This is a genomic window from Kribbella sp. NPDC058245 (assembly GCF_042882005.1).
Lineage (GTDB): Bacteria > Actinomycetota > Actinomycetes > Propionibacteriales > Kribbellaceae > Kribbella.
Map to the genome: position 1 here is coordinate 56,744 of NZ_JBHVWY010000004.1, position 57,459 is coordinate 114,202.

At 68.0% G+C, this 57,459-nt stretch carries 53 protein-coding genes and 1 tRNA gene (2 of these 54 only partly in view); 20 read left to right on the plus strand and 34 right to left on the minus strand.

Features of this window, described 5'->3' with window-relative positions; all coding sequences use genetic code 11:
* Positions 1-2,110: the 3' portion of a BTAD domain-containing putative transcriptional regulator gene (locus ACFVWG_RS09555; protein WP_391542744.1), read on the plus strand. It extends 968 nt beyond the left edge of the window; the window shows 2,110 of its 3,078 coding nt (coding positions 969-3,078); its start codon lies off the left edge, out of view; the stop codon is at positions 2,108-2,110.
* Here ACFVWG_RS09555 and ACFVWG_RS09560 read toward each other — a convergent pair.
* The 5 genes from ACFVWG_RS09560 to ACFVWG_RS09580 form a co-directional block, all read right to left on the minus strand.
* Positions 2,094-2,834, minus strand: a complete 741-nt coding sequence (locus ACFVWG_RS09560; protein ID WP_391542745.1) for an ABC transporter permease — start codon at positions 2,832-2,834, stop codon at positions 2,094-2,096. The genes ACFVWG_RS09555 and ACFVWG_RS09560 overlap by 17 nt on opposite strands.
* Positions 2,831-3,763, minus strand: a complete 933-nt coding sequence (locus tag ACFVWG_RS09565; RefSeq protein ID WP_391542746.1) for an ATP-binding cassette domain-containing protein — start codon at positions 3,761-3,763, stop codon at positions 2,831-2,833. Before ACFVWG_RS09565 ends, ACFVWG_RS09560 begins: the two co-directional genes overlap by 4 nt.
* A gap of 103 nt (positions 3,764-3,866) precedes the next feature.
* Complete coding sequence (locus ACFVWG_RS09570) at positions 3,867-4,532, minus strand: SGNH/GDSL hydrolase family protein (protein ID WP_391542747.1); 666 nt, start codon at positions 4,530-4,532, stop codon at positions 3,867-3,869.
* Positions 4,529-5,998, minus strand: coding sequence for an FAD-dependent oxidoreductase (locus tag ACFVWG_RS09575; RefSeq protein WP_391542748.1), 1,470 nt, complete (start codon positions 5,996-5,998; stop codon positions 4,529-4,531). Before ACFVWG_RS09575 ends, ACFVWG_RS09570 begins: the two co-directional genes overlap by 4 nt.
* A gap of 498 nt (positions 5,999-6,496) precedes the next feature.
* A complete protein-coding gene (locus ACFVWG_RS09580; protein ID WP_391542749.1) occupies positions 6,497-6,862 on the minus strand; it encodes a YciI family protein in 366 nt (121 codons plus the stop codon).
* Between the two features lie 205 nt (positions 6,863-7,067).
* Between ACFVWG_RS09580 and ACFVWG_RS09585 the strand changes: the two genes are divergently transcribed.
* The 3 genes from ACFVWG_RS09585 to ACFVWG_RS09595 all read left to right on the plus strand — a co-directional run bounded on the left by ACFVWG_RS09585 (position 7,068) and on the right by ACFVWG_RS09595 (position 10,374).
* Positions 7,068-7,673, plus strand: a complete 606-nt coding sequence (locus ACFVWG_RS09585; RefSeq protein WP_391542750.1) for an NAD(P)-dependent oxidoreductase — start codon at positions 7,068-7,070, stop codon at positions 7,671-7,673.
* An 83-nt stretch (positions 7,674-7,756) separates the two neighbouring features.
* Positions 7,757-8,920 carry an alpha/beta hydrolase family protein gene (locus ACFVWG_RS09590; protein ID WP_391542752.1) on the plus strand — a complete coding sequence of 388 codons (1,164 nt, stop codon included), beginning with the start codon at positions 7,757-7,759 and terminating at the stop codon, positions 8,918-8,920.
* Positions 8,921-9,084: 164 nt separating this feature from the next.
* Complete coding sequence (locus ACFVWG_RS09595) at positions 9,085-10,374, plus strand: MFS transporter (RefSeq protein WP_391542753.1); 1,290 nt, start codon at positions 9,085-9,087, stop codon at positions 10,372-10,374.
* Positions 10,375-10,401: 27 nt separating this feature from the next.
* Here the strand turns inward: ACFVWG_RS09595 and ACFVWG_RS09600 are convergent.
* The 6 genes from ACFVWG_RS09600 to ACFVWG_RS09625 form a co-directional block, all read right to left on the minus strand.
* Positions 10,402-10,474 (minus strand) — tRNA-Ala (locus ACFVWG_RS09600).
* Positions 10,475-10,969: 495 nt separating this feature from the next.
* A complete protein-coding gene (locus tag ACFVWG_RS09605) occupies positions 10,970-11,620 on the minus strand; it encodes a histidine phosphatase family protein (protein WP_391542754.1) in 651 nt (216 codons plus the stop codon).
* A complete protein-coding gene (rsfS, locus tag ACFVWG_RS09610) occupies positions 11,617-12,003 on the minus strand; it encodes a ribosome silencing factor (protein WP_391542755.1) in 387 nt (128 codons plus the stop codon). Before rsfS ends, ACFVWG_RS09605 begins: the two co-directional genes overlap by 4 nt.
* 28 nt (positions 12,004-12,031) lie before the next feature.
* Positions 12,032-12,643 (minus strand): nicotinate-nucleotide adenylyltransferase, encoded by a 612-nt coding sequence (nadD, locus tag ACFVWG_RS09615; RefSeq protein WP_391542756.1) that lies wholly within the window; start codon positions 12,641-12,643, stop codon positions 12,032-12,034.
* Position 12,644: 1 nt separating this feature from the next.
* On the minus strand, positions 12,645-12,800 hold the full coding sequence (locus ACFVWG_RS09620; RefSeq protein ID WP_391542757.1) for a hypothetical protein: 156 nt from the start codon (positions 12,798-12,800) through the stop codon (positions 12,645-12,647).
* 80 nt (positions 12,801-12,880) lie between these two features.
* Positions 12,881-13,009, minus strand: a complete 129-nt coding sequence (locus ACFVWG_RS09625; RefSeq protein WP_391542758.1) for a hypothetical protein — start codon at positions 13,007-13,009, stop codon at positions 12,881-12,883.
* A gap of 148 nt (positions 13,010-13,157) precedes the next feature.
* Here ACFVWG_RS09625 and ACFVWG_RS09630 point away from each other — a divergent pair, with 148 nt between their 5' ends.
* Positions 13,158-13,616, plus strand: a complete 459-nt coding sequence (locus ACFVWG_RS09630; protein ID WP_391542759.1) for an Lrp/AsnC family transcriptional regulator — start codon at positions 13,158-13,160, stop codon at positions 13,614-13,616.
* A complete protein-coding gene (locus tag ACFVWG_RS09635) occupies positions 13,613-14,281 on the plus strand; it encodes a 4'-phosphopantetheinyl transferase family protein (RefSeq protein ID WP_391542760.1) in 669 nt (222 codons plus the stop codon). Before ACFVWG_RS09630 ends, ACFVWG_RS09635 begins: the two co-directional genes overlap by 4 nt.
* Here the strand turns inward: ACFVWG_RS09635 and ACFVWG_RS09640 are convergent.
* From ACFVWG_RS09640 to ACFVWG_RS09680, 9 genes are all read right to left on the minus strand, one after another.
* The gene (locus tag ACFVWG_RS09640) at positions 14,266-15,510 is read right to left on the minus strand and encodes a glutamate-5-semialdehyde dehydrogenase (protein ID WP_391542761.1); all 1,245 of its coding nucleotides are present in this window, start codon (positions 15,508-15,510) and stop codon (positions 14,266-14,268) included. The genes ACFVWG_RS09635 and ACFVWG_RS09640 overlap by 16 nt on opposite strands.
* A 22-nt stretch (positions 15,511-15,532) precedes the next feature.
* Positions 15,533-16,645, minus strand: a complete 1,113-nt coding sequence (gene proB / locus ACFVWG_RS09645; protein ID WP_391542762.1) for a glutamate 5-kinase — start codon at positions 16,643-16,645, stop codon at positions 15,533-15,535.
* A gap of 6 nt (positions 16,646-16,651) precedes the next feature.
* Positions 16,652-18,235: a GTPase ObgE gene (gene obgE / locus ACFVWG_RS09650; protein ID WP_391542763.1), complete on the minus strand. Its 1,584-nt coding sequence runs from the start codon at positions 18,233-18,235 to the stop codon at positions 16,652-16,654.
* 124 nt (positions 18,236-18,359) lie between these two features.
* The gene (rpmA, locus tag ACFVWG_RS09655) at positions 18,360-18,620 is read right to left on the minus strand and encodes a 50S ribosomal protein L27 (protein ID WP_131349792.1); all 261 of its coding nucleotides are present in this window, start codon (positions 18,618-18,620) and stop codon (positions 18,360-18,362) included.
* 12 nt (positions 18,621-18,632) lie between these two features.
* Complete coding sequence (rplU, locus tag ACFVWG_RS09660; protein ID WP_355465582.1) at positions 18,633-18,947, minus strand: 50S ribosomal protein L21; 315 nt, start codon at positions 18,945-18,947, stop codon at positions 18,633-18,635.
* 178 nt (positions 18,948-19,125) lie between these two features.
* Positions 19,126-22,542 (minus strand): Rne/Rng family ribonuclease, encoded by a 3,417-nt coding sequence (locus ACFVWG_RS09665; protein ID WP_391542765.1) that lies wholly within the window; start codon positions 22,540-22,542, stop codon positions 19,126-19,128.
* Between the two features lie 146 nt (positions 22,543-22,688).
* Positions 22,689-23,516 (minus strand): TIGR03936 family radical SAM-associated protein, encoded by an 828-nt coding sequence (locus tag ACFVWG_RS09670; RefSeq protein WP_391542766.1) that lies wholly within the window; start codon positions 23,514-23,516, stop codon positions 22,689-22,691.
* 171 nt (positions 23,517-23,687) lie between these two features.
* Positions 23,688-24,188, minus strand: a complete 501-nt coding sequence (locus tag ACFVWG_RS09675; protein WP_391542767.1) for a DUF1772 domain-containing protein — start codon at positions 24,186-24,188, stop codon at positions 23,688-23,690.
* A 108-nt stretch (positions 24,189-24,296) separates the two neighbouring features.
* On the minus strand, positions 24,297-26,558 hold the full coding sequence (locus tag ACFVWG_RS09680) for a M64 family metallopeptidase (protein WP_391542768.1): 2,262 nt from the start codon (positions 26,556-26,558) through the stop codon (positions 24,297-24,299).
* Between the two features lie 89 nt (positions 26,559-26,647).
* Here ACFVWG_RS09680 and ACFVWG_RS09685 point away from each other — a divergent pair, with 89 nt between their 5' ends.
* From ACFVWG_RS09685 to ACFVWG_RS09705, 5 genes are all read left to right on the plus strand, one after another.
* On the plus strand, positions 26,648-27,142 hold the full coding sequence (locus tag ACFVWG_RS09685; protein ID WP_391542769.1) for a hypothetical protein: 495 nt from the start codon (positions 26,648-26,650) through the stop codon (positions 27,140-27,142).
* Between the two features lie 61 nt (positions 27,143-27,203).
* Positions 27,204-28,007: a lysophospholipid acyltransferase family protein gene (locus ACFVWG_RS09690; RefSeq protein WP_391542770.1), complete on the plus strand. Its 804-nt coding sequence runs from the start codon at positions 27,204-27,206 to the stop codon at positions 28,005-28,007.
* Between the two features lie 38 nt (positions 28,008-28,045).
* A complete protein-coding gene (locus ACFVWG_RS09695; RefSeq protein ID WP_391542771.1) occupies positions 28,046-28,924 on the plus strand; it encodes a prephenate dehydratase in 879 nt (292 codons plus the stop codon).
* A gap of 97 nt (positions 28,925-29,021) precedes the next feature.
* Positions 29,022-29,909 (plus strand): aminoglycoside phosphotransferase family protein, encoded by an 888-nt coding sequence (locus ACFVWG_RS09700; RefSeq protein WP_391542772.1) that lies wholly within the window; start codon positions 29,022-29,024, stop codon positions 29,907-29,909.
* Between the two features lies 1 nt (position 29,910).
* Positions 29,911-30,885: a GNAT family N-acetyltransferase gene (locus tag ACFVWG_RS09705; RefSeq protein ID WP_391542773.1), complete on the plus strand. Its 975-nt coding sequence runs from the start codon at positions 29,911-29,913 to the stop codon at positions 30,883-30,885.
* On the opposite strand, the gene ACFVWG_RS09710 is transcribed toward ACFVWG_RS09705, so the two are convergent.
* A complete protein-coding gene (locus ACFVWG_RS09710; protein ID WP_391542774.1) occupies positions 30,882-31,415 on the minus strand; it encodes a hypothetical protein in 534 nt (177 codons plus the stop codon). The two genes, ACFVWG_RS09705 and ACFVWG_RS09710, sit on opposite strands and share 4 nt — an antisense overlap.
* A gap of 22 nt (positions 31,416-31,437) precedes the next feature.
* On the opposite strand from ACFVWG_RS09710, the gene ACFVWG_RS09715 reads away from it, so the two are divergent.
* The 7 genes from ACFVWG_RS09715 (at position 31,438) to ACFVWG_RS09745 (ending at position 39,379) form a co-directional block, all read left to right on the plus strand.
* Positions 31,438-32,784 (plus strand): HAD-IA family hydrolase, encoded by a 1,347-nt coding sequence (locus ACFVWG_RS09715; protein WP_391542775.1) that lies wholly within the window; start codon positions 31,438-31,440, stop codon positions 32,782-32,784.
* Between the two features lie 62 nt (positions 32,785-32,846).
* Positions 32,847-33,224 carry a hypothetical protein gene (locus ACFVWG_RS09720; RefSeq protein ID WP_391542776.1) on the plus strand — a complete coding sequence of 126 codons (378 nt, stop codon included), beginning with the start codon at positions 32,847-32,849 and terminating at the stop codon, positions 33,222-33,224.
* A 118-nt stretch (positions 33,225-33,342) separates the two neighbouring features.
* On the plus strand, positions 33,343-34,479 hold the full coding sequence (locus ACFVWG_RS09725; protein ID WP_391542777.1) for a hypothetical protein: 1,137 nt from the start codon (positions 33,343-33,345) through the stop codon (positions 34,477-34,479).
* Entirely contained in the window at positions 34,479-35,501 is a 1,023-nt protein-coding gene (locus tag ACFVWG_RS09730) for a serine/threonine-protein kinase (RefSeq protein ID WP_391542778.1), read from the plus strand. The genes ACFVWG_RS09725 and ACFVWG_RS09730 overlap by 1 nt, the downstream gene beginning before the upstream one ends.
* Positions 35,498-36,022: a hypothetical protein gene (locus ACFVWG_RS09735; RefSeq protein WP_391542779.1), complete on the plus strand. Its 525-nt coding sequence runs from the start codon at positions 35,498-35,500 to the stop codon at positions 36,020-36,022. The genes ACFVWG_RS09730 and ACFVWG_RS09735 overlap by 4 nt, the downstream gene beginning before the upstream one ends.
* Positions 36,015-38,498, plus strand: coding sequence for an Hsp70 family protein (locus ACFVWG_RS09740; RefSeq protein ID WP_391542780.1), 2,484 nt, complete (start codon positions 36,015-36,017; stop codon positions 38,496-38,498). Before ACFVWG_RS09735 ends, ACFVWG_RS09740 begins: the two co-directional genes overlap by 8 nt.
* Complete coding sequence (locus tag ACFVWG_RS09745) at positions 38,495-39,379, plus strand: hypothetical protein (RefSeq protein ID WP_391542781.1); 885 nt, start codon at positions 38,495-38,497, stop codon at positions 39,377-39,379. The genes ACFVWG_RS09740 and ACFVWG_RS09745 overlap by 4 nt, the downstream gene beginning before the upstream one ends.
* 544 nt (positions 39,380-39,923) lie before the next feature.
* Here ACFVWG_RS09745 and ACFVWG_RS09750 read toward each other — a convergent pair.
* The 12 genes from ACFVWG_RS09750 to ACFVWG_RS09805 all read right to left on the minus strand — a co-directional run bounded on the left by ACFVWG_RS09750 (position 39,924) and on the right by ACFVWG_RS09805 (position 52,869).
* Complete coding sequence (locus ACFVWG_RS09750) at positions 39,924-41,855, minus strand: TIGR03960 family B12-binding radical SAM protein (protein WP_391542782.1); 1,932 nt, start codon at positions 41,853-41,855, stop codon at positions 39,924-39,926.
* Positions 41,856-42,237: 382 nt separating this feature from the next.
* Positions 42,238-42,399, minus strand: a complete 162-nt coding sequence (locus ACFVWG_RS09755) for a hypothetical protein (RefSeq protein WP_391542783.1) — start codon at positions 42,397-42,399, stop codon at positions 42,238-42,240.
* A 205-nt stretch (positions 42,400-42,604) separates the two neighbouring features.
* Complete coding sequence (locus tag ACFVWG_RS09760; protein WP_391542784.1) at positions 42,605-43,045, minus strand: carboxymuconolactone decarboxylase family protein; 441 nt, start codon at positions 43,043-43,045, stop codon at positions 42,605-42,607.
* A gap of 54 nt (positions 43,046-43,099) precedes the next feature.
* Entirely contained in the window at positions 43,100-43,852 is a 753-nt protein-coding gene (locus tag ACFVWG_RS09765; protein WP_391542785.1) for a hypothetical protein, read from the minus strand.
* Between the two features lie 79 nt (positions 43,853-43,931).
* Complete coding sequence (rodA, locus tag ACFVWG_RS09770) at positions 43,932-45,098, minus strand: rod shape-determining protein RodA (RefSeq protein WP_391542786.1); 1,167 nt, start codon at positions 45,096-45,098, stop codon at positions 43,932-43,934.
* Entirely contained in the window at positions 45,098-47,149 is a 2,052-nt protein-coding gene (gene mrdA, locus ACFVWG_RS09775) for a penicillin-binding protein 2 (RefSeq protein WP_391542788.1), read from the minus strand. Before mrdA ends, rodA begins: the two co-directional genes overlap by 1 nt.
* Positions 47,146-47,679 (minus strand): rod shape-determining protein MreD, encoded by a 534-nt coding sequence (gene mreD, locus ACFVWG_RS09780; RefSeq protein ID WP_391542789.1) that lies wholly within the window; start codon positions 47,677-47,679, stop codon positions 47,146-47,148. Before mreD ends, mrdA begins: the two co-directional genes overlap by 4 nt.
* Positions 47,680-47,683: 4 nt before the next feature.
* Entirely contained in the window at positions 47,684-48,616 is a 933-nt protein-coding gene (gene mreC / locus ACFVWG_RS09785) for a rod shape-determining protein MreC (RefSeq protein WP_391542790.1), read from the minus strand.
* A gap of 2 nt (positions 48,617-48,618) precedes the next feature.
* Positions 48,619-49,647 (minus strand): rod shape-determining protein, encoded by a 1,029-nt coding sequence (locus ACFVWG_RS09790; protein ID WP_132413477.1) that lies wholly within the window; start codon positions 49,645-49,647, stop codon positions 48,619-48,621.
* 1,042 nt (positions 49,648-50,689) lie between these two features.
* Positions 50,690-51,100, minus strand: coding sequence for a nucleoside-diphosphate kinase (ndk, locus tag ACFVWG_RS09795; RefSeq protein WP_391542791.1), 411 nt, complete (start codon positions 51,098-51,100; stop codon positions 50,690-50,692).
* 3 nt (positions 51,101-51,103) lie between these two features.
* On the minus strand, positions 51,104-51,463 hold the full coding sequence (locus ACFVWG_RS09800; protein WP_391542792.1) for a DUF4233 domain-containing protein: 360 nt from the start codon (positions 51,461-51,463) through the stop codon (positions 51,104-51,106).
* The gene (locus tag ACFVWG_RS09805; RefSeq protein WP_391542793.1) at positions 51,460-52,869 is read right to left on the minus strand and encodes a bifunctional folylpolyglutamate synthase/dihydrofolate synthase; all 1,410 of its coding nucleotides are present in this window, start codon (positions 52,867-52,869) and stop codon (positions 51,460-51,462) included. Before ACFVWG_RS09805 ends, ACFVWG_RS09800 begins: the two co-directional genes overlap by 4 nt.
* Before the next feature lie 73 nt (positions 52,870-52,942).
* On the opposite strand from ACFVWG_RS09805, the gene valS reads away from it, so the two are divergent.
* Entirely contained in the window at positions 52,943-55,483 is a 2,541-nt protein-coding gene (valS, locus tag ACFVWG_RS09810) for a valine--tRNA ligase (RefSeq protein ID WP_391542794.1), read from the plus strand.
* A 138-nt stretch (positions 55,484-55,621) separates the two neighbouring features.
* Entirely contained in the window at positions 55,622-56,509 is an 888-nt protein-coding gene (locus ACFVWG_RS09815; protein ID WP_391542795.1) for a hypothetical protein, read from the plus strand.
* Positions 56,510-56,576: 67 nt separating this feature from the next.
* Here ACFVWG_RS09815 and ACFVWG_RS09820 read toward each other — a convergent pair whose 3' ends face one another.
* A protein-coding gene (locus ACFVWG_RS09820; RefSeq protein ID WP_391542796.1) for an AEC family transporter crosses the window boundary here: on the minus strand, positions 56,577-57,459 show its 3' portion. 44 nt of this gene lie beyond the right edge of the window; the window shows 883 of its 927 coding nt (coding positions 45-927); its start codon lies off the right edge, out of view — the gene reads right to left on this strand; the stop codon is at positions 56,577-56,579.

A 57,459-nucleotide genomic window follows, 5' to 3' on the forward strand; every position in this document is an offset into this window, starting at 1 on the left:
CGCACTGCTCGGGGACGGAACGGAAACCGATCCGACCGAGCGCGTGATCGCGGCGTTCCGGGAGCGCGAGGCCCTGCTGATCCTGGACAACTGCGAGCACGTGATCGACTCGGCGGCCCGCTTCGCCGAGCGGGTTCTCGGACAGTGCCATCGGGTCCGGATCGTCGCGACCAGCCGGGAGGCGCTTGGCATCACCGGCGAAGCGCTGTGGCGGGTCATTCCGCTCGCGCTGCCGACAACCGATGCCGAGGCCGGCGCGTCCCCAGCCGTTCAACTGTTGAGGGAGCGGGCGAGCGCCGTACGGGAGGATCTCGGAACCGACGCGCAAACCCTGGCGACCATGGCTCGGGTCTGCCGTGCGCTGGACGGGATGCCGCTGGCGATCGAGCTCGCCGCGGCTCGGCTGCGCACGATGTCGCTCGATCAGTTGGCTGACCGGCTCGACGACGTGTTCCGCCTGCTCACCGGCGGCAGCCGGACCGCGCTCCCCCGGCAACGAACACTGCGCGCGGTCATCGACTGGAGCTGGCAACTGCTGAGCGACGCAGAGCGGGAGGTGCTGCGGAACCTCTCCGTCTTCGCCGGCGGCGCGACGCTGGGCGCGGCCGAGAAGGTCTGCGGCACGAACGACGTACTGGAACTCCTGACTGCGTTGACCGAGAAGTCATTAGTCGTTGCCGATAGCAACACGACACCGCGGTACCGGATGCTCGGGACGATCAAGGAGTACGCCGCGCAACGGCTCACCGAGTCTGGTGAGGCGGAACTGACCCGGCAGGCGCATCTCGACTACTTCACCGAGCTCGCTGCGACCGCCGATCCGCATCTGCGCCGGGCGGAACAACTGGAATGGCTCGCCATCGTCGGTGCCGATCACGACAACCTCAGCGCTGCGATGCGCGGTGCGATCGCGGCCGGCGATGCAGCCGCGGCCATGCAGCTGGCCGCGGCGGCCGGCTGGTACTGGTGGCTCAGTGGCCACAAGGCCGAGGGCAACGACCTGATCCGGGCGGCCATCGCCGTACCGGGCGAAGTGACCGATGAGACTCGGGCCATCGTCTACGCCTTGCTCATCCTGTTCCTGAACTCCGGGCCTGGCGACGAGCAAGTGGCCCGGGAATGGATCCACGAGATCCATCGGATCAGCGAACGCAGTCAGCTCGTCAACCCGATGCTGCAGTTGGTCGACCCGCTCGAACGGATGCTGCAGGCACCGGGCGACTTCCTGCCGGCCTGGGAACCGTTGCTCGACAGCGAGGATGCGTGGGTGCGCGCGCTGGCCCAGCTGCAGCTCGGCAAGATGCGGATCGTGCTCGGCCACGCCGGATATGAGGCGGATACCTACCTCGAGGCCGCGGTCGTCGAGTTCGAATCGCTCGGCGAGCGGTTCGGCATCACGTTCGCACTCTCGGAGCTGTCCGACCGGATCGCTACCCGCGGCGAGTTCGCCGCCGCGTGCGCCCACTACGAGCACGCGATCGAGGTGATCGCGGAGATCGGCGGCACCGACGACCTCATCCGGATGCGGTCCCGGCAGGGTGAGCTCTACTGGCTGCTGGACGACCCGGAGCGCAGTGCGGCGGCGATGGCTGAAGCCCAGCGGCTGGCCGAACAGGTCAATTGGCCGGGTGCGCTGGCTCATCTCGCACTGTCCAAGGCGACGCTCGCCCGGTGGCGCGGTGACGGCGATGACGTGGCCGCACAGCTAGCCGCGATCACCTCGTTGCTCGGCGAGGAGGCAGAGCAGCCGAACATCCGGACCATGACCTCCACTCTGCGCGCTGCCATCGCCGAAGATCTCGACGAGGCCCGGACACATTGGGCGGCGGCCTGCGAGTCCGCGGCCCAGACCGGCCACGCGAACATGATCGCGGGCGTCGTCGCGGGAGTGGCCGGTTATGCGGTACGGCGGGAGCGGTACGCCGACGCCATTCGGTTGCTGGCGGCAAGTACCGCCGTACGGGGACTGGCAGATCTGGCGAACCCGGAGATCCCGCGGATCGAGCAGGCAGCGCGAAGCCGCCTCGGCGACGCGGAGTACGCCGAGGCGGCTGCGGAAGGTGCTGACGCGGACTGGAATCAGCTGGTCGCGGTCACGCTCGCTTCTTGAACGTGGCCGACGACCAGAAGTAGCCGACCAGCGCGATTCCGATGCACCAGGCAACGGCCTGGACCACGTCGGAGGTTTGCGGGGCGCCGTTCAGGAAACCGCGCAGGGACTCGATGATCGGCGTGAAGGGCTGGTACTCGGCGAACTGCCGGACGCCCGGACCCATCTTCTCCGCGGGCACGATCGCGCTGCTGAAGAACGGCAGCATGATCAGCGGGATGGCCGCCATGCCCGCGGTCTCGGGCGACTTCGCTGCCAGGCCGAGTGCGACCGTGAGCCAGCCGGTCGCGACACCGAGCAGTACGACGATGCCGAGCACGGCCACCCAGTCGCCGAGACTCGCCGACGGGCGGAAGCCGAGCGCGAAGGCGACGCCGACCAGCGCAATGACCGAGATCAGGTTGATCGCCACACTCGCGACGACCTTTCCGGTCAGTACGGCGGACCGCGGGACGTCCATCACCTTGAACCGGTTGATGATTCCCTTGGTCATGTCCGCGTTCGCGGCGATCGCCGTACCGCCGAGGCCGTAGCAGACGGCGAGCAGGATCATCCCTGGTGTCGCGTAGTCGACATAGTCGACGCCGACGTTGAAGGCGTCGCCGAGCAGATAGACGAACATGAACAGCATGACGACGGGCATCAGTACCGCGTTGAAGATCGTGGTGGGGTTCCTGGTCAGATGCTTGACGTCGCGGCGCAGCATGACGGTTGTGGTGCTCATTTCGCAACTACCTCCGTGGCGTGGCCCGTCAGGGCGAGGAAAACGTCATCAAGATCAGGGGTGTGCACCGAGAACTCGTCGGCGCTGAGGGCGTACTCGTCGAGCCGGTCGAGCAGCGCGCGGAGCGAACTCGTCCCGCCGTCGCTGGGGACCTTCAGAGTCAACGTCTCGTCGTCGCGGGTGGCCTCGGCGAAGAGCTGCGCGGCCACGTCGAGCTGAGCGGTGTCAGCGAATCGCAGCCGGACATGCGTGCCGGGGATCTGCCGCTTCAGCTCGTCCGGGGTGCCTTGGGCAACCAACTTGCCCTGGTCCAGTACGGCGACCTGATCGGCGAGCTGGTCGGCCTCGTCGAGGTACTGCGTGGTGAGGAAGATCGTCACGCCGTCCGCGACCAGCTCCCGGATGATCGTCCACATCGTCCGCCGGCTGCGCGGGTCCAGCCCGGTGGTCGGCTCGTCGAGGAAGATGATCCGCGGGTTGCCGACCAGCGTCATCGCCAGGTCGAGCTTGCGCCGCATACCGCCCGAGTACGTCGACGCCGGCTTCGGCGCGGATTCGGTCAGATCGAACCGCTCGAGCAGGCCGGCGATCACGCTCCGGTCGGCGCCGGGGCTCAGATCGACCATCAGTTCGAGGTTCTCCTGGCCGGTGAGCAGCTCGTCCACAGCCGCGAACTGGCCGGTCACGCCGATCACCTTGCGGACCGCTTTCGCATCCGTGGCGACGTCGTACCCGGCGATCTTGACCGTGCCGGCGTCGGCGCCCATCAGGGTGGTCAACACGTTCACGGTGGTGGTCTTGCCCGCGCCGTTCGGCCCGAGCAGCGAGAAGACCGTCCCCGCGGGGACCTCGAGGTCGATGCCGTCGAGGACGATCTTGTCCTTGAATGTCTTGCGCAGTCCCGAGACTGCGATCGCCGTATCTCTCATGCCTTCAGCATCGGCGGCCGCGCAGACACGGCCCTGACACGCGCCTGACACGGCCGCTGACGCTTGGATTCTTACTGGACTGGATGCTTACTCGACTGGATTCTCAGTCGACCAGGCGGAGCCAGGCCTCGGTCAGGGCGGCGTGACCGGCCGAAGTCGGGTGGACCGCGTCGTCGGCCCAGTGCTCGGCGTCGGCCTTGGTGCTGAGGTCGGCGAACATCCGGTCGGCCTCGAGCAGGTGAGCGCCGTACTCGCGGGCCAGGTCGTGCACGACCTCGATCGCCGGGTCGAGGTCAGCGCGCCACTGCTTGCGGATCTCCTCGTCGAAGCGCAGGTCCTCGTGCTCGATGACGCCGCTGATCGGCAGCAGGAACGGTTCGATCAGGATGAGCTCGGTTTTGGTACCTGTCAGGGGTTCAAGGAGGCGTCGGTAGCCGATCCGGTACTCGTCGGGCGAGAAGGGGTGGCCGTTCACAGGATCGAACGTGTGCCAAGCGACGTCGTTCATGCCGACCAGGATCGACAGGACGTCCGGCTTCGCGTCCAGTACGTCGGCCTGCCAACGGGCTTCGAGATCCTGAACCTTGTCACCCCGCCAGCCGGTGTTCAGCCAGGTGACCGGGCGGTCCGGGTGCCGGAAGCCCCATTCGCCCGCGACCCGAGTCGGGTAGCCGGAACCGAGGCCGTCCGGGCTCTCCACCCGGAACCAGTCAGTGATCGAGTCACCGGTGAACATCACCGTGCTGCCGGACTTCAGGGTGATCGTCATGCGAAACACCTCTTGGCCGCCTGCTCGAATGCGTTCCTGTCTGCGTCGCCCGCCCAGCCGACGATTCCGTCCGGCCTGACCAGCACGGCTTCGAATCCGAGGTCGTTGCGGGCTGGGCCGGCGGCGTACCGGAAGTGTTCGCCCAGCTGAATGCCGTCCAGGGCGCCGGTGAAGTCGAGGAGGACGCCGCGGCCGCCGTCCATCAGATCGGCGAGGCGGGTGCCGTCCTCGAGGCGGAACTCGGGCGCGGTCCGGCCAACCAGCAGGCACTCGTTCCCGAGGTCGTACCGGTTCAGCATCCCGGAGATCTTTCCGTAGATGTACGCCGTTCCGTCCGCTGTCTCGAGCAGGTCGCGCATGACCGCTTGCAGAGCCTGACCGTGGGGGCCGGGCTGCATGGTGGTCACCTGCGCGCGGGTCCAGTCAGTGACCCACTCGCCGATCGGGTGCCGCTCGGTCGTGTAGGTGTCGAGCAACCCGTCGGCGGCATTGCCCTGGATGGTCGCGGCGAGCTTCCAGCCGAGGTTCAGCGCGTCACCGATCCCGGTGTTCAGGCCTTGCCCACCCAGCGGCGAGTGGATGTGCGCGGCGTCGCCGGCCAACAGCACACGGCCCTGCCGGTATGCCGTCGCCTGCATGGCGCGATCCGTATACGTGGACGTGTGCCCGACCTTGGCCAGCGTCACATCCGTGCCCGAGATTCGGCGCAGCACCTCCTGCAGATGCTCCAGCGCCGGCACCTGGCTCCGGTCGTACGCACCACCGTCGAAATCCATCATGCCGATGTGGCCGTCCATGCGCATCGTCAGGTACAAGCCGTTCGGGGTCAGGTTGAACCCGGACTTGAGCTTGCCCGGATCGGCGAGCTCAGCCTGCATGACGTAGCCCGTGAACATCGGCTCCGTGCCCACGAACTCGAAGCCCGCCAACCGCCGTACCGCGCTCCGGCCGCCATCGGTACCGACCACCCACTGAGCCGCGTACTCGTCATCACCCGCCTGTACGACGACATGATCGTCGTACTGCGTCAGGCCGGTCACCGCTGCGCCGCGCCGGATCTCCACGCCGTACTTGACCGCGCGCTCGGCGAGGACCCCCTCGACGTGATCGAGGCTCGTCATCATCGCCTCCGGCGCCGGGCTCGGCAGGCGGTACGGCAGCGACTCCACCTTCAGCCTGGCCGGGTCGATCATCATGCCGGCGAAGTGCCCGACCCCCTGCGGCTCGGACGGCTGGTCCACGTCCGGGACCTCGTCGAGACCGAGCAGGTCCCCCAGCAACCCGCGACGGTAAAACGCCGCGAGCGACGCGGCCATCAACCCGCGCATCCCGAGCGGCTCCACCCGGTACGTCGACCCCGGCTCAGCCTCGCGCTCGATCACCACCACCGAAACACCCTGCAATCCCAGCTCACACGCCAGGAACAAACCGACCGGGCCGGCACCGACTATCGCTACGTCATACATGAGATTCTCCCTGTCCTCGTCGTACAGGAAGAGCCTCGTCGCACCCCCTGGCAACGGACGGGCGCTGCGCTGGCACGCGGCTGTCACAGCCTGTCGAGCCACGCCACCTTTGCCCGCGTCGCCTGCGGCTCAGGCCACGAGGTTCAGGGCACGAGGTTGAGGAGGAGGGCAATGTGCTGAGGGATTGCCATCACAATCCGCCGGCTCCGGACACACCCATGACACGCCCACCCCTAGCCGCATCGCGGGGGCGCGCACACCTCGCGGGGGCTGTGAACAGGTCATACCTTGTCCACACCCACCACTTCTTGTTCACGCCCCCAGGGCCTTGGTCCGACCGCCCCAGGAGTTGCCCACCCAGCTAGGGGGCTGCCCCTTGAGCTAGGGGGTTGCCCCCTGGAGATGTCAGCGGGCAACCCCCCAATTGAGGGGATATCCCTCGGGCAGGGGGGTTCGGGCGGCCGCATCGCGATCGCAGGGGCGAGTGCCTGAGCGGGTTCAGAGCTCGTCGTCGTGCATGAACATGCGGACGTCTTGGGGGCAGCGGCAGGCTTTGGCGACCTTGGCCGCCCACTGGAGAGCCTCGTCGCGGGTCGGTACCTCGACAACGAAGACGCCGCCGATGAGTTCCTTGCTCTCCGGGTAGGGGCCGTCGGTGATCAGGCCGTCGGTGTCGACGACGGCGGGGTTGGCGGCGAGAAGCTCGTCCTCGGTGCTGTAGTGGATCCCGCCGGTGAAGATCAGCACGCCGGCCTCCTTGGCCTCGCGGCAGACCGCGTGCGCGTCCTCGCCCACCTGGGGGAAGTCCTCGGCGGGGATGTGATCCATCGCGCCGCGGTCGAACGAGATCAGGTACTTCGCCATCTCATCACTCCACTCCGGCGACCACCCGCGGGCCGCCTCTCAACCAGGCAACGAACGCCGGCCACCGAATCCGACAGGTCGTTCCAGATTTTCCTCGACCCTAGCGGCGGCGCGTGTGAAGCAGCCGACATACTCCTCGCGACTGCCGGTCATCACCGACGTCGTACACTGTTCGTTGGACGAACGCTGTTCGATGGAGGTTGAGATGAGCAAGATCCTGATTCTGGGCGCCAACGGCCGTACCGGCCGCATACTGGTCTCCGAGGCAATCGCCGCGGGCCACGAGGTGACCGCAGCCATGCGCACGCCGCAGGCGTTGCCGGGTGTCGAGGTCGTCACCGCCGACCTGCGAGATCCCACCTCGATCGAGACTGCGGCCAAGGGTCAGGACGTCGTGATCTCCGCGATCGGACCCTCCGGTCGCAAAGCCTCCGGCCTGTACTCCGACGCCGCGCGAACCCTGGTCTCCGCCCTCACCAACACCCGCGTGATCGCCATCACCTCAGCCGGCGTTCGCCATGATGACCCCAACTTCAAGCGCGTCTACCGCCTGCTGGCCGGCACCTTGATGAAGGAGGCGTACGACGACATGCGCCTGATGGAATCGACCATCCGCGCGAGCTCGCTCGACTGGACCTTCGTCCGCCCCTCGCGCCTCCAGGACGAGCCCGCCACCGGCACCTACCGAGTCGAAGACAACCAAACCCCGTTGGGCGGTTGGCACGTGACGCGCGCCGACGTGGCCCGTTTCATCATCGAAGAGATCAGCGCCGGCAACTGGTCCCGCCGCCGCCCGACCCTGGCCCAGTGAGGTTGCCGCTTCCGGGAATCCCCGCCGCAGGGACTTGAACTGGTTATCTATAGTACTAGGTAACTAGAGGAATGGGGTTTCTGATGGTTCGTACCGTCTTCTTCACGGTGATGGCACTGACGCTCGCACTGGTCACGCCGTCCGCGTCGGCGGCGCCCGCGCTGTCGCTGGCGAAACCAACCGGCTCGCGGCCGGTGGGTACCACGTCCCTGTACCTCAAGGACACCTCGCGGCCCGATCCATGGGTCGCGACGGTGCCCTATCGCGAACTGATGGTGTCGCTGTTCTACCCCACGTTCTCGGCGCGGGGACCGAAGAAGCAGTTCATGACCGAGGCGGAAGCGACCGCCCTGTTCGACGAAGCCGGGATCACCGGCATCCCGCCGGCAGTGATGACGACCGTCCGTACCGACGCCGTCGTCGACGCGCGGCCCGCCGGTCGCCGGCTGCCACTGGTCGTGCTGTCCCCCGGGTTCAAACGACCACGGGCCGAGCTGACGTCACTGGCCGAGGACCTGGCCAGCCACGGGATGGCGGTCGTCCTGATCGACCACACCTACGAGAACGTGGCGACGACGTTCCCCGACGGGCGCGTCACCGGATGTGTTGCCTGCGGCAACAATGACGACACGTTCTGGAAGAAGCTGCAGCGCGAGCGGGCGAAGGACGTCTCGTTCGTGCTGGACTCGCTGACCCGCTCGAAGTGGGCATCGCTGATCGACCCCGCACGGATCGGGATGGCCGGCCACTCCGTCGGCGGCGCCGCCGCGCTCGGCTCGATGGTGAACGACCCGCGCATCAAGGCCGGCATCGACATCGACGGCACCACGGACCTCCCCCTGCTCGCGCCCGGGCTCGACCGGCCGTTCCTGTTCCTTGGGCGGGCGAACACCTACGCCCCCGGCACCGGCCTCGAATCCGCTACGTGGCAACGGGATTGGGAGCAGTTGAAAGGTTGGAAGCGCTGGCTCGTCCTGGCTGGCCTGGAGCACCCGTCGTTCACCGACATCGGCCTGGTCGGCGAGCAGCTCGGCCTCGACTTCGGCGCGACGACTCCGGCGGTGCGCGCACAGGCCATCACCGCGGCCTACGTCCGGGCATTCTTCGACCAGCACCTACGCGGTGCCGCCCAGCCCTTGCTCGACCAGCCGTCACCTCACTACCCGGAGATCGGCTTCGCCATGACATCAACGCCCTACTCGCCCGGGACCACCTCTCGCACCATGACGCAGTTGCCCATCCCTTGAGCCGGCCGTAGCTAAAGCCCTCGCTGAATGCGTCGCGCACCGCCGGGTCGACGCATCGCTCGTCATGCGTTCCGGCCCGGAGGAAGCATCCGGTACGGCGAACCCGTCGAGCAGACCGGTGATGTTGTCGGCCCCGAGCGCTCGGCGCATGTTTACTGGGACCGGTGAAGGCCCAGTGGCGTGTCTTGGTCGATCACCGGGACTTCCGGCGGTTGTTCGGTGGCGACTCGATCTCCCTGCTGGGATCAAGCGTCACAACCGTTGCATTGCCCTTGACCGCAGTCCTGGTCCTCGGCGCTTCGCCAGTACAGATGGGTTTGCTGGGTGCAGCATCCTTCTTGCCGCACCTCGTCTTAGGCCTGCCGGCCGGTGTATGGGTAGATCAACTGTCATACCGTCGAGTCATCGTCGGTGCTGATCTGTTGGCGGCCGTCGCGCTGACAGCAGTGCCGATTCTGGCCGCGATGGAACTGCTGCAGATGTGGCACCTGTACTTCGTCGTGCTCATCACCGGGACCTGCAGCCTGTTCTCCGCGATCGCGGCTCAGTCGTTCGCGCCCCTGTTGGTCCGTCGACGCGAACTACTGGCAGCCAACAGCGCGCTCGCGCTCAGCAACTCCGTCGTAGCAACCAGCGGCAGCGCCCTCGGCGGCATCCTGGTCCAGCTCCTCACCGCCCCGCTGGCGATCGCGGTCGATGCTGCCTCGTTCCTACTGGCCGCCATCTCGAAGGCACGGATCACCGTCACTGGCCGATCGACTGCTGCCGGCCTGGCCAAAGAGCCAATATTCAAGGGCATCTGGAGCGGCCTGCGGGCAGCGCTCGAGCATCCCGCATTACGGGCGACCACGATCGCCGCCACTGTCGGCGCTTTGGCCGGTCAGATGCAGGTGGTGATCGTGGTGCTGTTCCTGGTCCGCGACCTCGGCTTGTCGGCCGGACTGGTCGGTCTGGTCATCGCGGCGGCCGGCTGCGCCGGAATCGCCGGCGCCACCATCGGCGTACCGATCACCAACCGGCTCGGCAACGGTCCCGCCTTCATCGTCGGTACGGCGATCTCAAGTCTTGCTGGCCTCGTAATGGCCGCCGCAAGCGGTCCGACGACACTGGTGCTCGCGCTTGTGATCATCGCGCAGCTCCTACGAGGCTGGGGCCCGACGCTGTGGGGGATCAACCAGCAGACCATCCGCCAGATCCTGATCGCACCAGAACTCCTCGCCCGAACGCAGGCCACCTGGCGCTTCCTCGTCCACGGCATGCAGCCGATCGGCGCCCTCCTCGGCGGCACCCTCGGCGCACTGATCGGCTTCCGCGCCACCCTGGTGATCAGCAGCCTCATCATGCTGACTAGCACCGCGCTCGCACTACTCAGCCCACTCCGAACGCTGCGCCAACTCCCGGGCACCGAGAAGGCCCCCACCAGTCCCTCCAACGAAACAGGTCAGGAGGCTTAAAGCCTTCCTGACCTGTGGTTCTTGCGGTGGAGCTTAGGGGATTCGAACCCCTGACCTCTTCCATGCCATGGAAGCGCGCTACCAACTGCGCCAAAGCCCCGCGGTGTCTTTGTTCCTTGCGACTCCGAAAGCTTAGCGGATGGGAGGCGGAGAAGAAAAATCGGATACCTGGCTGGGGGCGGTGAGGTAGATGACACGCTCCGCAGGGGTGTCGAGCTTGCGTTGGTGGCGTGGGAGTTGGTGCTGTACGGCGGTTTGTGGCGTGCCGACCGTTTGTGGGTGCTCCACGCAGAGTGAGATGGCGATCAGCGGGGACTTACTGTCACCTGGAGGCAGTAAGTCCCCGCAAAGCCCACTGCGACCAGGGACCGGCCTTGTACGGAGCCGCGGTGTGCACTGATCGACCGGGCAATGGGGAACGACGACCCAGGCTGTCGCCGGAGGGGTCTGGTGCGGCCCAGTCGTCCACCGCACGCCGGCGGTTGGCCCGCCGGGTGGCGGTGTGCAGGCGGCGGGCGCGGGCGTCGCCGGAGGCGACTGAAGGGGTGCGGCCGCGGAGCGGGGTCCGGGGGTGCCGCCGCGGAGTGGGTTCGGGTTAGCGCTGGGGGTCGTCGGACATTACTGGTTCGGGGAGGGAGCCGGCGTTCCACTCTTCGATGCGCCAGCGGTGGGTGCGGGTGCTGGGGAGGAGGGAGACCCAGTTGCAGTTGGAGAGACCGCCGAAGGCGGGCCAGTGGGCGTCGGGGATGCCTAGGAAGCGGCAGATGCCTACGCGGGCGGCCAGGCCGTGGGTGGCGATGACGGTGGTGTCGGCGGCGGTGCCTTGGACGGAGATGCGAGTGAGGGCTTCGGCGAAGCGGTCGGCTACTTCTTCGACGGTTTCGCCGGCGGTGCCGCGGCGCTGGGATTCGCCGGCTTTGATGCGGGCGGCGGCCTCGGGGTTCTGGGCGGCCAGTTCGGCCTGGGTGAGGCCGGCCCAGTCGTCGACGTCGATCTCGCGGAGGGCCTCGTCGTACTCGATCTTGAGGCCGGTCAGGACGGCCAGCTCGCCGGCGGTGGCGGCGGCGCGCTGGAGGTCGCTGGCGAACAGGCGGGTCGGGGCCAGAGTGGCCAGGCGGGCCGCCGCGGTGCGGGCCTGGGCGATGCCGACCTCGTCGAGGGGGATGTCGGCCTGGCCCTGGATCTTGTCCTGCAGGTTCCACTCGGTCCGGCCGTGGCGCCAGACGATCAGCCGCCCAGCGGTCATTCGGCCGTGCCCGCGCCGGGGACGGCGGACGGGAGCTTGATGATCGGGCAGTCGCGCCACAGCCGCTCGAGGGAGTAGAAGTTGCGCTCCTCGTCGTGCTGGACGTGGATCACGATCTCCAGGTAGTCGAGCAGCACCCAACGGCCTTCGCGGGCGCCCTCACGGCGTACCGGCTTGGCGTCGAAGTCGACCCGGAGCTTCTCCTCGACGGCGTCGACGATGGCGCGCACCTGGCGGTCGTTGGAGGCGGACGCGACCAGGAAGGCGTCGGTGATGGCGAGCTGCTCGGAGACGTCGAAGGCGAGGACGTTCTCGGCCTTCTTGTCATGGGCCGCCTCGGCGGCCGCGGTGAGCAGCTCGATGGCGCGTTCTGAGGCTGGCATAGCTGATCCTTTGAAAAAATTGCGGAGACTAACGGTTGGTGTAGAGCTCGCGCTTGGCGATGTACTGGACGATGCCGTCCGGGACGAGGTACCAGGTCGGGTTCCCCTTGGCGACCCGGGCGCGGCATTCGGTCGACGAGATCGCCAGCGCCGGGACCTCCAGCAAGGTGATCCGATCCATCGGCAGCTTGTCCAGGGGCAGCTCGAGACTTTCGGTCCCCGGCCGCGTACAGCCGACGAACTGCGCGAGTTTGAACATCTCGTCGACGTCGCGCCAGGTGAGGATCTGGGCCAGCGCGTCGGCACCGGTGATGAAGAACAGCTCCGCGTCCGGGTAGAGCGCGGACAGGTCGCGCAGCGTGTCGATCGTGTACGTCGGCCCCGGCCGGTCGATGTCGACCCGGCTGACCGAGAACCGCGGGTTCGAGGCGGTCGCGATGACCGTCATCAGGTACCGGTCCTCGGCCTCGGACACGTCGCGATCGAGCTTCTGCCAGGGCTGGCCGGTCGGGACGAAGATGACCTCGTCCAGATCGAAGTACGCCTGGACCTCGCTGGCGGCCACCAGGTGGCCGTGGTGGATCGGGTCGAACGTGCCACCCATCACGCCCAGCCGGCGGACCCGCTCGACGGCAGTCATATCAGCTGTGCGGCCGGCCCTTGCCCATGATCACCGTGACGAGCAGCAGCAGGGCGAAGACGACGAGGGTGAACCCGCCGTACCACCACGGCGAGATGTGTGAGGCCTCAACGGCCTCCTCGAGGGCCGCGAGCTGCGGCACGACAAGGTTCAGCATGGTCAGAGCCTATCTCGTGGCCGGACACAAGAGCGCGACCGGTGGCACTCGTGGCCATCCGGTCGCGCGGGAGGTCGGCGTCAGCTGTGGCGGATGTGACGGGTCAGCAGCCGGCGCCAGAGGGACGGGACGGCGGAAGCGCGCTGGTACTGCGCGGCGACACGGTGCATCTCGTCGATGTGGGCACGGGCGACATCGGGGGTGATCATGATTCCTTCACTGGGTTGTTGACAGGATCGGAGCGGACCGGCTCCGACACTTCAAATTGTACGACAATCAGTCAGTCCACACAAACGAATTGAAGGCAGATCAGGCCAAGTGCCTACGAATCTGCGGCAAACAGGAGGTTCATCCCGTATGGACGTGATCGATCGGCAGCTGATCGAGGCGCTGAGGCTGAACGGCCGCTCGAGCTGGGCGGAGCTCGGCCGGGTGGTCGGGCTGTCCGGCCCGAGCGTCCAGGAGCGGGTCCGGCGCCTGGAGGAGCGCGGCGTGCTGCTCGGCTACCGCGCGATCGTCGCGCCGAGCGAGGTCGGGCTCGGGACCAGCGCGCTGATCGGGCTGTTCCAGAAGGACGACGTGGAGACCGACGACATCGTCGACCAGGTCCGCGAGATCGCCGCGGTCGAGGACTGCTGGTTCGTCGCGGGCGACCAGGAGTTGGTGGTGAAGATCCGCGTCGCGGACGTCAGCCAACTGGAGGCCGTGGTCGGCTCCCTGCGCCGCGTGAACGGCGTCGTCAGGACCCGGACGACCGTCGTACTGTCGACCCGCTGGGAAGGCCGTCCGGCGCCGCTGCCGGAGCCACCGGCATGAACCAGGTCGAGGTGTGGTGGGCGGGGGTTGGGCAGGCGCGGGCTGAGTTCTTGGCGGACCTGAACGCGGTTGAGCGGGAGCGGCATGCGCGATATCGGCGGGAGGCGGACAAGGCGCGGTTCCTGCTGGGGGTGACGATGACGCGGCGGTTGGTGGGGGCCCGGATGTCGGTGGCGCCGGCTGACGTCGTACTGGATCGGGCGTGCCGGGACTGCGGGAAGCCGCATGGGAAGGTGCGGACCGAGGGGGTTGAGTTGTCGGTGTCGCACTCGGGTGAGTGGGTTGGATTGGCGATCGGTACGGCGCCGGTGGGGCTTGATGTGGAGCGGGTCGACTCCGCGCAGGATGTCGATGGGGTCGCAGGGATGAGTTTGGCGCCTGAGGAGCTGCAGGTGCTCAAGCAGTACGACGGGGCTGCGAAGGCGCGGGCGTTCACGCGGTACTGGACGCGCAAGGAGGCGCTGCTCAAGGCGACCGGGGACGGGATCGGGGCGGGGTTGTGGACCGTCGTGGTGAGCGCGCCAGATGAGCCGCCGGGCGTGGTGCGGTGGGACAGCGGACCTGCGCAGCTGAACGATCTGGAGATCGACGAGCACCACCTGGCGGCTCTGGCCATCCTCGCAGCCGAGCCGCCCTCAGTCGTGGTGGATCAGTTCCGGATCTGACCTTCGCCGGTGACGACGTACTTGGTGGACGTCATCTCCGGAAGGCCCATCGGGCCGCGGGCGTGCAGCTTCTGGGTGGAGATGCCGATCTCGGCGCCGAAGCCGAACTCGGCGCCGTCGGTGAAGCGGGTGCTCGCGTTGACCACGACCGCGGCCGAGTCGACGGCCTGGACGAAACGGCGGGCGGCGGCCTGGGAGCGGGTGATGATCGCGTCGGTGTGACCGGAGCTGTAGCGACGGATGTGCTGTACGGCGCTCTCCAGCGAATCGACCACCGCGGCCGACAGGTCGAGTGAGTTGTACTCGGTCCCGAAGTCCTCGTCCGTCGCTTCGACAATGTCCTTGCCTGCAGCAACGACTGTCGGATCACCGTGGACCGTCACCCCGGCGGAAGCCAACGCAGGAAGGGCAATCGCCAAAAACTCGTCAGCCACCGAGGCGTGCACCAGCAGAGACTCGGCCGCGTTGCACACGCTCGGCCGCTGCGTCTTCGAGTTCAGCAGGATCTCCAGCGCGAGGCCGAGGTCGGCGTCAGCATCGACGTACACATGGCAGTTGCCGACGCCGGTCTCGATCACCGGCACGGTCGACTCGCTGACCACAGTCTGGATCAGCCCGGCACCACCGCGCGGGATCAGTACGTCGACCAGCCCGCGCGCCTGCATGAGCTCCTTCACCGCGGCCCGGTCCGTCGGCACACCCTGTACGACGTCTGCCGGCAACCCGACCGAGGTCGCGGCCTCCCGCAGTACGTCGACGATCGCGACGTTGGAAGCAGCCGCGGACGACGAGCCGCGCAGCAGCACCGCGTTGCCCGACTTGAGGCAGATGCCAGCCGCGTCGGCCGTCACGTTCGGCCGGGCCTCGTAGATGATCCCGACGACGCCAAAGGGCACTCGCACCTGACGAAGCTCAAGACCGTTCGGCAGCGTGTAGCCGCGGACGACCTCGCCGACCGGATCGGTCAGCCCGGCCAACTGCTCCAGCCCGGCTGCCATCCCGTCGACCCGACCGGCGTCCAGCGCCAGCCGGTCGACCGTGGACTCCGGCGTACCGGCCTCGCGTGCCGCCGCGACGTCCTGAGCATTCGCTGCGACGATCGCGTCGGTGTTGGCGCGCAGCGCTGCCGCCATCGCGTGCAGTGCCGCATCCTTGGTCGCCCGTGAGGCTTCCGCCAACGCGTACGACGCTTCTCGCGCCCGCCGGGCCAGTTCGATGATCTCGCTCACGTGTTCATCCTAGATTCGACAGTCACAGCAGGACCAGGTCGTCGCGGTGGACGACTTCGCGTTCGTACGCCGCTCCGAGCTCGCGCGCCAGGTCGTGGGTCGAGCGACCCAGCAGCCCGGGCAACTCGGCCGCGTCGTAGTTGACCAGGCCGCGGGCGACGACGACGCCGGTCGGCGACACCAGGTCGACGGGGTCTCCCGCGGAGAAAGTGCCTTCGACGCCGATGATCCCGGCCGGCAGCAGCGACTTACGCCGTACCGTCACAGCTTGGACCGCACCTTCGTCCAACCGCAGGATGCCGACGCCCGAGGTGGCATGCGCGAGCCAGAGCATGCGGGTCTTCTGGCGACGGCCGGTGGGATGGAAGAGGGTGCCAACTCGCTTGCCCTGCAAGGCTTCTGCGACCAATGCGGCCGATGTCAGTACGACGGGAATCCCGGCCTCGGTGGCGATCGCGGCCGCCTCGACCTTGGTCTGCATGCCGCCGGTACCGACCCCGGAGGAACCGGTCTTGCCGATCGCGAGCGGCTCCAGATCGGCGGCACCCCGGACCTCGGTGACCATCGTCGTCCCGGGTTTGCGCGGATCACCGTCGTACAGGCCGTCGACGTCCGACAGCAGCAACAACAGATCCGCGTGCACGAGGTGGCTGGTCAACGCGGCCAGCCGATCGTTGTCGCCGAAGCGGATCTCGGTGGTGGCGACCGTGTCGTTCTCGTTGACGATCGGTACGACGCCCAGCTCCAGCAACCGGGCGAACGTCCGGAACGCGTTGCGGTAGTGGCTGCGCCGGGTCACGTCGTCGACCGTCAGCAGCACCTGGCCGACCCGCAGGTCGTGCGCACCGAAGGCGTCGCTGTACCGAGCCATCAGCTCGCCCTGACCCACCGACGCGGCCGCCTGCTGGGTGGCGAGGTCACGCGGTCGCGAACGCAGCCCCATCGGCGCCAGCCCGGCCGCGATCGCCCCGGAGGAGACGAGCACGACCTCGGTCCCCGTCGCCCGCCGCGCCGCGATGGCGTCGACGAGCGGCCGGAGCCGGTCCAGATCGATCCGGCCGCGCTGCGTCAGCGACGACGAGCCGACCTTCACGACGATTCGCGTGGCCTCGACGGCCTCCGCGCGTTGGTCCATCAGGTATCAACCGTTCTGGTCGAGTTCCTTCTGCAGAGCCAGTTCGCGTGCTTCCTTGCGCGCGAGCTTCTCCGCCTTCTCCGCTGCCCGCTTGGCCTCGGCCGGGGACAGGTCGACCTCGTCCTCGATCCAGCCGGCGCCGTACTCCGACAGGTCGGACTTGGCCTCGCCCGACCGGAGTGCGTGGTACTCCTCGTCCTTGGCCCGACGCCGGTCCAGCGCGGGCCGGTTCTCCTCAAGTCGCTGGTCCTCGCCACGGCGCGACAGCAGCTCGGCGCCGGCCTGGACCTCGGGAGCGAAGTCGAAGACGACCGCGTTCGGGCCGTCGCCGATGACGACCCCGTCGCCGGCCATCGCGCCGCGCTCCAGCAGCTCCTTCTCGACACCCAGCCGGTTCAGCCGGTCGGCGAGGTAGCCGACGGCCTCCGGGTTGGTGAAGTCGGTCTGCTTGACCCAGCGCTCGGGCTTGTCGCCCTGGATCAGCCAGCCGCCGTCCTCCGGCAGCTTCTTCACCTTGAACTCGGATCCACCCTGGGCCTGCGGCCGGATGATGATCCGGGTGTTGTCGGGCTTCTCCTGCTCCGCGCGCTGCTTGACCACGATCTCGGCCATCGCGAATTTCAGGGCCTCCAGGCCCTCGTGCGAAGCGGTCGAGATCGGGAACACCCGCAGCCCGCGCTGCTCCAGCTCGGCCTGCACCATCTCGGCGATCTCGCGCGCGTCCGGTACGTCGATCTTGTTCAGGGCAACGAGTCGCGGCCGGTCCTCGAGCCCGCCGTGTGCCTTCAGCTCGGCCTCGATCGTGTCGAGGTCGCTGAGCGGGTCACGGCCAGGCTCGTAGGTCGCGCAGTCGATGACGTGCACGAGCGCCGCACACCGCTCCACGTGCCGCAGGAAGTCGTGCCCGAGCCCGCGACCCTCGCTCGCACCCTCGATCAGACCCGGTACGTCGGCCGTGGTGAAGGTGGTCTCACCGGCGACGACGACACCGAGGTTCGGGATCAGGGTGGTGAAGGGGTAGTCGGCGATCTTCGGCCGCGCGCGGCTGATCGACGCGACCAGCGACGACTTGCCCGCGCTCGGGAAGCCGACCAGACCGATGTCGGCAACAACCTTGAGCTCGAGGACGAGGTGGCGCTCTTCGCCTTCCTCACCAAGCAGAGCGAAGCCGGGCGCCTTGCGGGCGCTGCTGGCCAGCGCCGCGTTGCCCAGACCGCCCTTGCCGCCACGGGCCGCGACGAACTCGGCACCAGGGCCAACGAGGTCGGCGAGGATCTCGCCGTCCGCCGTGCTGATCAGCGTGCCGTCAGGGACCGGCAAGATGATGCTCTCGCCGTTGCTGCCGGCCTGGTGGTCACCCTTGCCCTGGGCACCATTCGTGCCGCTGCGGTGGCTGGAGCGGTGGTAGTCGACGAGGGTGGTGGTGTCCGGGTCGACGCGCAGGATCACGCTGCCGCCGTCACCGCCGTTGCCGCCGTCAGGACCGCCGAGGGGCCGGAACTTCTCCCGGTGCACCGAGGCACATCCGTGTCCGCCGCGGCCCGCGGTGACGTGCACCGTCACGCGGTCGACAAAGCTGGGGATCGCCATCGGTGGTTCTCAACTTCCTGTAGGTAGTGCCTAACACAGACTGCGCTTAACACAGCAAAAGGACGGGTTCGCGGTATTCCGCGACCCGCCCTTTGCAGAGCTACTGAACGTCCGGGTGGCGGTGTTACTCCGCCGGGGCCGGGACGATGTTGACGACGCGACGCCCGCGACGGGTGCCGAACTCCACCTTGCCCTCGGCCAGCGCGAACAGCGTGTCGTCGCCGCCGCGGCCAACCAGGTTGCCCGGGTGGAAGTGCGTGCCGCGCTGCCGGACGATGATCTCGCCGGCGTTGACCAGCTGGCCGCCGAACCGCTTCACGCCGAGGCGCTGCGCGTTGGAGTCACGACCGTTGCGGGTCGAGGCCGCTCCCTTTTTGTGTGCCATGAGTTAATCAGCTCACTTCTTCGCGTCGATCGCGGTGACCTTGACCTGGGTGTAGTGCTGACGGTGCCCCTGGCGCTTGCGGTAACCGGTCTTGTTCTTGTACTTCAGGATGTGGATCTTGGGTCCCTTGGTGCGGCCGAGAACCTCAGCCGACACGGCAACCTTGGCCAGCGCCGCTGCATCGGTCGTCACGGTGTCGCCATCGACGACCAGGACCGCCGGCAGCGCGACGGTGTCGCCCACCGCGTCCGTCAGGCTGTCGATCTCGATGACATCGCCGACGGCGACCTTCTGCTGGGTGCCGCCACTGCGCACGATCGCGTACACCGTGGATCTCACTCTCTGCTGGATCGGAAGTTCTGTACAAAGTGCGCTGGTCCGCTACCGGCCGCAAAGCCTCAGTAACACACTCACAACACACAGTTCTTGCTACACACAAATCGGCGCGCCTCGGGCGCACCGAATGACCAGGATACTACGCGAGCGCAGTATCCCGGAAATCGGGCTAATGACCGGCCGACACGAGCTCCACCGGCGTCTCCGCCGCCTCGTTGGCCGCCTTGCCACGGCCCCGGCTGCTGCGCCGGCGTCGCGTGCTCTTGGTGCCGTTCTGACCGGCCTCCGCAGACTCAGCATCAGCCGGTACGTCGGCCGACGGGAAGCCGGTGGCCTCCGGGCTGACCGCTTCGTCCGCCTGGGCGGAGACCGGGTAGCCGGTGGGTTCCGGCGTACCGTTCGAGGCTGCCTCGTCGGCGTCCTTCTTGGCCGAGGCCGCGGCGATCTGAGCCAGGCGCTGAGCGGCGTCCGCGTGGTGCTGTGCGGTCTCCGCCTCGGTGCCCTCCTCGTCGGAGCGGCCCTTGCCCCGGCGGCGACGGGAGCTCTTGCGGCCCGTCTCCTCCGCCTGCGCGGCCGGCTTGGCCTGGTCGGGACCGTTGCCGTTCCCGTTGCTGCCGGCGCCGTTGCTGGCGGCGTTGTTGCCACCAGCGGCATTGCGGCCACCGTCGCGGCGACGGGACTCCTTGGGCTCGTCGTGCAGGATCAGGCCGCGGCCACCGCAGTGGTCGCAGTTCTCGCTGAACGCCTCGAGCAGGCCGGTACCGATCCGCTTGCGGGTCATCTGGACCAGGCCGAGCGAGGTGACCTCGGCCACCTGGTGCTTGGTCCGGTCCCGGCCCAGGCACTCGACCAGGCGACGCAGCACCAGGTCGCGGTTCGACTCCAGCACCATGTCGATGAAGTCGATCACGATGATGCCGCCGATGTCGCGCAACCGGAGCTGGCGGACGATCTCCTCGGCCGCCTCCAGGTTGTTCTTGGTGACGGTCTCCTCGAGGTTTCCGCCGGAGCCGGTGAACTTGCCGGTGTTGACGTCGACGACGGTCATCGCCTCGGTGCGGTCGATGACCAGCGAACCACCCGACGGCAGCCAGACCTTGCGGTCCAGTGCCTTCTTGATCTGCTCGTCGATCCGGAAGTTGGCGAACACGTCACCGGAGTTGGCGGCGTTCCACTGCTCGACCCGGTCGGCCAGGTGCGGCGCAACCCCCGCGACGTACTCCTTGACCTGCTCGTAGGCGTCGTCGCCGGAGATGACCAGCTTGGCGAAGTCCTCGGTGAACAGGTCGCGCACGACCCGGATGAGCAGGTCGGGCTCGCCGTGCAGCAGCGCGGGCGCCTGGCCGGACTTCGACTTCTTGTCGATCTCCGTCCAGTACGACTGCAGCCGGCTGACATCCGATGTCAGCTCCTCCTCGGACGCACCCTCGGCCGCGGTCCGGACGATGACGCCGGCCTCGTCGGGAATGATGTCCTTGAGGATCGTCTTCAGGCGGTTCCGCTCGGTGTCCGGCAGCTTGCGGCTGATGCCGCCGTTGCCGCCGCGCGGGACGTAGACGACGTACCGGCCGGGCAGGCTGATCTGGTTCGTGAGCCGGGCGCCCTTGTGACCGATCGGGTCCTTGGTCACCTGGACCAGGACCGCCTGACCGGATTTCAGCACCTGCTCGATCTTGCGCGGGCCGTTGGAGCCACCGAGGGTGGCCCAGTCGACCTCACCGGCGTACAGGACCGCGTTGCGGCCCTTGCCGATGTCGATGAACGCCGCCTCCATGCTGGGCAGCACGTTCTGCACGCGACCGAGGTACACGTTGCCGATCAGCGAGCTCTGGTCCGCGGTCGTCACGTAGTGCTCGACCAGGACGTTGTCCTCGGAGACCGCGATCTGGGTCAGGTCCTCGCGGGACCGGATCACCATCGTCCGCTCGACCGACTCGCGGCGGGCCAGGAACTCGGCCTCGGTCACGATCGGCGCGCGGCGGCGACCGGCGGCGCGACCCTCACGGCGGCGCTGCTTCTTCGCCTCCAGCCGGGTCGAGCCCTCGATCGCGGTGACCTCGTTGGCCGTGTTCTTGCTGCGCGGCTCGCGGACCCGGACGACAATCTCGTCGGGGTCGTCGGCCGCGCCACTGCCCTCTTCGCCCTTGCGGCGACGGCGACGCCGGCGGCGACGCGACGAGCTGCCGCCGTCCTCACCGTCATCGGCAGAGCCGTCCTGCTCGTCGTCGGCGGAGGCTTCCGCGTCGTCGGAGTCCTGGTCGGCGCTCTCGTCCTGCTCGTCGGAGCTGTCCTCGGCGTCACCGGTCTTGCGGCGGCGACGGCCGCCCCGGCGGCGACGGCGGCGACGGGTGCCCTCGGCGGACTCGTCGTCGTCACCGTCTTCAGCCTGTACGTCGTCCGCCTGGTCGTCCGCGGCCTCGTCAGCCTCGGTCTCGTCCTCTTCGTCGTCCTCGAGCTCTTCGACGATCGGCTCGACAACCTCTTCGCGGGCCTCGGCATCGCGGCCGCGACGGCTCCGGCGGCGACGTGACGTCGTCGGCTGCTCGTCCTCAGCCGGCTCGGCGATCGGCGCGGTCTCCTGCGCGGCCTCGACGGTCGGCTCGGCCTGGGCGGTCTTGGCGCCCCGACGGCTCCGCGAGCTACGCGTGGCCGGAGCGGGCTCGGTCGCCTCGACCGGGCTGGTGGCTGCGGCCTCGGCCGGAGCGGTGCTCGGCACGGTCGGCGCCTGGAACAGCACGGCGGCAGCAGCCGGCGCCCGGCGACGGGACCGGCGCGTGCCGGTGCTGGTCTCCTCGGCGGCCGGTGCATCCGCCTCAGCGGACGTCGCGTCGACCGTCGGGAAGAGCGGAGTTGCCTCAGGTACGTCTGCGGCGGGCTGGGCGCCGCGGCGGCGCGAGGTGCGCTTGGTGGCGGTCTGGCCGGAGTCGGCGGTGGCGCCGGCCGAGCCCGCGGTGGCTCCCGAGCTGGCGGTCGCGGCAGGGGCGTCGGAGCTGCTCACGACGCGGGAGGTGCCGGTGAAGGTGGTCGGGCGGCGCGGGGCGGGCGCGGCCTCGGGGGTCGCGACCTCGGCGGCCGGCTCGGCGCCGCGGCGGGAGCGGGTACGACGGGCCGGAGCCTGCTCCGCGTCGGCGACGGGACCGTCGGTGAGCGGGGAATCGGTCGCGACCAGGGTGGCGGGTGCCTTCTTGGTGGTGCGCTTGCGCGCGGTCGTCTTCTTCGCCGGGGCCGGGGTCTCGGTGACCGGGCCGGCGTCGACGACAGAGGTCTCGACCGGCCCAGCGGCCTTCTTCGCGGCGCGCTTGACCGGGGCGGCGGCCTTCTTGGCCGGCGCCTTCTTCGCGGCAGCCTTCTTGGCGACGGCCTTCTTCGCGGTCCGGGGGGCCGGGTCGGCAGCGACGTCGTCGGACTGCGTCGGGACCTCCGCGGCGCCCGTCTTGGCGACGCGCTTGCGGGGGGCGGCGGTCTTCTTGACCGTCGTCTTCTTCGCCACGGTCTTCTTGGCGGCCGTCTTCCTGGCCGTCGATCGACTCGTGGACTGGGCGGTGGCAGTCTCGGCTGCCTCGGTGGTCGGCTCGTTGTCGAGCATGTGGTGCGGTCTCCTCAAGCCCGGCGGCGCACCCTGCGACCCCTGTCACGGGTCCGGTCGCTGCTGCCTGGCGGTCACGGTTCGCCGCTCCTGCACAACCTGGTGCCGGGGCGACGGAAGCCTGCGGGGGTCCGCTCCACCCGGGCTCAGGGCACAGAGGGAGCGGCGGCGTCGCCCTCCGCTGTATGCGTCTGGTGGGGACCTGCCTGGCCGGTCGCGGTCGCCTGGTTGGCGTCGCGGTCTCGAGCGAGCGGGTCGTCCACTGTGCCGGTTGCCGCGAGGTGCGGGCCCTGGGCGAGCCTGGTCAGAAGAGCCGGGCCCGTCACCGGGAGCGTCGCTACTTCGAGCAAGCCGGCGAGAACGTCGTCGGGTCTCACGGCCGGGGTTCCGTGCCGTAACACCACTTGCAGTATCGCACACGTCTCAACCGACGCCGGTTCACTCCCGACGGTGAGTCGGAGAACGGCATCTCGACAGTCGAACGAGCGAAGCCCCCGCTTGGTCATGCGCTCGACCATGATTTCGGTCCGGGCGAGGAACGCCTCCACCGCCGCGGCCGCCGGTTCCGCATCCACGCCGGGCAGTGCGATCAGCCACTCACTGGCCTCCAACTGGTCGGCCAGTGAGCCTGGACCGGCGACGACCACCTCGAGGACGTCCAGCCCGGGTGGCAGCGCCTCGTCCAGCGCCTCCCGGACCTGTTCAGGGTCGCGCTCGTGTGTGAGCGAGATCTCCAAGTACTCCGCTTCCGAGGCTGCTCCGGTCGGCGCGGCCCCGGCGTACGAGATCTTCGGGTGCGGGCTGAAACCGTGCGAGAAGGCCACCGGGAGCTCCGCGCGCCGGACGGCGCGCTCGAACGCCCGCTGGAAGTCGCGGTGTGAGGTGAATCGCAGCCGCCCGCGCTTGGCGAACCGGATCCGCAGTTTCTGGACGGCCGGGAGCTGCGACGACGGCGGAGCTTGAACTGGTGCCACCCCCTCAGTCTGTCAGCAATCCGCCGAACACCAGACACCCCGCAGGCCGGTTCGGGGAGGATCCCGCGCCGATTCGGGGGGTGGTTCCTCCCCAGATCACTGTTCAGGACAGGCAAACTCTCCCCAAACCGGTTTGGGGAGAGTTACGGATGCGGCCGGGGGACCTGAAGATCAGGGTTGGGCGGCGGATTTGCCGGTGAGGTAGAGGGCCCAGCCGAGGAGGCCGAAGGCGAGCAGGTCGAGGACGGTGCGGATGGTGTTGAAGGTGGTCCAGCGGGCCGCGTCGAAGGCGGCCCGGGCGGCGGCGACGTCGATCGTGTTCGGGTCACCGGCCGCCTTGAGGGCATCGTTGAGCGGGACGTTGACCGCGACCGTGACGATCATCGTGATCAGGTAGAGCACGAAGGCGACCGCGATCCACGGCAGCGCCTTCTCCTTGAGGCTGAGCAGCCCGGCGAGTCCCGTCAGCAGCAGCGTCCCGACGAAGCCGATCCCGAGGAAGACCGGGTTGACGATCGCCCGGTCGGCCGCCTGGAACGCCCCGACGAACGTCTTGTCGTCGACCTTCGCCAGCCCGGGCATGAAGGCCGTCCCGTACGCCCAGTAGACCCCCGCCATCAGGCCCGTCGTGATCGTGGCCGCCATCAGCGCCGCCACCCGCAGTCCGTTCATGTCACTCCTCCCAGTCCGGCGGGGCGTCGTCCCCGCCGTACTGAAGAAGTTATGGGAGCAGCCCTGTCACCGACATGTCGGGAAAACTCACCCTCATGTCTGGTTGGCTCAGAGCTGGGCGCACTGCCCGGATCGCGGTCCGGCGACCTGGTTCGGGGCCTCCAGGTTGGTGGGAGTGACCGCGTTGCCGGAGCAGGACAGTGGGCCGTTGATCGTGTTCCCGGCCAAGGCGACCGGCTCGGTGGTGGTCGCCGTACCGATCGAGACCGGACCGCTGATCGTGCTGCCGATCAGGACCGCGCTGCGGGTGATTCCGGCGAACGAGACCGGGCCGCTCACCGTGGTCCGGAGCAGCTGAATGTCGGCTGCCTTGGCGGCGTTGACCGGGCCGGAGATGCGGGAATCCGTCGCGACGAGCGAGGCGCCGGCGGAGACCTGGATCGGGCCGTTGACGGTTGCCCCAGACAAGCAGGTCACGCCGGATCGCAAGACCAGTGGTCCATTCCGGGTCCCGGTGATCGTCGTCGTACAGGTCGGGGCCGGGCGCAACAACGTGACCGCGAACCGGCGCGGGGTACCGATGTTGCCGGAGGCATCGATCGCGCGGTACTCGACCTGGTGCCGGCCGTAGCCGGGCGGTACGTCGTCCCACGGGACCACTCGCGGTACGCCGAGCTTGCCGTAGACGAGCTGGTCGATCGCCGTCCCTTCCGCGGTGAACTTGTACGGCGCGGACGCGTCCGTCGGCCAGCCGAAGTAGTTGAACCACCCGTCCCCGTCAACGCGGAACTCCGGTACGACGTACCCGGTGCTGTCGTCGGTCGCAGCCAGCTTCATCGTGAACGCGTCGTTGTAGATGTACTCCGGGCCGGCCGGCTTCTGGACGGTCAGGAGCGGCTTGGACATCGTCGAGGTGACGGTCGGCTCGACGCCGTCGACCTGCCAGGTCAGGGTCTGCGAGCCGACCGTCGCGCTCAGCGTGTGACGGCCGGTCAATTGCAGCGGCGCGAGGTCGAAGTCGCGGTCGTTGCCGGGGTTGTCGGCCGCTTGGCCGTCCAGCTTCCAGCCGATCGCCGGCTGATCGGTCTCCGACTGCGTCGTCTCGGCGTACACGACCTCGTCCGCGCTGACCGGGTGGTCGGTGGCGGTCGATCCGGTGAACGCGACCGGGGTCGTCGTGGGCTTGGCGCTCAGGGTGGTGTTGACCGTCCAGGTCCGGGACGCGGTCGGCCGTACGGCGGGATCGCGGATGAAGTCGGTCGGGTCGACCACCTTCGCAGTGAGCGTGTGAACGCCGGGTGCGAGGCCGAGGGTAGCGAGGTCCACCGCCCGCCGGTTGGCGGTCGGGAGGGTTCGGCCGTCGAGGGTCCAGGAGACGTCGAGCTCATGACTGCTCGGGTGCAGGGTCTGCAGCCAGACGACCTGGTCCGCGGCCACCTGGCCGGTCGGCGTACTCGCCTGGAAGAGGTTGACGCGGGACGAGATCCGCTGCGTCATCCGCTCCCGGGAGATCTGGTCGAAGGAGTACCCGAGGGTCTTCATCATCGAGTGCCGACTCGGCCGCCAGACCCCCGAACCGGCGTACATGCCGCCCTCGTAGCGCCCGATCGGGCCGCCGGATTCGGACGGCTCCCCCAGCCAGCGGAACCACTTCTGCTGCTGATCCCGCATCTGCTGTTCGGTGAGCAGCGTGTGGTGGATCGACGACGGCTCAGTGCCCTCGTACGGCGCTCCTCGGTCGCCGCGGGCGTAGTAGTCGTACTCGTCCTGGAGCCCGCCGAGGGAGTGGCCGAGCTCGTGCGGGGTGATCAGGGCGGACAACGCGTTGCCGCCGGAGGCTGTCGCGTAGGTTCCGCCGGCACCGCCGTACGTGTCGCTGTTGCCGATGGCAAGGATCTGCCGGTTGCCCGAAGTCGTGCCCGGGACGAGGTCGGCGTACTGGATCGCGGCAGTGGAGCTGACGGTCAGCAGGCGCTGGACGCTGCTCGGGTTGCAGCCGCCCCAGAAGCCCATCTGGAGCGGGGTGTCGACCTTCGGTGACGTGAGGTTCGGATCGCAGTCGACGCCACTCTGCGGTGAGGCGATCTCGACGGCGTACACGTTGATGTAGTTGCGGTACGACTTGAAGGGCTCGATGCTCCAGAGCACGTTCAGGTGCTTGTCGACCTGCTCCCGGAACTTCGGCAGCTCGGCCGCGGTGTAGCCGTCGCCCATCACGACCAGGTTGAAGCGGGACGCGGTCGGCCCGGTCACCTGGATCGGGACGACCTTGGCGTCGGGGACCGCCTCCTCGGCTTGCGCCGTCGTACCGGTGCCGATCAGGGCCGCGGCGAGTACTGCGACAACCGCTGTCAATCGCGTGATCCTCACGGCAGCAGCTTACGAACGCGGGCCGGAGCGTGTCAGGCGCTGCCGCGTGGCGAGCCGGGGTGGCCCTGCAGCGGTCCTAATTTGTATCCATGACCAATCCAGTTGAAGACCCGACGGCGGCCGAGCGGGAGCGCGTGATGCAGCCGGTGATCCGGTTGGTGATGATCTATCTCGGGCTGAGCATCCTGATCGCGATCCTGGTCACGGTCTTCCACCAGAGCGTCCTGGACTACCAGTTCCTGCACGCCGCGAACCACGACTCCCCCGATCCCGCCGTCCGGGACACCGTTCGGGCGAGTCTGTCGTGGTCGCTGTGGTCCCGGCCGATCTCGGCGCTGATCATCCTGCTGGTCTACCTGCGGATCATCAAAGGACTGCGGAACGGGAAGCGATCGTCGTACCGGCGGATCCGGATCGTGGCGATCGTCGTGACCGTCCTGAACGTCTACTACATCGTCTCCGGCCAGAATCCGGTCTGGATGAGCATCGGCCAGGGACTTCAGATCGTTGTGCTGATCGCCACGTTCGTCCTCGCCACCCGCCCGCACGTCAAGGCACATTTCACCCCCGCACCGAAGGACTGACCCCACACCCCGGCCCGATGCGGCATCATGAGGGCTCGGGGAACGTGAGGAGAGGACATCGATGACGGAACCGGCGCAGTCGCCACGGCCCGAACGCAGGGTGGATCCGGTGGTGGACGCGGCGGCGGACGGAGACGGCCGGGGCATCTACTGGGTGCTCAAGAACGTCGTGGTCGGTCCGCCGGTCAAGCGGCTCTTCCGGCCGATCGTGGAGGGCGCCGAGAACGTTCCGGCCGAGGGTGCGGCGATCATCGCCAGCAACCACCTCTCGTACGCCGACTGGATCTTCATGCCGCTGGTACTGCGGCGGCGGGTGACCTTCGTCGCGAAGTCCGACTACTTCACCGGGGCCGGGCTCAAGGGCCGGTTCCAGCGTGGCTTCTTCAAGGGCACCGGCCAGGTGCCGATCGACCGGTCGGGCGGATCGGCGTCCGAGGGTGCGATGCGGGCCGGGATGAAGGTGCTCGAGCGGGGTGACCTGTTCGGGATCTACCCCGAAGGCACGCGCTCGCACGACGGCCGGCTGTACAAGGGCCGGACCGGCGTGGCCCGGCTGGCGCTCGAGGCGAAGGTGCCGGTGATCCCGTGCGGGGTGATCGGGACCGACGTGGTCGCACCGCCCGGCAAGGTGGTGGCGTCGTTCGCGTCGCCGACGGTCAAGTTCGGTGAGCCGCTGGACTTCTCGCGGTACGAAGGGATGGAGTCGGACCGGCTCATCCTGCGCGCCGTGACCGACGAGATCATGTACAAGATCATGGAACTGTCGGGCCAGGAGTACCTCGACATGTACGCCACCAAGGCCAAGGCACTCGAGGGCCGGGCGACCACCGGAGCTCCGAAGAAGGTCCGTAAGTCGGACACCTGATCCGCTGGTTGAGATGGTACGGGGCTACTCTGGTGCTCGTGGACGGACCGATCGCGTACCAGGGTGAGCCCGGAGCCAACTCGGCGATGGCGTGCACCGACATGTTTCCGGAGCGCGACCAACTGCCCTGTACGACGTTCGAGGACGCCCTCGAGGCGGTGAGCAGTGGTCGCGCCGGGCTGGCGATGATCCCGATCGACAACTCGATCGCGGGGCGGGTGGCGGACATCCACCACCTGCTGCCGGAGTCCGGGCTGCACATCATCGGCGAGTACTTCCTGCCGATCCACTTCCAGCTGATGGCTGTCCCCGGTACGACGATCGACCAGATCCGGACCGTGCGGAGCCACGTGCACGCACTCGGCCAGTGCCGGAAGATCATCCGTGAACACGGCTGGTCGACTGTCGTCGCCGATGACACCGCCGGTGCTGCTCGTGAGGTCTCCGAGCTCGCCGATCCTTCCGTGGCAGCGCTGTCCCCGAAGGCCGCGGCCGGTCTCTACGGGCTGGAGACACTGGCCGAGGACGTCGAAGACGCCCACCACAACACCACCCGATTCCTCGTGCTCGCCCGCGAACCCGTCGTACCGGCGGTGGGCTCCGGGCCGACCGTCACCAGCTTCGTCTACCGCGTCCGGAACGTCTCGGCCGCGCTCTACAAGGCCCTCGGCGGCTTCGCGACCAACAGCGTCAACATGACGAAACTGGAGTCGTACCAACTGGGCGGCACCTTCTTCGCCACCCAGTTCTACGCCGACATCGAAGGCCACCCGGAAGACCCGAACGTGGCTCTGGCCATGGAAGAACTGGCCTTCTTCTCCGTCGAGGTCCGCCTCCTGGGCGTCTACCCCGCCCACCCGTTCCGCGCCCAGATCGCCGAACCCGCCGCCAACCGAGCCCTCCGCCCCCATCACTGACCAACCCTCTCGACGCCTGAAAGTCGATTGACCCCCAGCGGCGTCGGTGTGAGGCTCGCTGACTATGTCGAGCGTCGCGAAACTGCACGATGACGAAGTGGAGATCGACGCATCCCTGGTGGCGCGCCTTCTCACCGAGCAGTTCCCGCAATGGGCGGGTGCGCCGATCGAGGTCGTCGCTTCGTCGGGCACGGATCACGTGGCCTTCCGGGTCGGCACCGACCTGGTGGCACGACTCCCCCGGACCGAGCGGATGCAGGGTCAGACCGAGAAGGACCTCATCTGGCTCCCTCGCCTGGCACCACACCTGCCGCTCGCGATCCCCGAGCCGCTGGCGCTCGGCGTACCGGGTGCTGGTTATCCCTGCACCTGGGGCGTCTATCGCTGGCGCGATGGTGAGACCTTCGACCTCCACCGGCTGACCGATCCGTCGGCCGCCGCCCGCCAGCTCGCCGAGTTCATCCAGCGTCTGCAGGCCATCGACATCACCGACGCACCGCGACCGCCGGCCGGTGACCCCTTCAGCCGCGGTACGCCGTTGGCTCCGCGTGACGAGCTCTTTCGCGAAGCCCTCGACCAGCTCGGCGACGAACTCGACACCAAGCGCGTCCTGGCCGCCTGGGAAGACTCCCTCGCCGCCGACACGTACACCGGACCGCCTGTCTGGATGCACGGCGATCTGATGCCCGGCAACGTACTCGTTGCCGATGGCAACCTCTCGGCCGTGATCGACTTCGGCACCGCCAGAGTGGCCGACCCCGCTGCCGACCTGCTGGCCGCCTGGTGGCTCTTCGAGGGCGACTCCCGTCAGGCCTTCCGCGACGCCCTGAATGTCGACCGCACTACCTGGACCCGAGCCCGCGGCTGGGCCATGTCACTGGTCATCATCGCCATCCCCTACTACCGAAACCGCCGCCCCAACCCCACCCCCGGCGAGCACCCCTTCATCACCGAACTCCTCACCGAATTCGAAGCGGAGCGCTGAGATGGAGATCGTGGCGGTCGATGGGCAGGATGCTGAGGTGTTCCGGCGGTTCTATGAGGTGAAGTACGCGCCGCGGCTGGAGCTGGAGTTCCCGGTGGGCATGGGAACCGAGGAGGCGCGCGTGCTGATGGCCGGCGAACATGCCGAGGTTCGCGCCGACGGCGTGGGACTCGTCAACGACGGCGTCTGGATGGGTGTCGCGTGGTTCGACTGGTGGTTGGTGGGCGGCACGGACACGGTTGATGTGGAGATCGCCGTCGCCCGCGAGTGGCGGCGACGCGGAGTGGGATCGCGGCTGCTCGAGATTGCCGTGGAGCGCGCCCAACGCGAAGGACGACGCGTCCTGTCGGGGTCTGACCTGAGCGGTGATCCGGTGACAGGCGAGAGTGCCGGTACGGCGTTCGCGGCCGCGCGCGGGTTCGTCCGCAAGCACGCGGAACTGCACCAGGTGCTCGAACTCCCCACCGACATCGCGGAGAAACCCGTTGCTGGGTACGAGATCGTCCAGTGGCGCGAGCACACCCCGGACGAGTGGATCGAGCAGTTCGCCGACCTGCAGACCGGGATGAGCGAGGATGTACCGGTCGGTGAACGGGCCGACCATCATGTCCATTGGACGCCCGAGCTGATCCGCGATGCCGAGGCTCGCCGCATTGCTCAAGGACGCTTCACCTATGCCACGGCAGCCGTCCACACCGCGAGTGGCGAGCTGGCGGCGTACACGCAGATGGGCGGCACGCCGGAGACACCCGACCGGCTGCTTCAGTACGACACGTATGTCCGGCGATCCCATCGTGGCAACGGGCTTGGCATCGCGGTGAAGGCGCCGAACCTTCGTGCGCTCCAAGCCGGCGTCGCGCGGAACGCCGTACTGCACACGTGGAATGCACCCGAGAATGCGCCGATGATCGCGGTCAACACCAAGCTCGGCTTCCGCCCGGTCGCACAGCGAACGGCCTGGGAACGCGAGGTCTAGCTGAAGGTCCAGGTCGGGTGACCGGTCTCCAACAGCGCACGATGACCGGCCCAGTCCCGCGCGGCCAGCGTTGTGACGTCGAGCAGATCGGGCCGGCCGGACCGCAGTTCATAACCCCACGAGAACGCGGCGATCGGCTCGACGACCTGTGAGCGAATGACATCCGGTACGACGGTCAGAAAGGTGTCGGCCCGCCAGGTCCCGTCAGGGTGATCAGGGTTGGCCGGGGCGTCGAAGAAGGTCGGCAGGTAGCCGTAGCTGTAGAACGGATCGATGCCGGACAGGTTCGGGACGAGGTCGATCGCGACCCCGTTGGTCACCTGGATCCAGCCCATGATCGCTTCGATCCCCTGCCCGTGGTACCGCAGGCCCGCCGTACAGATCGGGAAGCCGCGGAACGCCTCGGCGTCCAGGTCCGGGACGACGAGTTGGTGCCCCGAGGCCCACGGATCGTCGTTCGGGACGACGCGCACGGAGATCAGCCCACGGTGCCCGCGGGTCTCGAACGGGAGGGACAACTCTCTGCGCATACCCCAACCGTAGGCTGCAGGTGTGTGGAACCGATGCCTGAATGCTCGCGACCTCGGTGGATTCCCGACCCGGTACGGCGTTCCGACCGCCTCCGGACGCCTGTTCCGGACCGACACACCCGAACTGCTGGACGCGGACGGGCGCACCGAGTTCATCGCCGTCAACGCCGGACTGATCCTCGACCTGCGGTCGGACTGGGAGCTCAAGCAACCCCATCCGTTCGAGGACGATCCGGCATACCGACGCGTCCCGTGGATCGATCCGGCCGCGGAGGCGCTGCGGGATGCGGCCGCCGAGCCCAACCTCGTCGACGTCTACCGGAACAGCCTGAGCCGGAATGCGGCCAACATCGCCCGCATCTTCCAGGCGATCGCCGACGCACCCGCGGATCGGCCGGTGATCGTGCACTGCCGAGCCGGCAAGGACCGCACCGGTCTGACCGTCGCGCTGCTGCTGGAACTCGTCGGCGTCCCCCGTGATGTGATCGCGGCCGACTATGCGATCAGCGAGGTCAACCTCGGCATCCAGGACGGACCGGAGATCGCTCGCACCCGACCTTCGACCATCCTCGGTTCTCTCGAGCACGTGGACAGTCAGCTCGGCGGTATCCGCGGCTACCTCACCGGGCTCGGGCTGACCGCCGTACAGATCCATCTGCTCGCCACCCGCCTGCTGCCGACCGCCGTACAGGCTGTGGTGTTCGACTTCGACGGGCTCCTGATGGACACCGAGACCACCATGGTCGAGAGCTGGCAGGCGGAGTGGGAGTTCCACGGGCTCCAGCTCGACATGGAGGCGTTCTGGCCCGGGCACGGCGGTGACGTGAGCGAGGACCGGTACGCCGTCCTCGCGGCTGCGGTCGGCACCGGATTCGACCGGTCCGAAAGCCACGCCCGCCGTACTGCGCATCGGGAGCGAATGCATGCCGAGCTCGACTTCCGACCGGGCATCCGGGACTGGGTGACGTCGGCTCGCGAGCTGGGGCTGCGGACGGCGATCGCGAGTAGTTCGCCACGCACCTGGGTTCGCGGTCATCTGGAGCGGGTGGATGCCTTGGAGCTGTTCGACGTGATCGTCACCGGCGACGAGGTCAGCACGCACAAACCCGATCCCGCGATCTACGAGCTCGCCCTGCAGCGGCTCGAACTGACCGGCACCGCAGCGATCGCGGTCGAGGACACCGCGCACGGCGTGACCGCGGCCCAGGCGACCGGGATGTTCGCCGTCGCGATCCCGAACCCGTACGTCGATCCTGCGGCGGTCCGGCGTGCCGATCTGGTCCTGGGCGGCGCTGATCAGCGTGCGCTTGCCGAAGTGGTCCTATCAACCGCGTCGAAAGGGTCGACCGCAGGTAACCCAGTGACATAATCTGCTGCTCTTCTGTGAATTGCTAACCGACTTCTGTCGATTGCTGATGAAGGGACTTGGGGATGAAGAAGCTTCTGGGAGCGGTGGCGGCAATGGCGGCTGCCACGGCCGGCCTGGCCGTCGCCACGCCGGCGCAGGCCACCACCGACGGGACGCAGGCATGTGACCTGTACGTCGCGCGCGGCGTCTACACGAGCGCCGAGATGCTGTACGTCGCTGTCTCGCTGGACGGCTGTTCGACCAGCGTGACGGAGGTCCGGGTCGAGCTGTTCCGCGGCGACAGCAAGACCGGTCCGTTCACCAAGTTCGACGAGACGTACGCGTACTCGGGCGGCGGTGCGTGGTTCGGTCCCGGCACCGACTGCGGCTGGTGGAAGGGTGTGGCGCACTGGCAGGACCAGACCGAGACCACGCCGGATGTCCTGTACGCCTGCAGCTAGTTGACCTGCGGCTAGGTGACCTGCAGCTAGGTGATCCGGGGCCCGTTGTCCCGCGGGCCCCGTGTCCTCTTGAGGTCACCCACCGCCACGGACGTCGTCCGGACGTGACGATTCCTGGGTGACCGATGCCGTCGTGACCGCGTTGCGGGAGATCGCCAACCGCGATCTCTACCAACGCAACGCCTTCCACGTCACCGCCCTGCCCACGAACGCGGACCGCCGTACGACGCGACGCCGCCAGCAGCACGTGATCGCCGTACTGGAGGCCGGGGCCGATCTGGAGACCACCGGATCCCGCGATCCCGACGAACTGCGGATCGCGTTCGACCGGCTGCTCGGTGATCCGCGTCGGCGGATGGTCGACGAGGTCTTCGGTGAGTGGGGGCGGCCGAACGGCGACTGCGGTTGCGATGTCCCCGTGCATCAAGCGCACGACGAAGCGGTGTACGCCCACGCCAGCGCCATCGAGCTGCTGCTGGAACGACCGTCGACGTCGTCACATCCGGCGACGCTAGGCATGTGGCAGCGGGCGAGCGAGCGTTGGACCACTGCGCTGGCGGACCCGCAGTTCTGGCAGCACCTGCGCAACCGCGTCCTCACTCTCGACGACTGGCAGTTGGCGGCGAGTGCTGTTGACCAGATCCGGAGTGAGGTACCGGCCACTCTGACCGGTCCGCTGATCGACCTGGCCACGACTGGCGACTACCCGGCTCGGGTGGTGATCATGCTGCGCGAGTGGGCGGTCGGCGGGGCGTCGGTACAGGGCTGGGTTCTGGACGCTCTGCGACCGCAGTACGAGCGGGCCGAGGACGCAACCGTCGCACTGCTGCGCAGACTGCAGCAGGGGTATCACCAGGTCGACCCGGTGATCGCTGAGCTGGAGCGGAGTGTGCTGCCGGTCTACCGGCGGCTGCAGGTGCTGCTGCCGTCGGAACAGCACCAGCGCACGCTGGCGTTGCGAGACGACGTCGCGCGGGTCTACCAGAACAGTGCGGTCGGCATCGCCAACGAGGGCTCGGTCCAGGACACCCGGATCACCCATCTGTTCGACCAGGCCGAGGGATACGCCGGTACGGCGGACATGCGCGCCCTGATCGCGGAGAACCGCGCCGGGGTCGCGCAGCTGGTCAGTATCGACCGCTTCCGCCCGCAGCACGCCGCTCAGCCGGAGTCCTCCCTCGGGACCGGTTGCATCGTCGGCATCGTGGTGGCGATCGCCATCGTGACCTACATCGTCATCGGACTCCTGTCGTGATGGCGTTGTTGGCGCCCGGCGATCGGGTGGGCGAAGCGCTGGTGGTGGACCGGCAGCTCGGCGCGGGTGCGTTCGGTGAGGTGTACCGGGTGCGGCACGAACACCTTGGCCTGCAGGCGATGAAGGTGTTCCGGGAGGTGACGTCGCTCGAAGGGACTGACGAGCTGCTGGAGGAAGCGCGACTGCTGTCGACGCTCGGGCATCCCAACATCGTTCGCCTGTACGACGCCGGCGTCGTACCGACCAATGAGGGTCAGCGCGGGTACTTCACCATGGAGTACGTCTCCGGCGGGACCTTGCAGCAGCTGGCCGACGGGTACCGCCCTGCAGTGCCGATCGAGCTCGCCGTCCAGGTGATCGAGCAGCTCGCCTCCGGTCTCGCCGCAGCGCACGAGCGGACGCCGCCGATCGTGCATCGCGACCTGACGTTGGCCAATGTCATGTATGGGTACGACGGTCAGCGGATCCGCGTCCGGATCTCTGACTTCGGTCTCGCCAAGAGTGCGAATCCGATCACGCTGCTGGCAAGCGCCCAAGGGACGTATGCGTTCATGGCTCCGGAGGTTCTGCGCGATTTCGGCTACTCGATGGCATCGGACGTGTGGTCCATCGGTGTGATCGGTTACCTGCTGCTGACTGGCGTTCTCCCCTATGACGACGGCAGCGACATCACCCGGTGGTCGGCGACTCGCTTCGAACGGCGTCCACATCCGCCGAGCGCATTCGACCCGCGGATCGACGAGGCCCTGGACCGCATCCTGTTGCAGACCCTTGAACCGGTTCCGCGGGACCGCACCGCGTCCGCAGTTGTGTTGGCCGAACAGCTCGCTGAATGGCGTCGTACGACGAAAACGCCGTCGGAACGCGCGCAGGGGCTGGCTGATGAGGCCACAGCGCTGGCCGCGGCGGGAGAGCTGGACCGAGCGGTGGAGTTGATGGAAGAGGCGTTCCTGCTGTCGCCGGATCTGCGTCTGCAGTACTGGCTGGATGTCGCACGGTGGCGAAGAGGAGTGATCTGGTGAGGGCCTGGTTTCGGCAGTGGCGGCAGCATCGCGAGATTCGGATCGCCTCGCCGACGTTCACAGAGGAGCAGTGCCGGGAGCTCGCCGAGCTGATCAGCCTGCTCGACCGAGAGGCGCCCGCTCCCGAAGGTAATGCCAACGCATCGACCGAAGCTGACACCAAGGCTTTGGCCGAGGCGGCGACGAGTCTGTGGCGAGCCCAGCGGAAGCTGACGCAGGCCGGGCGCTCGGCCGAGAACCGGCAGACCGGCCGCTATCTGCGCACCTGCGCGGAGGCCCTGGCCGCGGCCGGCCTGGCAGTGCAGGAGCACGACGGTACGGCGTTCAACGCGGGCCGGGCGCTCGATGTCCTTGTGTACCAAGACGATCCAGCGGTCTCCGAAGAGACGATCGTCGAGACCGTCCGCCCCTCGGTCTACTACCACGACCAGCAGATCCAGCGCGGCGAAGTGATCGTCGCCCGACCGACAACAGACGAGCCGACTGACGAGCCGACGAGGGTAGGCGACGGACATGCGTGACACGATCGACTTCGGGATCGACCTGGGCACGACGAACAGCGCGCTGGCGGTCGCCGGCGACGACGACGTACGGATCCTGAAGAACAACGACGACCAGTCCGATATCACGCCGTCCGCGGTCTGGCTACCGAAGGCCGACACGGTCTGGGTCGGCCGCCGCGCGCGGCACCGCGCCGAGACGGATCCGGAGAACGTCGCGATCGAGTTCAAACTCGAGATGGGGCTCGCGGATGCGAGCCGGACGTTCGGGAAGGCCGGGGTCACCCTCAGCGCACCACAACTGTCGGCCGAGGTCCTCAAGACGCTCCGCGCCGACGCCGCCCGGTACGCCGGTGCTGCGCCGGACTCGGTGGTGATCACAGTCCCGGCGGCGTTCGCGCTGAACCAGAACAAGGCGACGCTGGAGGCCGCCCGGCTGGCCGGATTCACGGGGTCGGTGCCGTTGCTGCAAGAGCCGACCGCTGCCGCATTCGCGTACGGATTCGAGGATGCGGATGAGCGCGCGTACTGGATGGTGTTCGACTTCGGCGGCGGGACGTTCGACGCGGCCGTGGTGAGCAAACGGGACGGCGATCTGCGGGTCCTGAATCACGCCGGTGATCCGTATCTGGGCGGCAAGCTGATCGACTGGGCGGTGGTCGAACGCCTGCTGGCACCGGCGGCCGCGCGGGATCTCGGGCTCACCGACTTCCGTCGCGACAATCCGACCTGGCGGGGGAACTTCGGCCGGCTGAAACAGGCCGCGGAGCAGGCGAAGATTCAGCTCTCTGGACGCGATCGCGCAGACCTTTTGCTGGAGTTGATTGTAAACGGATCCGAGGAGACGTTCGAGTTCACACTGACGAAAGAGGCACTGGATGGCGTCGCGATGCCGTACTACGCACGCGCGGTCAATCTGTGTCGCGAGGCACTGACCGACAGCGGGCTCGGCGCCGACAAGATCGACCGGCTGCTGCTGGTCGGCGGAGCCACGCTGGCTCCCGGACTGCGCGAGATGCTGAGCGATCCTGTGCACGGCCTGCAGATGGAGCTCGACACCCGGATCGACCCGACCACTGTGGTCGCTCGGGGCGCGGCGATCTTCGCCGGGACGATGCGTCGGCCAGCCTCGGAGTCGGTGGTGCGAGCAGTTGGTGAGTACGGCGTTGAACTCGCCTACGAACCGAGTTCGACGACGACCCGGCCGACCGTGGCCGGTCGCTTGAGTGGGCCGGCCGGCGACGTGAACTGGTCGGGACACAGCGTCGTGATCTCGAACCCGGAGGGCCGACCGCCGTTCCGCACCGGACGAGTCACCGTGAACCGGGTCGGCGCATTCGCCGCCGAGGTCGAGCTTGACGAGCACCGGACGTCGCGATTCGTCATCGAGCTGTTCGACGGGAACGGCGCACCGCTTCCGCTGGCCGGCGGGACCTTCGGGATCACGCATCGCGAGGTGGAGTTCGGTGGCGCCCGGTTGACGCACTCGCTCGGGATCTCGCTGGCGGATCAAAAGTTCTCACCGCTGGTCCGGAAGGGTACGGCGGTACCGACACGAGTGCGGGAGGTGTTCCGCACCTCGCACGCGTTCAACCGGTCGGATCCTGAGGCGATGGTCAGAATCCCTGTGGTGCAAGGCGAACGAGCTCGCGCTGACCGCAATCGGCAGGTCGGCATGCTGCAGATCCGGCCGGTCGATATCCGCATCGATTTGCCTGCTGGAACGGAGGTCGAGGTGACGTTCGAGGTCGACGAGTCGAATCTCGTCACGGTGGTGGCCGACGTACCGCTGATCCAGGCACAGTTCGAGGCAGAGATCGATCTGGACGATGTCCGTACGCCGGATGCCGGCGTACTGGCGGACGAGTTGGCAGATGTGGAACAGCGGATCGCGGATGCACAACGTTCCGCCACGACGAGTCCTGAGGTCGAGCAGCGATTGGCTCGCCTGCAAGAGGAGGGCACGCTGGCGACGGCGCGAGAGCAGGTGCGGGCCGCGTCGTCGGATGCCGGAGCCGCGGTGACGGCCGAGGACCGGCTGCGTGAAGTGCAGGCGCAGCTGGACGACATCGACGAGGCAGCACAACGACCGGCCAAGGAGCGCGAACTGCGTGATCTCCTCGCCGAGGCGGAGGAGCTGGTGGAGCGGTTCGGCCGAGCCGGCGACCGCGCTGAGCTGGCCGACCTGCGGACGCGTGCTCTGGACGCGATCGACCGGAAGGACATCCGGTCGATCGAGCGCGAGACCGAGCAGCTCGAGATCTTCGCCATCGGACTGGAGCGACGCCAGCCCGGCTTCGTGATCCGCGTCTTCAACCAACTGGCTCTCGACACGTCCTCGATGCGCCCCGCGTCCGAAGCATACCGCCTCCTCGCCGCTGGCCGATCCGCGGCCGCCCGCGGCGACGAACGCGAACTGATGGTCATCTGCCAGCAGCTCGTCCGGCTCCTCCCCCAGTCCGAGCAAGCCACCGTCGTCGGTCTGGTCCGCTCATGAACGTCGAGCAGCCGGCCGTCGCCCGGGCCGCCCACGCAGCCCGCCGCGGCGACCTCACCGATGCCCTGCAGCTACTGGACGGCCTGGAGACTCCGGAGGCAGTAGACCTCCGGGGCCGCGTCCTGGCCCAGCTGGGCCGCTGGCAAGAAGCCGACCAGGCCTGGTCCACCCTCTCCCCAGCCGGGGAGCTCACTACCTCCCACCTCCACTCCGGGACGGGGGTGGGGGTGGGAGCCACAGCCAGCCGAGCACTGGCTCAGAAGGTGCTGGCGGGTCGCGTGCGCCAGCGGCCCGTCGCACGGCCCCTTGCGGCGGCCGCCATCGCCGTACTGGCTGTTGGTGGCATCGGCTTCGGGACCGCAGCGGCAGTGAGCCACCCAGATCAGCTGGTCGCCGAGCCGCAGGTGTCCGCTAGCCCGACGCCGCCTCAGGTTCAGCCGCAGACGGTGATGGTGACAGTGACGCCCACTCCGCCGACGGACGAGGCCGCTCGGCTGGATGCGATCGCCACCGCGGTCGCCATGCCAGGCGTGTCAGTACGACGGGAGCCAGGCGCCGTCCGGATCGTCTTCGACCGCGGTGTGTTCAGCTCCGGCACCACCCTGTCCCCGGGCAGCACCGAGCTGATCGACCGGCTGGCCCCAAAACTCCAGGGCGTCCCCGGGATCACGGTCGTCGGCCAATCGGTCGCCGTACCAGGTGGTGAAGCCAGTGGCGGCTCCGGTACGGCGCTCGCCCGGGCGCGCGTGGTCGCCCAGCGCCTCGCCCGCACCGGCCACCTACCGCTCACCCGCCTCACGCTAGCCTCCGGCGACCAGGCCCACCCCCTGTTCCCCGGCCAACCCCGCAACCGAACCGTGAGCCTCCTCCTAACCCCCTAACCCACCCCCGCAACGTCCGAAGAACCCGAGTGCGTCGTCGGCGTGTTCTCGGACGCTAACGGCACTCGTCCCCCGCGGTGCCCGCAACGTCCGAAGAACCGGAGAACACGTGTTCGGACGTTCGGACGTTAGGCGCCGCAGATCGACCTTTGAACTAACCGCGCGCCGAGGGGGTTTGGGGTGGATCCGGGAGGGATTCGGGAGGTGGATCCTCCCCAGATCGCGGTACGCCGCGCGAGTGGACGCATTGTGCCCGCGAGGAGGAGTGCGGCGACCAGCCAACGCGACCTCCAGCCGGCCACACGACCTGATTCGGCTCTCCGCTCCCGGCTCCCCGCTCGCGCCTCAGCCGACGTCGGTACGACGGCCACCCGACGCTCAGCCAGCCGGGGCCACATGAGGGGATATCCGTGGAGTTTGACGGTTCTCCCCTCAAAATTTCACGGGAGAACCAGCACATTGAGGGGATATCCGGTCAAATGCCGGGCAGGCCGGGGGTGGGGAGTGGGTGGGGAGTGGGTGGGGAGTGCGGGGTGGAGAGGGTCTAGACGACGGAGAGGGGCAGGAGCTTCTTGCCGGTGGGGCCGATCTGGATCTCGGTGTTCATCTGCGGGCAGACGCCACAGTCGAAGCACGGGGTCCAGCGGCAGTCCTCGACCTCGAGGCCGCCGTCCTCCTCGAGGGAGTCCTGCCAGTCCTCCCACAGCCAGTCGCGGTCCAGGCCCGAATCCAGGTGATCCCAGGGCAGGACTTCGGCGTACTCGCGCTCGCGCGTCGTGTACCAGGCTAGGTCGACCGGCTCCTCGGCCAGTGCCGTGTCGGTGCAGCCGATCCAGCGGTCGTAGGAGAAGTGCTCGCTCCAGCCGTCGAAGCGGCCGCCGTCACGCCAGACTGCCTCGATGACCCGGCCGACCCGGCGGTCACCGCGGGACAGCAGACCTTCGATGATGCCGGGCTTGCCGTCGTGGTACCGGAATCCGATCGCCTTGGCGTACTTCTTGTCGGAGCGAATCGCGGAGTTCAGCTTGGCCAGCCGCGCGTCCGTCTCCTCGACACCCAACTGTGCCGCCCACTGGAACGGCGTGTGCGGCTTCGGGACGAACCCACCGATCGACACCGTGCAGCGGATGTCGTTGCGGCCGGAGGCCTCGCGACCGGTGGCGATCACCTTCTTCGCCAGGTCCGCGATCGCCAGCACGTCCTCGTCGGTCTCGGTCGGCAGGCCGCACATGAAGTACAGCTTCACCTGCCGCCAGCCGTGGCTGTAGGCCGCCGCGACCGTCCGGATCAGGTCTTCCTCGGTGACCATCTTGTTGATCACCTTGCGCATCCGGTCCGACCCGCCCTCGGGCGCGAAGGTCAGACCGCTGCGCCGGCCGTTGCGGGAGAACTCGTTGGCCAGCGTGATGTTGAACGCGTCGACCCGGGTCGACGGCAGCGACAGCGAGACGTTGCTGCCCTCGTACCGGTCGCCGAGGCCCTTGGCGACCTCCGCGATCTCGGTGTGGTCTGCCGAGGACAGGCTGAGCAGGCCGACCTCCTCGAACCCGGTCTTCTTCAGACCGTTCTCGACCATGTCGCCGATCGTGGTGATGCTGCGCTCCCGCACCGGGCGGGTGATCATCCCGGCCTGGCAGAACCGGCAGCCGCGGGTGCACCCACGGAAGATCTCCACCGAGAACCGCTCGTGCACGGTCTCGGCCAGCGGCACCAGCGGCTTCTTCGGGTACGGCCACGCGTCCAGGTCCATCACCGTGTGCTTCGCCGTCCGGAACGGGACGCCGGGACGGTTCGGGACGACGCGCTGGATCCGGCCGTCGGCCAGGTACTCGACGGTGAAGAACTTCGGGATGTAGACGCCGCCGGACTTCGCCAGCCGCATCAGCACCTCATCGCGGCCGCCCGGGCTGCCCTCTTCCTTCCACTCCTGGATGACGTCGGAGATCTTGAGCACGATCTCCTCACCGTCACCGAGCACCGCCGCGTCGATGAAGTCCGCGATCGGCTCCGGGTTGAACGCCGCGTGCCCACCCGCGAGCACGATCGGGTCCTCGTCGGTCCGGTCGACGGCGTACAGCGGGATGCCGGCCAGGTCGAGGGCGGTCAGCATGTTGGTGTAGCCGAGCTCGGTCGAGAACGACAGCCCGAAGACGTCGAACGCGCGGACCGGCCGGTGGCTGTCCAGCGTGAACTGCGGGATGTTGTGCTCCCGCATCACCGCTTCCATGTCCGGCCAGACCGAGTAGGTCCGCTCGGCGAGCAGGTGCTCACGCTCGTTCAGCACTTCGTACAGGATCTGGACGCCCTGGTTCGGCAGGCCCACCTCGTACGCATCCGGGTACATCAGCGCCCAGCGGACGCTGGCCGCGTCCCAGTCCTTGCTGACCGAGTTGAGCTCACCTCCGACGTACTGGATCGGCTTCTGCACGCTCGGCAGCAGCGCCTCCAGGCGCGGGAACAGCGATTCGACAGTCATCAGAACTTCCCGGTCGGCAGTGGAGCGCCTACCAGATTAGCCCCGGACACCCGCAACGCCGGAATCGGACGGCTTCCCGATCCCGGCGTTCCGTGCGATCAGCAGTATCAGCGAGTCAGCTCATTGCACTTTTCTGACCCGGACATCGACATCGGCCAGCAGTCGCAGGATTGCCTCCAGCATGTTCTTGCTGGTCGCCCGCGTACGTCGCCTCACAACAACTTCCCCTCACTCGATCCACACCACAAACCGCCTGCTGGCAGCGGGGCGGGGCTGTCGATCGAGGCGGCAGGACGAGCCTATCCCGCGCCGGGTTCGCGGCGGGCACCCGGATCATCGGCTGGACAACACTGCAGGTTCCTGCAGTCCTTGCCTCCGGCAACTACCAGGTGCAGGCCGCGATCAGCCCACGACTCTCGCCGGCCTTCGGTACGTCGGCCACCGGCTGCTCGCGGCGTGGACCACTACTGGCCGGGGGCCGCAGGATGACGCGGCGCGGGTCGGTCGGACACAGGTGACTGACCGCATGTTCGGTACACCGCACGTTGGTCTCCCCTTCCTCGGCCGACCCGGAGAGCTTACCGGTACAGACCGGTATAAGTCGACCGTAGAACTACGCATTCGGAGGGTGTCGACCGGCCGCACAGGCTTAACTGTGGAATCCCTGAACAGTTTAGTGCCCGGCGCGTGGCCACGCACAACTGGGCGACTCCCGGTGCGGGAGTCGCCCAGTTGTGGCGGAGGGTTGGTCAGGCGACCGGCGGTTGCGCGCGGGTGCTGATCGCGAGGCGGTTCCAGAGGTTGATGGTGCCGATGGCGAGGACGACGTTCACCGCGCCCTCTTCACCGAAGTGCTTGACGGTGTCCGCCCACACGTCGTCCGGGACGCCGTGCTCGCCGAGCTTGGTGACCGCGTCGGTCAGGGCGAGTGCGGCCCGCTCGGTCTCGTCGTAGAACGACACCTCGCGCCAGGCCGCCAGCCCGAACAGGCGCTGGGTGGTCTCGCCTTCCTTGAGGGCGTCGGTGGTGTGCATGTCGATGCAGAAACCACAGCCGTTGATCAGGGAGGCGCGCACCTTGATCAGGTGCAGCACCGTGTGGTCCAGCACGCCCTGCACATACATCTCGACGCCGTACACGGCCTTTATGCCAGCCGGAATTGCCTTCATCATGTCGCTGCGTTGATCCATACCTACTCGACAGTCCGAGCCGGTACGGCGTGACAGCGGGGCCGGTGACCTCGGTCACGTGGCGGGTTTGAGCACCGCCTGCGCCTTGGTCGCGGCCGCCTCGGCAGCGGCATCCAGCACGGCCTCGTCGCCGGCCAGCACACTGATCGACAGCATCACGTCGTTGACGCCGGTGATGAGCGCGGTGAACTCGAGACCACGCTTGGGACCGCTGACACCCGTCAGCTTGAACGCGAACGGCGCCGTCCCGTACGCCGGTGCGGTCAGCTCGTCGACCTCCATCGTCGTACTGCCCTCACCCTCGACGCGCATGGTGACCTTCGGGCAGGAGGAGACCGCGTCGGCGTACTTCTCGCGCAGGCTGGCGACCTTCGCCACCGATCCCAGGGCATCGAAGCCGAAGTCGATGTAGGGGCCTTCCTGGCCGCCCGAGAACGAGCGACTGACAGTGGCCTGGCTGCCCGGCGCCTCGCTGGCGTTCAGGTATTTGACCAACGTCTTGCAGCGGCTGCTCGGCGTCGTGAACGGTTTCGAGCCGTCGTCTTCCGCGTCGTCCTCACGCGAGAAACCGGACGGCAGGTCGGTCAGTTCGAGCAGCCCCTTGGTCAGATCCGCCTCGGTACGCGCGACCAGTCCTGTCGCTGGGTCGACGGTCGCGGTGACCGCCGTAAGGGTGGGCTTGGCGCTCGGCGTCGACGGCGCTGGAGTCTGCGGAGCGGAACCCTTGTCGTCTCCGCCGCCACACGCGGTCAGCGTGAACGTGAGAGCGGCGGCGAGAGCAAGGGGGAACGACACGAACCTGGTCATGAGATTCCTCGGTGGCGGAGTCACACCGCCATGCGGGCAACGTGTCCACCGGCGGCCGAGCAGGCAGCAGCGTAGCGGATCAGAAACTGTGTGAGCGCAGGTGGATGTTCTGCAGCAGGCCGACCGCGAGCAGGCCGGCGAACATCGACGATCCACCGTAGGAGACGAACGGCAACGGAAGTCCGGTGACCGGCATGATTCCGAGCGTCATCCCGATGTTCTCGAAGGCCTGGAACGCGAACCAGCACACGACTCCGGTGGCCACCAGCCGGCCGAACGCGTCGCGGGCGTTGATCGCGATCCGCAGCCCACGGAACAGGATCAGCGCGAACAGCACGATGATCGCACCGGCGCCGATCAGACCGAGCTCCTCACCGGCGACGGTGAAGACGAAGTCGGTGTGCTGCTCGGGGACGAACGCGTTCTGGGTCTGGCTGCCGTGCAGCAGGCCCTCGCCGAACACTCCCCCGTGACCGATCGCGATCCGGGCCTGGTTCACGTTGTAGCCGGTGCCCTGCAGGTCGCCGGACGGATTCGCGAACGCCACGAACCGCGCCAGCTGGTACTCCTTCAGCACCTGGAACTTGATCGCCAGCGCGGCGATCACCACGCCCGCCGTGACCAGTCCGAGCATCCAGCGTTTCGGAACGCCGGAGACCGCGATGATCCCGAACACGATCGACCCGAGCACCATCACCGTGCCGAGGTCGGGCTGCAGCATCACCAGCAGGACCGGGATCGCGGCGACCGCGACGGCCTGCGCGACGTCGATCGTCCGGGCTGTCTCGTTCCGGTCAGTCTCGCCCTTCTCCGCGATCAGCAGCGCCATCCCGACGATCACCGCCAGCTTGGCGAACTCACTGGGCTGGATCGACATCCCGGGCAGCTGGATCCACGACCGCGAGCCGTTGATGACCGCGCCCACGCCGGGCACCAGGACGAGAATCAGTCCGACGATCGCGCCGGCGTACAGGACTGGGGTGAGTAAGCGGAGGCGACGGTGGTCGGTGACCGCGGCGCCGACCGCGAGGATCAGGCCGATCGCGAAATTCATCGCGTGCCGGAGCAGGAAGAAGTGCGGGTTGCCCTCGGTCAGCGACTGGCGGTTGTGGGTCGCCGACCAGATCAGCAGCGCACCGATCGACGACAGCGCGACCACGCCGAGCACGAGGATCCAGTCCACCTGCCAGACGGTCGAGCGCCGGTCCACGCGCGGCCGGGTCCGGATCGGGTTCAGCAGCGCCATTACTGGGTCTTCTTCGGGTCGTCGGCGGCGGGCGGCTTGATGTCGTAGAGCGTCTCGTAGATGTGGCGGACGGCCTCACCACCGGCACCCGAACCCGTACCCGACTGGCTGAGCATCATCACCACGGCATAGCGATCCGTGTACGACGCGAACCACGACGTGGTCTGCTTGCCGTAGACCTCGGCCGTCCCGGTCTTGGCGCGGACCGGGACCTTGTCGAGCGGGAAGCCGTTGAACTTCCAGGCCGCCGTTCCGCTGCGGGCAGTCTCTTTGAGGCCCTTGTCGATGAAGCTCAGGTTGTTCGCCGAGACCGGCAGCTTGGCCTTCACCGACGGCTTGATGATGTGGTTCTTGCCGTTGGCACCCTTCCAGGACTCGACCACCCGCGGTTCGTAGAGCGTGCCACCGTTGGACAGGGCGGAGTACACGACCGCGAGCTGCACCGGCGTGATGATGGTGTCGCCCTGGCCGATCGCGAAGTTGACCGCGTCACCGGCGCGGTAGCGGTAGCCGTCGACGCAGAACTCGCGGGAGAACTGCTTCAGGAACGCCGACGTCCCGGCCGGAGGATTGTCGGCGAGCTTGCAGTAGTAGTTCTTCTGCGAGTCGTAGTACTCCTTCTTCCACTTGCGGTCGGCGATCCGGCCGCTCGCCTCACCGGGCAGGTCGATCCCGGTCGGCGTTCCGAGGCCGAACTTCTTGGCCATCTCGACCAGCGGATCGCGCGCGGTGATGTCGCCGGAGTTGCCGCCGTTGCGCAGCCACAAGGCGTAGGCGATCCGGTAGAAGAAGGTGTCGCACGAGATCGACAGCGCACGGTCGAAGCCGATCATCCCGTAGGAGGCCGACTCGTAGTTCTTGAAGCGGCGGTCGCCGACCTCGAGGAACGACGAGCAGTCAAGCCGGGTTTTCGTGCTGTACCCGGCGCCGAGCGCGGCGGCGGTGGTGATCGGCTTGAACGTCGAACCGGGCGCGAGCTGGGCCTGCAGCGCTCGCGACACCAAGGGCGTCCCGGACTTCGGCGAGTACAAAGCGTCAAGCTCGCGCTGGCTGATCCCGCCGACCCAGACGCCCGGGTCGTAGTCGGGGTAGCTGGCCATCGCGACGACTCGGCCGGTCTTGGTGTCCATCACGACGGCGGCGCCGGAGTCCGCGACGTAGTTCCGCTTGGTGATCTTGTCGTACTGCTTGCGGGCGTTCAGCAGCGCGCTCTTCAGTTGCGCCTCGACGGACGCCTGGATCCGCGCGTCGATCGAGCTCACGACGGTCGCGCCCGGCGTCGGTGCGGTCTGCTTCTCGACACCGGTCGTATACCCGACGGCGTCGACGATGACGTCCTTCACACCGGGTGCACCGCGCAGCATCGCGTCGTACGTGCGCTCGACTCCCGCGCGGCCGACCAGGTCCGAGCGGTGCGGGACCGAGTCCTGCCCGGACTTGTCGAGCTTCTCCAGCTCTTCAGTGGTGATCGGCGAGAGATAGCCGAGGATGTGCGCGGCGTTGACGTGGTACGGCGCCGGGTAGGCGCGGAGGGTCTGCGAGTCGGCCCCAACCCCCGGGAAGTCCTCGCGGCGCTCCATCACCTCGATCGCGACCTGCTCGCTGACGTCCTTGGCGACCGGGATCGGCTGGTACGGCGTCCCGTTCCAGCAGCGCGGTGGTTTGGAGGCGCCGGGCTCACCGCAGAGCATCGTGCGGTCCTTCAGCTCCTTCGGCGTTTGGCCGAGCACCTTGGCCAGCCGGGCGATCACCTGGGTCTGCTCCTTGTCGGAGAGCTTCGCCAGCACCGACCGGTCGACGGTGATGACCAGCGACACTCGGTTGCCGACCAGCGTGCGGCCCTTCGCGTCCACAATCGTGCCGCGGGGTGCGGGGACCAGCACCTGGCGCGTGTGGTTCTGCGTGGCGGCCTGGCTGTAGTCGGCGCTCGACATCACCTGCATGTACCAGAGGCGGGCGAACAACGTGCAGAACAAGGAGAAGACCAGCACTCCGATCACGAACAACCGCAACCGGGCCTTCAACGGCGTCTCGAAGAAGTCGAAGCTCATGGCGTCACCCGCCTGCGCTCACGGGCTGCGGTGAAGCGGGACATCACCCACATCACGAGTGGGATGACGACGATCGCCCCGACCACGTCGTACCCGGCGGCGATCCCGATGCGGACGCCGAACTGACCCCAGTCGACCGACGGGTCGTGCAGCAGCGCGCCGGTGGCCGAGTAGATCAGCAGCGATAGTCCGGAACCGAAGACGACCGTCAGCGCGACGCCCAGCGGTCCCACCGGACCGGCCGAGGTCTCCCGCCGGATCAGACCGGCCACGTAGCCCGCGATCGCCAGCGCGAGCGCCCAGCGACCCGCGGTGTGATCAGCGGGCGGCACGACGTCAAGCAACAGACCGCCCACGAACCCGGTGATCGCACCCCACTCCGGGCCGCGTGACAACGCCAGCGCGAGCACCACGATCAGCACCAGGTCACAGGTGACACCGGCGACCGCGATGTTGGTCAGCACGGACGTCTGGATGGTGACCGCCAGCATCAGCAAGAGGGCGGCCAACCCGATTCGTAGTGCTATCACGTCGTCAACTCCCCTTCCCTGCTGTCGTCGTCGGTTTCAGTTGGGGTCGGGGCGGGCGGGCCGGCGGACCGGTCACCACACCCACGGTGTCGATCTGGGTGGGATCGACGTACGGCTTGATCGTTGCTGTTGTCCCGAGTCCACCCGCTGTCGCCGACACCGAAGTGACGACGCCGATCGGCACACCGGGCACGTACGGCGCGTTGCCGGTCGAGCCCCAGGTGACGATCCGGTCGCCGACCCGGGGCTTGGCCTTCAGGTCGACGAGTTTGTAGTCCAGCGTCCCGGCGAGCTCACCGCGACCGGACACGAACCCGAGCGCCAACGTCGAGTTCAACCGGCCACCGACCGTCGAGTTACGGTCGCCGATCAACAGGACGGTCGCGGTCGACTGCGTGGTCCGCACCACGCGGCCGACCAGGCCACTGCCGTTGACCACGGTCATGTCGGCGCGGACGCCATCCGCCGTACCGGCATCGATCGTGACGGTGTGGTTGAAGCTCTGCAGGCTGCCGATCCCGATCACCCGGGCCGGCGTCATGGTGAACTTCGGGGCGAGCCGGAGCAGGCTGTCCAGCTCGCCGGCCCGGTTGCGGGAGTAGTCGGTGGTGTTGAGTTCCTGGCGGAGTTTGTCGTTGTCTGCTTGGAGTTTTTCGTTCTCTGCTTTCAACCTATCCGTTTCCGCGAAGCGGTCCCGGAGGTTGTCCACAGGCTGCCGGGCGGAGCTCGCCGTCGACTCCAGCGGGCCGAAGACGGCCGCGGCGCCGGCCCGCAGCGGCTCCACCGGTGAACCGGCCGAGCGGCGGGCGTCGAGCACGATCAGCGTGAAACACGCCAGGATGATCAGGACCAGAATGGTCCGGCGGCGCCGGATCTCCCGCGGTACCCCGGCCGCCCGGACCAGGCCTCGCGCGGGGGTGCCGAGGTCTTTGAGCATGGTCAGCGCCGGTTGTCGGTGACGAGAATCCGGTTCAGCGTCTCGATGTTGTCGACACACTTGCCGGCGCCCAGGACGACGGCGTCCAGCGGGTTGTCGGCGACATGGATCGGGATCCCGGTCTCGTGCCGCAGCCGCTCGTCCATCCCCTTCAGCAGCGCGCCACCGCCGGTCAGCACGATGCCGCGGTCGACGATGTCACCGGCCAGCTCCGGCGGGGTCTTGTCCAGCGTCGCCTTGACCGCGTCGACGATCGCGGTGATCGGCTCCTCGATCGCTTGGCGGATGTTCGCGGAGGAGACCTTCACGGTGCGCGGCAGACCGGAGATCATGTCGCGGCCGCGGATCTCGCTGTCCGGCCCGTCGGTGGTCGGGAACGCCGACCCGATCGTCATCTTGATCTGCTCCGAGGTCGCCTCGCCGAGCAGCAGCGAGTACTCCTTCTTGCAGTAGTTCACGACCGCCTTGTCGATGGCGTCCCCGGCGACCCGGATCGACTGGCTGGTGACGATGCCGCCGAACGAGATGACCGCGACCTCCGTCGTCCCGCCGCCGATGTCGACGACCATGTTGCCGGTCGCGTCGCGGACCTCGAGATTCGAACCGAGGGCAGCCGCCATCGGCTCCTCGATGATGTAGACCTTGCGCGCGCCGGCCATGTACCCGGCGTCACGGACCGCGCGCTGCTCGACCGCGGTGATACCGGACGGGACACAGACCACGATCCGCGGTTTCGCGAAGTACCGGCGCCGGTGCACCCGCTGGATGAAGTAGCGCAGCATCTGCTCGGCGGCGTCGAAGTCGGCGATCACGCCGTCCTTCAGCGGCCGGATCGCGGTGATGTTGCCGGGCGTCCGGCCGATCATCTTCTTCGCCTCGTGACCGAACGCGACCGCCTCCCGCGGTTCGTCCGTCCGGGTCGCGACCACGGACGGTTCGTTCAGGACGACTCCACGCCCTCGCACGTAGACGAGGGTGTTGGCCGTTCCGAGGTCGACCGCCATGTCGCGGCCGAGCATGCTGTTCGCCATCTCGGGGGCCCTCCACCTGCTCGGGTCCGGGATTCTCAGGCTAAGCGCGGACCCAGCGCCATCCGGGGACCGACACGACCCGTCCGTCCAGCACGCATCGTATCTGTTCCCTCACTCCCCGATCGCCACCGGGTCGAAGCAGCTCATCGACATCAGGCGGTCGTCACGGAACGCGATTCCGGCACCGCTACTGCTTGTGCACAACGTCGTCACCAGCCCGACCACCTCAGGGCAAGATGAACGGATAACCCCGGAATGTGCTGGTTCTCCCCTCAAAATTTGGGCTCTTGTGACGTAGGTGTGGGTGGTTCGCGCGTTGTCAGACCGGCGCGTTGCCGTCCGATCGCAGGGTCTCGGGCGATGTGAACGGCGAGAGTGTGGCGAGGATGTCGTCGACTGGAAGCGCTGTGCTGCCGGACATCGATTGCTGGCGGCAATCTCCTTCCACTCGACGTCGGACGGCTGTCTCTGCACGGCGACTGAACCCACCGTGCTCGCCAGGGGGCAGAGAGCAGAGGGCAGAGGGATGCGGCGGGGAGGCGTGGGGTGGCAGGGGCGGACCGCCGGCACCGTCCAACTCTGCGCGGCGGCTGAACCCACCGTGCTCACCGGGGCAGAGGGATGCGGCGGGGACGGCGTGAGGTGGGGTGGCGGGGTGGACCGCCACCACCGTCTAACTCTGCCCGGCTCGGACAGTTCACGCTCAGCATCACCCGCACGAGTCGCCGCACGAGAGGTTAGACGGTGACACAGGTCCGCTACCCGGAGGGCGCCGGGATACAACCAGGGGCTGCGCACACCCCGCGGGGGCCTTGAACAAGCTATGCCTTGTCCACAGCCCCCATTTCCTGTCCACACCCCCAGCAACTTCACCTACTGCCAACCGGGGAACAGCGCCCAGCCGGCACGCCGGTCAACTGACCCACCACACGGGGCAGAGACCGGTACGCCGCACCACCCACGAATGGGACAGAGCAGCCCAAATTTCAGGGGAGAAGGAGCAATCTGAACGGATATCCGTTCAAATGGGCGGGGGCGAGTACTACGGGAGGTCGGGGAACCAGATCTTGGTCTCGCGGTCGGCGGACTCCGGGGAGTCGGAGCCGTGCACGAGGTTCTCGCGGTTGGACAGGGAGAAGTCGCCGCGGATGGTGCCGGGGGCGGCCTTGCGGCCGTCGGTGGCGCCGTTCAGGGCGCGGACGACCTCGATCGCCTCGTCGCCCTCGAGGACCAGGGCGACGAGCGGGCCGCTGGTGACGAAATCGCGCAGCGGCGGGTAGAAGTCGCGCTCGACGTGCTCGGCGTAGTGCTGGTCGGCCATCTCACCGTCGATGGTGCGGAACTCCATCGCGACGATCGACAGCCCCTTGGCCTCGAACCGGCCGAGGACCTCGCCGACCAGCCCACGGCGTACCGTGTCGGGCTTCAGCAGGACCAGGGTGCGCTGCGACATCTGTCAACTCTCTCTCGAAGTAGTCGGGGCGGCAGAGCCTACCTGCTGGGCTGCTTTCGCTTCCTCGATGCGGCGGCCCAGAACGATGGCCGCGACCCAGAAGGCGGCGAAGGCGATGCCCAGCAGGAACATCACGGGTACGACGAAGCCCAGGCCGACGGCGCCGACCTGGACGATGGAGCCGAGGATGTAGCCGGTCCGGTTGCGCAGCAGGCCGGCCGAGAGGATCGCCAGTACGGCGAGGCCGAGGCAGACCGGGAGCGCGACGGCCGCGCGGACGTCGGCGACCGAGATCATCACCGGGGTGACGAGCGCGAGCAGCAGCGCCTCGAAACCGAGGACGATCGACGCCAGTGACCTCACTCGGTGTCACCGATCTGGGTGTAGCCCGCCGGATCAAAACCAGGCATCGGGTCGGCTTCTTTGGGCTTGCGGACGAGCAGGGTGCGGGCCTCGCCGGCGGTGACGACCGAACCGGTGACCAGTACGCCGCCGCTGCCCATCGCGATCGCGCCCTCCTCGGCCAGCCGGATCGCGTCGTCGATGGCGTCGATCAGGTGCGGGCGGACCAGGACCCGGTCCTCGCCGAAGATCTCCATCGCCAGCTCACCGAGCTCCTCGGCCGGCATCGACCGCTCGGTGAAGCTGTTGCGGGTGCAGATGACGGTTTCCATGATCGGCTCGTAGGCCTCGAGGACGCCGTACACGTCCTTGTCCTTCATACAACCCAGTACGCCGATCAGGGGCTGGAACGCGAAGGCCTCGGACACCGTCGCCGCAGTCGCCTGAGCGCCGTGCGGATTGTGAGCGGCGTCGACGATGATCGTCGGGCTGGTCCGAACGACCTCCATCCGGCCCGGGCTGGTCACCTCGGCGAACCCGGCCTGGAGCAGTTCGGTGGTGACGCGGTCTCCGGACTCTTCGCTGGCTCCGAAGAGCGCCTCGACGGCCGCGACCGCGGTGGCGGCGTTGTGCGCCTGGTACTCACCGTGGAGCGGCAGGAAGATGTCGTCGTACTCGCCGCCGATGCCCTTGAGCGACATCAGCTGACCGCCGACGGCGACCGAGCGGCTGACCACGCCGAACTCGAGGCCCTCGCGGAGGATCGACGCGCCGACCTGAGCGGCCCGGCCCATCAGCACCTCGAGGACGTCGCGGCTCTGCTGCGACACGACCGCCGTACCGCCCTGCTTGATGATGCCGGACTTGTCGCGGGCGATGGTGACCGGATCCGCGCCCAGGATGTGCGCGTGGTCGACGGCGACCGGGGTGATCACCGAGACGGTTCCGTCGGCGACGTTGGTCGAGTCCCAGGTACCGCCGAGGCCGACCTCGATGATCGCCACGTCGACCGGGGCGTCGGCGAACGCGGCGAACGCCATCCCGGTGATGACCTCGAAGAACGAGAGCGGGTGTTCCTGCTCGGAGTCGACGACATCGAGGTACGGCTCGATCTCGACGTACGTCTCGACGAAGCGCTCCTCGCTGATCGGCTCGCCGTTCAGCGTGATCCGCTCCCGGACCGACTCCAGGTGCGGGCTGGTGAAGCGCCCGGTCCGCAGGCCGGCCTCCCGCAGCAGCGAGTCGATCATCCGGGCGGTGGAGGTCTTGCCGTTGGTCCCGGTCAGGTGCACGACCGGGTACGACTTCTGCGGATCGCCGAGCAAGTCGACGAGTCGCTGGACCCGGTCCAGCGTGGGGTCGATCTTCTGCTCCGGCCAGCGGGCCTGGAGCCGTGCCGATACCTCGGCGTAGGAGAGGTCACTCATCAGGAGACCCAGTCTAGGAGGGTTGTGGATAAAGCGTTCGGAGCACCCCTTGACAACCACTAGGATTGTGAGCATGAGCGAATCGTCCCGTGTTCCCGACAAGCCCACCCTCGAAGGCCTCGAGGAGAAGTGGGCTGCGGTATGGAAGGAACAGCAGACCTACGCGTTCGACCGGACCGCGGAGCGTGCGGACGTCTACTCGATCGACACCCCGCCCCCGACCGTGTCGGGCAAGCTGCACGTCGGCCACATCTTCAGCTACACCCACACCGACCTGATCGCCCGCTTCCAGCGGATGACCGGCAAGAAGGTGTTCTACCCGATCGGCTGGGACGACAACGGTCTGCCCACCGAGCGCCGGGTCCAGAACTACTACGGTGTCCGCTGCGACCCGACGCTGCCGTACGACGCCTCCTTCGAGCCGCCGGAGAAGCCGGACCCGAAGAAGCAGATCCCGATCAGCCGGCAGAACTTCGTCGAGCTGTGCGGCGAGCTGACGCACATCGACGAGCAGGCGTTCGAGAAGACGTGGCGCCAGGTCGGTCTGAGCGTCGACTGGAACTACCTGTACACGACGATCTCCGACGACTCCCGCCGCACGTCGCAGCGCGCGTTCCTGCGCAACTTCGCCCGCGGTGAGGCGTATCTGTCGGAGGCGCCGACGCTGTGGGACGTCACGTTCCAGACCGCGGTCGCCCAGGCCGAGCTGGAGGCGCGGCCGTATCCGGGTGCCTACCACCGGATCTCGTTCCACGGTGCCGACGGCCCGGTCTACATCGAGACGACGCGACCGGAGCTGCTGCCGGCATGTGTCGCGCTGATCGCGCACCCGGACGACGACCGCTACAAGGACCTGTTCGGTACGACGGTCCGCTCGCCGCTGTTCGACGTCGAGATCCCGGTCCTGGCGCACCCGGCCGCCGAGATGGACAAGGGCGCCGGTATCGCCATGTGCTGCACGTTCGGCGACCAGACGGACATCACCTGGTGGCGTGAGCTGCAGCTTCCGGTCCGCACGGTCATCGGTCGTGACGGGCGCATCCTGCGGGAGACCCCGGAGTGGCTGACCGGCTCGGAGTTGTACGAGGAGCTGGCCGGCAAGACCACGTTCAGTGCGCGCGAGCTGATCGTCCAGAAGCTGCGGGACAGCGGCGATCTGGACGGCGAGCCGAAGAAGACCGAGCGGATGGCGAACTTCTTCGAGAAGGGCGACAAGCCGCTCGAGATCGTCTCCACCCGGCAGTGGTACATCGCCAACGGTGGCCGCAGCGAAGACCTGCGCGCCGAGTTCGTCGAGCTCGGCCAGCAGGAGCAGTGGGTCCCGGAGCACATGCGGCACCGCTACCAGAACTGGGTCGAGGGGCTGAACGGCGACTGGCTGATCTCCCGGCAGCGGTTCTTCGGGGTCCCGTTCCCGGTCTGGTACCCGATCGACCAGGACGGCGAGCCGGACTACGACCACCCGCTGATGCCGCGCGAGGAGAGCCTGCCGATCGACCCGACGTCGCAGGCCCCGACCGGGTACGACGAGTCGCAGCGCGGCAGGCCCGGCGGCTTCCAGGCCGACCCGGATGTGATGGACACCTGGGCCACCTCGTCGCTGACGCCGCAGATCGTCACCGGCTGGGAGCGCGACCCGGACCTGTTCGCCCGGACGTTCCCGATGGACCTGAACACGCACGCGCACGACATCATCCGGACCTGGCTGTTCTCCCGGATCGTCCGCGCGCAGTTCGAGAACGGCACCCTGCCGTGGAAGCGCTCGATGATCTCGGGCTTCGTCGTCGACCCGGACCGGAAGAAGTTCAGCAAGTCCAAGGGCAACGCGGCGCTGCCGGACGACATCCTGAACAAGTTCGGCTCGGACGCCGTCCGCTGGCGGGCCGCGATGGCCCGTCCGGGTCTGGACTCGCCGTTCGACGAGTCGCAGATGAAGGTCGGCCGGCGGCTGGCGATCAAGGTTCTGAACGCGTCGAAGTTCGTGCTGTCGTTCGGTGCGACCACGGTTGATGCTGCTGCGGTCACGGAGCCGGTCGACCTGGCGATGCTGCAGCGGCTGCGGACGGTTGTCGCGGATGCGACGGCTGCGTTCGAGCGCTACGACTACACCGGCGCCCTTGAGGTTTCGGAGCGGTTCTTCTGGACCTTCTGCGACGACTACGTCGAGCTGGTCAAGGAGCGCGCGTACGGCGGTCAGGGTGAGGCTGCTGCAGCCTCGGCCAAGGCAGCTCTCGCGGTCGCGCTGTCGGTGCAGCTGCGGCTGCTCGCGCCGTACCTGCCGTTCGCGACCGAAGAGGTCTGGTCGTGGTGGCAGGAGGGCTCGATCCACAACTCGGCCTGGCCGACGGCGGAGGCTGACCTGGCTGTTGCTGCGCAGGAGGCCGAGGTTCTGGACGCGGTGTCCGAGGTCCTGGCCGGGATTCGTGGCGCGAAGTCCGCGGCGCAGGTCTCGATGAAGACCGAGGTCAGCAAGGTCGAGGTCAGTGGGCCGGCGGCTCGCTTGGCACTGGCCGAGCGCGCGGAGCCTGACCTGCGCGCAGCGGGCCGGATCACCGGCGAGATCGTCTGGAACGCGGAAGAGACCGACGCCGTCAGCGTCGTCGCCACTCTCTGACATCGCACTAGGTAGTGCCCGTCGCCCCGGCCGGGGAGGCGGGCACTACGCGTTTGAATCGAACGACTACGCTGCGGAACGAGGTTGTCCGGTGTGGAACCATCGGCCTCGACCCCGTGTCAGCATCAAGGAGCCCTCATGAGCGATCCCACCACCCCGAGCGACCCCGCCAAGCCGACGGCGTCCCCGGAGTCCGGTGCGGAGACCGCTCCCCCCGCGCCCGCGCCCGCCGTACCGGCAACCACCCCGCCGAAGGAGCCGGCTAGCGAGAAACCGGCAGCAACCGAGAACACGAGTGCGGCGGACAAGGCTGCGGACGGCGACGAGAAGCCGCCGGCGAGCGCCGACGACAAGGGCAAGGACGCCGGTGACCAAGGAAAGGACAAGCCCGGCGGGCCGGCGGTGACGATCGTCGTCGACGAGTCACTGCCGCCTGGAACGATGGTGGTTGAGACGCCCGGGGGCGCGACAGCGCACACCGTGGACGGGGAGAAGAAGGTTCGGTTTTGGCGGCGGGGGCCGTTTGTGACGGTGGCGGGCGCGGTTGTCGTGCTGCTGGTGCTGGCGTTGCTGGGGTATGTGTGGGGCCTGGGTCCGCTGAACCGGCTCAACACGAATCGTGGGATCACGCCGCCCGCGAAGTTGGCGGGACTTGACCGGATCACGGATCCGGACATTCGCGGGCAGTTGCAGCTCGACCAGACCAAGCAGGCGCTGAGCCGGATCAACAACGGGAAGCAGGCGACGGTCGAGGCGTACGGGAACCTCGACGGGGACCGGTTGTTCGTGGTGATCGCGTTGCGCGGGAAGGTGGACATCGCGAAGACGGTGGCGGACTCGGGTGCCGCGCCGGACAAGGTGAAGAAGATCGGTCAGGCGACCTGCGTGGAGACCACCGGCAACCTGCCCACCCAGTGCTACCGCGGTTCCAACACCCTCACCGTCATCGCCCAGTCGGCCAACGAGGGCATCACCGTCGACCAGGTGGCTCCGGTCGCCGTCGAAGCCTTCCACGCAATGAAGTAGCGCCTCCCCCCTTCACAACGTCCGAGAACACGCCGACCACGCACTGCAGTCCTTCGGACGCAAGGGCTTAGGCGAGGAGGCCGGCGATTGCGGTCATCAGCGGGATCGAGATGAGGGTGCTGAGCAACACTGCGCTTCGGGCGAGGGTGCGCGACGTTCGGTAGTGCACGGCGTACACGTAGACGTTCTGCGCAGTTGGCAGCGCGGCAAGAAGCGTGGGCGCGAGCAGCGCGGTCCCGTGCAGATCAAGCACCCAGCGGGCGACGGCGTACGCGATCAGTGGTTGCGCGACCGTCTTCAGAACCACAGCCAGTACGACGTCCCGCTGCACGCTGATCGAGTCCTTCGCCCCCGCACTCAGGCTGAGCCCATAGGCGATCAACGCGACCGGTACCGCGGCCGCGGCCAGCAGGTCGATCGGCCGCATCATCACCGTCGGCAGCGGTACGTCGAAGGCGGCAGCCACCAACCCGAGCAATGACGCCACCGTCAACGGATTCCGCAGCGGCCGCGTCAGCAGCGACCGCAGCTGCACCCGCCGCCCACTCCCCTGCCGATCGCCATCCAGAATCGCGAACGCCACCGGCGCGAACACCAGCAGCTGGAACAGCACGATCGGTGCGACCAGCGCGCCGTTCCCCAGCACGTACGCGGCGATCGGTACGCCGAGGTTGCCCGCGTTCACATACGACGACGCGAGCACACCGACCGTGGCCTCGGACCGCGAGCGCCGCCAGAGCAGCACGGCCACGAGTAGGAAGATCACCTGGACGACGACCAGGCTGGCCAGGTTCGTCACCAGCACGACCGAGAAGATCGAGTGCAGGTCCGCCCGCGCGACCGTGGTGAACAACAGCGCCGGGGTCGCCACGAAGAACGCCAGCCGGGACAGCACAAGCTCGTCCTCGGACCGCAGGACACCCGCCAGGCCGACGAGGTATCCGAGCACT

Bases quoted from the DNA above. Each gene is read 5' to 3' on its own strand.
- ACFVWG_RS09560 (WP_391542745.1), bottom strand. From the start codon at position 2,834: ATGAGCACCACAACCGTCATGCTGCGCCGCGACGTCAAGCATCTGACC.
- ACFVWG_RS09565 (WP_391542746.1), bottom strand. From the start codon at position 3,763: ATGAGAGATACGGCGATCGCAGTCTCGGGACTGCGCAAGACATTCAAG.
- ACFVWG_RS09570 (WP_391542747.1), bottom strand. From the start codon at position 4,532: ATGACGATCACCCTGAAGTCCGGCAGCACGGTGATGTTCACCGGTGAC.
- ACFVWG_RS09575 (WP_391542748.1), bottom strand. From the start codon at position 5,998: ATGTATGACGTAGCGATAGTCGGTGCCGGCCCGGTCGGTTTGTTCCTG.
- ACFVWG_RS09580 (WP_391542749.1), bottom strand. From the start codon at position 6,862: ATGGCGAAGTACCTGATCTCGTTCGACCGCGGCGCGATGGATCACATC.
- ACFVWG_RS09585 (WP_391542750.1), top strand. From the start codon at position 7,068: ATGAGCAAGATCCTGATTCTGGGCGCCAACGGCCGTACCGGCCGCATA.
- ACFVWG_RS09590 (WP_391542752.1), top strand. From the start codon at position 7,757: ATGGTTCGTACCGTCTTCTTCACGGTGATGGCACTGACGCTCGCACTG.
- ACFVWG_RS09605 (WP_391542754.1), bottom strand. From the start codon at position 11,620: ATGACCGCTGGGCGGCTGATCGTCTGGCGCCACGGCCGGACCGAGTGG.
- rsfS (WP_391542755.1), bottom strand. From the start codon at position 12,003: ATGCCAGCCTCAGAACGCGCCATCGAGCTGCTCACCGCGGCCGCCGAG.
- nadD (WP_391542756.1), bottom strand. From the start codon at position 12,643: ATGACTGCCGTCGAGCGGGTCCGCCGGCTGGGCGTGATGGGTGGCACG.
- ACFVWG_RS09620 (WP_391542757.1), bottom strand. From the start codon at position 12,800: ATGCTGAACCTTGTCGTGCCGCAGCTCGCGGCCCTCGAGGAGGCCGTT.
- ACFVWG_RS09625 (WP_391542758.1), bottom strand. From the start codon at position 13,009: ATGATCACCCCCGATGTCGCCCGTGCCCACATCGACGAGATGCACCGT.
- ACFVWG_RS09630 (WP_391542759.1), top strand. From the start codon at position 13,158: ATGGACGTGATCGATCGGCAGCTGATCGAGGCGCTGAGGCTGAACGGC.
- ACFVWG_RS09635 (WP_391542760.1), top strand. From the start codon at position 13,613: ATGAACCAGGTCGAGGTGTGGTGGGCGGGGGTTGGGCAGGCGCGGGCT.
- proB (WP_391542762.1), bottom strand. From the start codon at position 16,645: ATGGACCAACGCGCGGAGGCCGTCGAGGCCACGCGAATCGTCGTGAAG.
- obgE (WP_391542763.1), bottom strand. From the start codon at position 18,235: ATGGCGATCCCCAGCTTTGTCGACCGCGTGACGGTGCACGTCACCGCG.
- rpmA (WP_131349792.1), bottom strand. From the start codon at position 18,620: ATGGCACACAAAAAGGGAGCGGCCTCGACCCGCAACGGTCGTGACTCC.
- ACFVWG_RS09665 (WP_391542765.1), bottom strand. From the start codon at position 22,542: ATGCTCGACAACGAGCCGACCACCGAGGCAGCCGAGACTGCCACCGCC.
- ACFVWG_RS09675 (WP_391542767.1), bottom strand. From the start codon at position 24,188: ATGAACGGACTGCGGGTGGCGGCGCTGATGGCGGCCACGATCACGACG.
- ACFVWG_RS09685 (WP_391542769.1), top strand. From the start codon at position 26,648: ATGACCAATCCAGTTGAAGACCCGACGGCGGCCGAGCGGGAGCGCGTG.
- ACFVWG_RS09690 (WP_391542770.1), top strand. From the start codon at position 27,204: ATGACGGAACCGGCGCAGTCGCCACGGCCCGAACGCAGGGTGGATCCG.
- ACFVWG_RS09705 (WP_391542773.1), top strand. From the start codon at position 29,911: ATGGAGATCGTGGCGGTCGATGGGCAGGATGCTGAGGTGTTCCGGCGG.
- ACFVWG_RS09710 (WP_391542774.1), bottom strand. From the start codon at position 31,415: ATGCGCAGAGAGTTGTCCCTCCCGTTCGAGACCCGCGGGCACCGTGGG.
- ACFVWG_RS09720 (WP_391542776.1), top strand. From the start codon at position 32,847: ATGAAGAAGCTTCTGGGAGCGGTGGCGGCAATGGCGGCTGCCACGGCC.
- ACFVWG_RS09730 (WP_391542778.1), top strand. From the start codon at position 34,479: ATGGCGTTGTTGGCGCCCGGCGATCGGGTGGGCGAAGCGCTGGTGGTG.
- ACFVWG_RS09740 (WP_391542780.1), top strand. From the start codon at position 36,015: ATGCGTGACACGATCGACTTCGGGATCGACCTGGGCACGACGAACAGC.
- ACFVWG_RS09745 (WP_391542781.1), top strand. From the start codon at position 38,495: ATGAACGTCGAGCAGCCGGCCGTCGCCCGGGCCGCCCACGCAGCCCGC.
- ACFVWG_RS09750 (WP_391542782.1), bottom strand. From the start codon at position 41,855: ATGACTGTCGAATCGCTGTTCCCGCGCCTGGAGGCGCTGCTGCCGAGC.
- ACFVWG_RS09760 (WP_391542784.1), bottom strand. From the start codon at position 43,045: ATGGATCAACGCAGCGACATGATGAAGGCAATTCCGGCTGGCATAAAG.
- ACFVWG_RS09765 (WP_391542785.1), bottom strand. From the start codon at position 43,852: ATGACCAGGTTCGTGTCGTTCCCCCTTGCTCTCGCCGCCGCTCTCACG.
- rodA (WP_391542786.1), bottom strand. From the start codon at position 45,098: ATGGCGCTGCTGAACCCGATCCGGACCCGGCCGCGCGTGGACCGGCGC.
- mrdA (WP_391542788.1), bottom strand. From the start codon at position 47,149: ATGAGCTTCGACTTCTTCGAGACGCCGTTGAAGGCCCGGTTGCGGTTG.
- mreC (WP_391542790.1), bottom strand. From the start codon at position 48,616: ATGCTCAAAGACCTCGGCACCCCCGCGCGAGGCCTGGTCCGGGCGGCC.
- ACFVWG_RS09790 (WP_132413477.1), bottom strand. From the start codon at position 49,647: ATGGCGAACAGCATGCTCGGCCGCGACATGGCGGTCGACCTCGGAACG.
- ndk (WP_391542791.1), bottom strand. From the start codon at position 51,100: ATGTCGCAGCGCACCCTGGTCCTGCTGAAGCCCGACACGGTACGCCGT.
- ACFVWG_RS09805 (WP_391542793.1), bottom strand. From the start codon at position 52,869: ATGAGTGACCTCTCCTACGCCGAGGTATCGGCACGGCTCCAGGCCCGC.
- valS (WP_391542794.1), top strand. From the start codon at position 52,943: ATGAGCGAATCGTCCCGTGTTCCCGACAAGCCCACCCTCGAAGGCCTC.
- ACFVWG_RS09815 (WP_391542795.1), top strand. From the start codon at position 55,622: ATGAGCGATCCCACCACCCCGAGCGACCCCGCCAAGCCGACGGCGTCC.